Source organism: uncultured Alsobacter sp., assembly GCF_945952055.1.
Classification (GTDB): domain Bacteria; phylum Pseudomonadota; class Alphaproteobacteria; order Rhizobiales; family Beijerinckiaceae; genus Alsobacter.
Genome location: NZ_CAMFHB010000040.1, coordinates 1 through 57,671, shown reverse-complemented (window position 1 = coordinate 57,671; position 57,671 = coordinate 1). Strand labels below are relative to the sequence as shown.

Here is a 57,671-nt window from a genome sequence, read left to right as displayed (position 1 = left end):
CTGGGCGTCCACGATCCCGGGGGTGATGCATGCCTGCGGGCACGACGGGCACACCGCCATGCTGCTCGGCGCCGCCCGCGCCCTGGCCCGGACCCGCGCCTTCGACGGCAGCGCCGTCGTGATCTTCCAGCCGGCCGAGGAAGGCGGCGGGGGCGGCAAGGCGATGGTCGAGGACGGGCTGATGGAGCGCTTCGGGATCGACGAGGTCTACGCCCTCCACACCGAGCCGGGCCTGCCGGTCGGCGCCTTCGCCACGGCCAGCGGCCCGCTCGCCGCCTCGGCCGACGGCTTCCGGATCCGGATCGAGGGGAAGGGCGCGCACGGGGCCTCGCCCCACGCCAGCGTGGATCCGCTCGTCGTCGGGGCCAACGTGGTGCTGGCCCTGCAGACCATCGTGTCCCGCAACGTCCATCCCCGGCAGTGCGCCGTCGTGACGGTCGGCTGGATGAGCGGCGGCAAGGCGGGCAACGTCATCCCCCAGGTCGCCGAAATGGGCGGCACGACGCGCACCTTCGATCCGGCCACGCGCGAGCTCATCGAGAGGCGCATCGCCGACATCGCCACCCATGTCGCGCAGGCTTACGGCGCCACGGCCACGGTGACCTACAAGCGGCTGTTTCCGCCCACGGTGAACCATGCACGCGAGACGCGGTTCGCGGTCGAGGCGGCGCGCGCGCTGGTCGGCCACGACAGGGTCGACGACGCGATGGAGCCGCTGATGGGCTCGGAGGATTTTGCCTTCATGCTGGAGGCCAGGCCCGGCGCCATCCTGCTCATCGGCAACGGCGAGGGGCCGTCCGTCCACGAGGCCCGGTACGATTTCAACGACGCCGCCATCCCCTACGGCGTGGCCTTCTTCAAGGCCCTCGTGGAGCGGCGGCTGCCGTTGGCGTGAACGGCCCAGCGGCCTGCCTCAGCGCATGCGCCCCTGCCACTGCATGGGCCGCCCGCCACGCCGGTTGCGCCAGCGCAGCCACAGCGCGTTGGCGGCCACCGCGCCCGCGGCGATCACCAGCGAGCCGATCGCCCAGGTCACCACCACCACACCCTCGCCGAGGCTGCCGAAGGTGGCGGCGCCCCAGGAGAGCCATTCCACGGTCTCGGGGTGGCCGGTGAGCCAGTCGGCGTTGCGGGCGCCCGTCTGTCCGGCCCAGCCGATGAGGCTGTGGGCCCCCCAGGAGAAGAGCGACCAGAGGCCGAAGACGGCGGCGGCCAGGAGCCAGATGACGACCTTCATGGCCGCCTCCCGTGCCGGTGCGGGCCGTCCCGCCTGTCCAGGCCCTCCACAGCGTCGAGATGTTGGCGCAGGAGCGCCATGTTGCGCAGGTTGGCCTTGTAGAACACGTCGCTGAGCCAGCCCACCACGGGCACGGCGCTGATGGCGAAGTCGATGCCGACATTGGCGGCCATGCGCACCAGCATGCCGGTGGGCGCGCCGAGGCGGCGGGCCTCCCAGATCAAGTAGGCGGAGAGGCCCTGGGCCGCGAGGGTGCCGAGCCCCGGAACGAGGTTGAGCATCGCGTCGGCGCCGAAGCGGATGTTGGTGCCCGGCACGCGCAGCGCGCTGTCGAGCAGCCGCGCCAGGGCCTCGAGGCGGACGCGCGCCTCCCGCGCCTCGCGGAGAGGGTCCCGCCCGGCCCGGGCCGTCCAGGCCGCGGCGCGAGAGGGATGCGCGTGAGAGGGGTGAATGTGGGCGGTGGTCGCTTGCATCGCAGTCTCCCAAGATCGGAGCGCGCGGGCGCGCTCGTCAGGTGAGAGAGTCCGACATCGCCGTCCATGGGGGACGACCAGAGGGGCCCGGACCCCCGATGCCCATCAGATCGCGAGGGCAGGGCGGGTTTTCAAGCGAAGGCGGGGCGGCCTGCGACATCCGCCCGCGCCCCGCACGGGGGTCTCTTGACGGTTGGCCCGGGCGCCCCCACCTCAACCGTGACCCGTGGTCCGGGCCCCTCTGGCGAGCGCAGCCGGTGCTCTCGCGATGTCGGACCGCTTCTTCGACATCGTTCACCGGCATGACGGGAGAGGGCATCATGACCCCCAACGCCATCGATACGTTCACCAGCCCGGACGCCCTGCTGCTCGACCATGACAGCCGCGCCGGCGTCGTCGCCCTGCGCAACGTGCTGCTCGGCCTGTGGGCCGCCGGCCGGATGGGGCTCTCGGAGGAGCAGGCCGAGGACTACGCGTGGAGCGTCCACTTCGCCGATTTCGACGCGCCCGGCCACGACGACGTGGTGGGCAAGGTGGTGGCGGACCTGCAGGCCCACGGCCTGCGCGTCACCGACGCCGCGGTTCGGCGCGAGCTCCGGGAGTTCGAGCAGCGCGCCGCGCTGCAACTCGGCTCCGACCCGCGCTGATCGCCCGACGCGGCCTTGCAAGGACCTGACGATGCAAAGTGAGACCAAGATCCCGGAGAGCAAGACGCCGCCGCCGCCTCTCGCCGGCTGGTGCCCCGAGGACGACACGCGCGACAACGTCGTGGCCCGCCGCAACGTGCTGGCCGCGCTTTGGGCCGGCCAGCTCATGGGGCTGGAAGGGGCGGCACTCACCGCCTACGCGGTGGAGGTGCACCTGGCCGACTTCACGGCTCCCGGCGATGCCGACGTGCTCGACAAGCTCGTCGCCGACCTGCACCGCGCGGGCCTGCCGGCGCGCCCCTCCGAGATCCGCGCCCGGCTGAGCGCCTTCCACCGCGAGGCGCTCCTGCAGACGCACGCCACCGACTGACGCGCGACGGGAGACACGCCCATGCAGGACATCGTCGCCGCCCTCGTCTCGTTCTTCCTCATCCAGCCGCTGCAGGCGGAGATGGCCGAGACGCTCGCCACCATGCGCGCGCCCAGCGCCGTCGTCGCCCAGGTGGCGGCCTGCGCCCAGGAAGCCGCCCCCGCCGTCGCCCGTCGGGCCATGGCCGATCCGCTCTGGGCGGCCGGCACCGTGGTGTCCGTCTGGATCGGCCAGGCCCAGCCCGAGGCGCTCCTCGTCGAGGTCGTCCCCGGCTGCGCCCCCGCCGTCACCGCCGCCCGCCCGTTCCTGCGCGGCGACGAGGTCTGACCGGCGAAGGGGGCGCGCACGCGCGGACTAGACGCAGCCGCAAATTGAGGTGTTAATGACCCCATAGCGGGAGTTGCACTCATGAAGACGTGGCTGGCCTTCGCATCGGTTGCCTTGGTCGCCACCCTGGGCGCCGCGTCCCCGTCCGCAGCCCAGCAAGGGTGCAAGCCGACCGCGCTGTCGTGCTCGCAACTGAACGCGAGCTGCGAAAAGACCTGCAGGGCGCAGGGCAAGTCGGACGCCTGCATCGCGCAGTATTGCTCGACCAACCTCGTGGCCTGCAAGGCCAACGGCGTGTGGAAGTCCACGTCCTCGGCTTCAGCCTGCTGGACGACGACCAAGCGGTCTTGAGAGCCTCCTCAGAACCAGACGTCCTTCACCGCCCGGCCATCGCGCGGGACCAGGTCGTCGAAGGTGTGCAGCCCGTCGAACTGTAGCAGCGGCACGTCGGCGACCGCCTCGGGCTCGGCCAGGCGGAGGTTCACGGCGATGCGGGTCTGGCCCTGCGCGTTGGGGGAGAGGCCACGCCAGGTGACGAGGTTGCCGCACCGGCCGCAGAAGTTGAAGCTGAGCGGCGAAACGTCGCGGCGCTTGTAGGCGGTCAGGACGCCCTGCGGGTCCTCCACCGCGATCTCCTCGCCGTCATGGCCGTACGCCCACAGCACGCCATAGCGGCGGCAGGCCGTGCAATTGCAGATCGTGGCGTCGGGGATGGGGCCGCGGAAGCGCCAACGCACCGCCCCGCACAGGCACTGTCCGGTCGTGTCCTGGTCCGCCATGGAAACCTCCCCGGTTCCGGGACAGAATGACCGCGCCTGCGCCGGCGGCACAAGGCCCGATCGCGGCGCTGGCGGACCCCGCGGCCAAGGCCAGGCAAGGCGCCCCTCGTCCACATATTCCGGTTTTGACTCCCCTCAACGAACCTGCACAGTTCGGTCAATCCCGGAGCACACGTGTTGGCTGCGTCAGACCGAGTCGAGAGCACCGCCGCCAAGCGCCCCTGGTATCTCGACGTCGGATCGGGGCTCGCGGTCGCGACCGTCAGCGTGCCGGCCGCCATCGCGGCGGGGGTGCTGTGCTTCTCGGCGGTCGGCCCGGGCTACTGGCTGGCCGGCGCGGTGTTCGGGCTGATGTCGGCGGCCATCTCCGCGCTGCTCTCGAGCTTCGCGTTCCGGTCGAGCACCGTGGTCGGGCCGGTCTCGACCGTGTGCGTCACGCAGGCCATCCTCATCGCCTCCCTCGCGAGCCATCCGCTCCTGGAGGGCGATCCCGGGCGGGTCGTGGCGCTGATGACGGCCTCCGTCCTGCTCACGGGCCTCGTGCAGCTCGCACTGGCGGCGCTCAAGGTCGGCAGCATCATCGAGTTCACGCCCTATCCCGTGGTGGCGGGCTTCCTCAACGGGGTCGCCTTCCTCACCATCGGCTCGCAGGTGCTCTTCGTGCTGCACCGGACCTCGTGGGCCGAGCTGGTCTCGCACCCGCCGGCGGGGCCGGGCGAGTGGGCTCCGCTCGCGTTCCTGGCGGTGTTCACCCTGCTGGGGCTCACGGTGCCCCGGCGCCTGCCCGGCCTGCCGGCACCGGCCGTCAACTTCGCCATTGGCCTCGCCCTCTACTACGCGGCGCTGGCGGTGGTGCCGGAGACCTGGCTCGGGCCCCGGCTCACGGTGGCCCGCGGCACGCTGGACGCTGCGCTCACCACACCGTCCGAGGTGCTGGCCGCGGTGTCGGGCCTGCCGAGTCTGCTGCTCTGGCAGGTCGCCCTCGCCGCGCTCACCGTCGCGGCCATCGGCATCGTCGAGATGAGCATGACCGCGCGCATGGTGGAGAACGCCTCGCAGCAGCGGCTCGACAAGCACCGGCAGCTCACCTGGCTCGGCCTCACCAACCTTCTCTCCGCCCCCATGGGCGTGCCCTCCAGCGGCAGCGTCTCGCAAACCGCCGCGCGCTGGCACTCGGGCGGCGTCGGGCCGCTGGGCGATCTCGTCCGCGGCGCGGTGCTGGTGCTCATCGCCACCATCGGCATCCGGCTGCTCGACTACGTGCCGGTGATCGTCGTCTGCGGGCAACTCGTGCTCGTCGGCATCGGCATCTTCGATGCCTGGAGCGCGCGGCAGGTGCTGCGCATGACGCGCGCCTCCAACCGGGCCTCGCGACACGTGGGGCGGCGCAGCCTCGCCGTCATCGCGATCGTCATGGTCGCCACCGCCTCCGGCCACATCGTGCTGGGCGCCGCGCTCGGCATCGCCGCTGCGTGCTGGATCTTCATCGCCGACACGGTGAGCCCGCTCATCCGGGCCCGGCTGACGGGGGACGCGGCCCGGTCCCGCAAGGCCCGGCCGCTCGACGACCTCGCCGTGCTGCGCGCGCACCCGCGCGAGACGGTGGTGCTGGTGCTGCAGGGGCCCGTGTTCTTCGGCAATGCGGTCGAGCTCACCCGCGAGGTGGCCCGCCTCGACGCCGCGACCCGGATCGTGATGCTGGACCTGCGGCGCGTCACCTCCATCGACGTCTCGGCCATCGCCACCATCGGCGCCCTGGCGCGGCAGGCCCGCCGCGCTGCGCGCCTCGTCGCCATCTGCGGCGTGCCCTCCAGCCTCGCCTTCATGGTGGACGAGCTGCGCAACACCGACACCGCCCACCAGATCCTCGTGTTCGCCGACCGCGAGGCGGGCCTGGAATGGGCCGAGGACCTCGTGCTGGCCCGCAGCGCCGGCCTCGTGAAGGCCGACCTGCCGCGCCCGCTCGGCGAGGCGGACGTGACGCGCGGCTTCGCCCCCGACCAGCTCGAGCGCTTCCGCCAGCGGCTCACTCCGCTCGACCTCGCCCGCGGCGCGTTCCTGTGCCGCGAGGGCGACGAGGGCGACACCATCTGGATCCTCGTCCAGGGGTCGGTCAGCATCCGCGTGACGGCCGGGGAGGCGCGCGACGCCATCCGCGTCGGCAGCTTCGCCGCCGGCACCACGGTGGGCGAGATCGCCTTCCTGCAGGGCTCCCGCCGCACCGCCTCCATCGTCGCCGACGAGCCGCTCGCCTGCTTCAGCCTCTCGCGGGCCGCGTTCGAGCGCATGAGCCAGGAAGACCCGCTCATCGCCGCCCTGTTCTACAGGAACGTGGCCGGCGTGCTGGCCGAGCGGCTGGCCGTGACGACGGACCAGGTGCGGGCGAACGAAAGCGCGTGAGCGCCGAGTTGCCATGACCACGCGGCACGGATGCCGAGCGTTCGGACAGTCGAGGCGGGTTCGATCCGTAAGGGAATTCGCACGCTGCGCATTGCCCGATCCGTCCCGTGCTCACCGGGCAATGCGCAGCGTGCTGATCACTCCCGCCGTGAGCGCCAGGACGGCGGCCAGGGCCAGGCCCACCCGCGGGGCGATCTCGTCGGCCAGGACGGTGAACATCACGGCCATCACCAGCGCGCCGATCGTCTGGCCGGCGAGGCGGGCGGTGCTCTGCATGCCGCCGGCGGCGCCGGCGCGCTCGCGCGGGGCGGTGAGCATCATGTTGCGGTTGTTGGGGGTCTGGAACAGGCCGAAGCCGGCGCCGCTCAGCACCAGGAAGGGCACCAGCGGCAGGATACTGCCGCCGGCGAGCGGCCAGGCCGCGGCGAGCGCCAGGCCGGTGGCCAGCGTCGTCCCGCCGATCGCCGAGAGCACGCCCGTCGGCACCCGGTTGGAGAGACGCCCGGCCAGCGGGCCGCACAGCGCCACCGTCACGGGCCAGGGCGTCATGGCGAGGCCCGTGGTGAAGGCGTCCTGCCCCAGGTCGTGCATCAGGTAGAAGGGCAGGGCGACGTAGCTCATCATCTGCGCGCTGAAGCACGACACGGACGCGATGACCGAGATGCGGAACGGGCGCAGGCGCAGGAGATCGAGCGGGAAGAGCGGGGCCTCGCGCGGCATTTCCCGGCGCACGAGCGCCACGAGGCAGGCGATCCCGGCCGCGATCAGGCCCAGTGCCGGCAAGGCGCGCGACGAGAGCAGGTCGACGCCGAGCACGATCGAGCCGAACATCCCCGCGTTCAGGAGCACGCTGACGACGTCGAGCCGGCGCCTCGTGCCGCCCGCCTCGGGCAGGAAGCGCGTGCCCGCCAGCACCATGAGGCCGATGGGAATGTTGACGGCGAACAGCCACGGCCAACTCGCCACCGACAGGATGCCCGCGCCGATGGTCGGGCCGGCGGCCGAGGACAGGCCCACCACCATGGCGTTCCAGCCGATGGCCATGCCGTAGATGCGCTGCGGATAGGTGAAGCGCAGCAGTGCCGCCGTCGTCGCCATGATCGCGGCGCCGCCGAAGCCCTGCACGAAGCGCCCCAGCGCGAGCCAGCCGAGGGAGGGCGCCAGCGCGCATCCCGCCGACGCGGCCAGGAACAGCATCAGCCCCGCCGTGAACACCCGGCGGTAGCCCAGGCTCTCCCCCAGCGCCGCCAGCGGCAGCAGTGCCATGACCAGGGCGAGCTGGTAAGCCGTGACGATCCAGATCGCCGCGGCCGGCGAGACCGAGAACACGGACGACAGCGTCGGCAGCGCCACGTTGGCGATGGCCCCGTCCAGCACCGCCAGTGCGATGGCCGACAGCAGCGTGGCGATGGCGAAGCTGCGCTGTGGCTGGGGCAGGCCGTCGGACACGGAGTCGCTCGTCACACCGCTTCGCCCTTCACATGCGCCCCACGCACAAACCCCCTCATCCTGCGCGCCCGCCGGAGGCGGCTGCTCAGAGCTTGTGACCCTTCCGGTGGTCCAGCGAGCACCTCCCTCTCCGCGTCATGGCCGGGCTTGGCCCGGCCACCCACGACTGACGCGTGGCCCCGGCAAAGTCGTGGATGCCCGGGCCAGGCCCGGGCAGGACGGCGGATAGGTGGTCGCGCGCTGGAAAAGTCAGATTCAACGCCGCACCGGAGATTGTTTCACGCCCTCCCAGGATCACCACGTCAAAGTAACTGGCGCCGGGAAGGTCCCATGGTGCTGCGGCGTAACGACCCACGGGGGCTCGCGCCGCGCGCGCTCACAGCCTCCAGAGCTGCACGCCGTCCGGCTGGCTGGCGCGGTCCAGCACGCCCTTTACGTCCATCACCACGCCCTGGCCGCCCTTGAGGAGGCCGGTCACGAGGCCCCAGCCGCCCTTGGCGTAGTCCTCGTGCGAGACGGCGAGCACCACGGCGTCGGCCGGGCGGAGCGCCTCGAAGGGCTCCAGCGTCACGCCGTATTCTTGCTTGGCCTCGGCCGTGTCGGCCATCGGGTCGTGGATCTGCACCGTGAGGCCGAAGCTCTGCAGCTCGTTGATGATGTCGATGACCTTGGAGTTGCGCGTGTCGGGCACGTTCTCCTTGAAGGTCAGGCCCAGCACCGTGACGGTGGGGTTGGCCCGGCCGGAGGAGAGCAGCAGGCGGATGCATTCGCGGGCGATGCGCGGGCCGACGCCGTCGTTGACGCGGCGGCCGGCGAGGATCACCTCGGGGTGGCAGCCGGCCTTCTCGGCCCGGTAGGTGAGATAGTAGGGGTCCACGCCGATGCAGTGGCCGCCCACGAGGCCGGGCGTGAAGGGCAGGAAGTTCCACTTGGTCTTGGCGGCGGCCAGCACGTCGCCGGTGTCGATGCCGAGCTCGCGGAAGATGATCGACAGCTCGTTCATGAAGGCGATGTTGAGGTCGCGCTGGGTGTTCTCGATCACCTTGGCCGCTTCGGCCACCTTGATCGAGGGGGCCTTGTGGATGCCGGCCTTCACCACCGAGCCGTAGACGGCGGCGACCGTCTCCAGCGTCGCCGCGTCCTGGCCCGAGACGACCTTCAGGATCGTCTCGAAGCGGTGGGTGAGGTCGCCGGGGTTGATGCGCTCGGGCGAGTAGCCGACGTGGAAATCCTTGCCGCAGGAGAGACCGGACACCTTTTCGAGAACCGGGACGCAGTCTTCCTCGGTGGCGCCGGGATAGACGGTCGACTCGTAGACCACGATGTCGCCCTTCTTCAGCGCGGCACCCACCGTGTGCGACGCCTTGATCACCGCGCCCAGGTCGGGCCGGCGGGCGGCGTCGATCGGGGTGGGCACGGTGACGATGAAGAAGTCGGCGTCCTTCAGGTCGGCCGTGTCGGCCGAAAACTGCAGGCCCTGCGCCTTCAGGCGGGGCTCCTCGACCTCGCGGGTGCGGTCGTGCCCGTCGCGCAGCTCCGCGATGCGGCCCCGGTCGATGTCGAACCCGATGACCCGGGATCCGGCCTCGGCGAAAGCGACGGCGACCGGAAGGCCCACGTAACCAAGACCGATGACTGCGATGCGGCGACCGTGCGACATGGTGTGTTCCCTTCGTGCGGCCCGTCCATAGACGCTCAGGCCTGTCGCGGCAATCCCGCCGGGGATCTCAGCGCTTCGCCAACCGCAGATAGAGGTCCGCGGTCTGCCGGCCGATGGCCTTGGCGGAGAACACCTCCTCGGTGAGCCGCCGCCCGCCTTGGGCCAGGGCGCGGCGCTGCGCCGCGTCGAGCATCAGGGTGCGCAGGGCGTCGGCCAGCGCCGGCGCGTCGTCGGCCGGCACCAGCAGCCCGGACACGCCGGGCCGGGCCACGTCGCGGCAGCCCGGCACGTCGGTCGCCACCAGGGCGCGGCCGCAGGCGGCGGCCTCCAGCAACGCCTTGGGCAGCCCCTCGCGCCGGGAGGGCAGGGCGGCCACGTGGCAGCGGGCCCACAGCCCGACGATGTCGCTCACATGGCCGAGCAGGGTCACGCCGGCCTGCTTGCGCCAGGCCGCCAGGTCCTCCTCGTCCATCGAGGCCGGGTTGGAGGGGTCCGGCGTGCCGGCCACGAGAAGCGCGGCGTCGTGGCCCTCGCGCCGCAGGATGGCGTGGGCGGCCACCAGCGGCTGGATGCCCTTATCCTCCAGCAGGCGGCCGGCGAAGCCGATGGTGAAGGGACCTTCGGGCTCGGGGAGGGGGCGCAGGAGGTCGGTGTCGACGCCGGAGCCGGGGATCAGGTCGAGCCGTTCCGGCCGGACGCCGAGCCCGCGCAGCGCCGCCCGGTCGTCCTCGTTCTGCACCACGGTCACCGCGGTCCGGCGGTTGAACAGCCAGCGGATGGCGGCGCCCAGCCCCTGGCGCACCAGGGCGGCCCGCAGGCCGCGGGCGATGAAGCCCCAGCCCAGGCCCGCCACGGAGTTGACGGTCGGGATGCCGAGCCCGGTGGAGGCGATCGAGCCGATCGCCGCCGGCTTGAGCGCCACCTGGTGCACCAGCGCCGGCTTCAGGCTGCGGTAGAGCGCCCGCACCGCGGCCGTCTCCCGCAGCAGCGTGCCCGGACCCCGGCTCTCGCGCGCCCAGGGCAGCGGATGCAGGGCGAAGCCCTCGGCCTCGATGGGGGCCCGGTGCTTGTCCACCCGGCAGGCAACGTGGACCGCGAAGCCCGCGTCGCGCGCGGCGCGCGCCATGGGGAGGCGGTGGGACACGAAGTACCAATCCTCGGTGACGAGGTAGAGCAGGACGGGCGTGCTCATGACCAGGCGGCCCCCCACTGGCGGCGCCAGGCCAGCAGCATCAGCAGCGCCCACACCCGGTGGGCGTGGTCGGCGCGCCCGTCCATGTGCGCCTGAACGGCCGGCACCAGCCGCCCCCAGTCGAGCGCCTCGGGCGCGTCGGCCCGTTCGCCCTCCACGAGATCGAGGGCCCAGGCGCGCAGCGGGCCCCGCAGCCAGTCGCCCAGCGGGATCCCGAACCCGGTCTTCGGCCGTTCGAAAAGGGCCGGCGGCACGTGCCGGGCCAGGATGTCGCGCAGGATCACCTTGCCCGTCGTGCCCTGCACCAGGGCGGCGTCCGGCAGCGTCCAGAAATGCTCGACGACCCGGTGGTCGAGGAGCGGGCAGCGCGCTTCCAGCGCCTCCGCCATGCTGGCCCGGTCGACCTTGGTGAGGATGTCGTCGGGCAGGTAGGTGGCCATGTCGAGGAGCCGCAGCAGCCCGAGCAGCGTGAGCCCGGCACCCTCGGCCGCATCGTCGATGGGCGAAGGCAGGGCGGGCGAGGCCACGATGGCCTCGGCCTCGCTCCAGAGCGTGACCAGCCGCGCATAGACGCCGCGCGCGTCGCGCTGGCCGAGGATCGAGGCCGCCTTGCGCAACTGCTCCGGCCGGTTGCCGGGCCGGCCGCCGCCGGGAAGCAGGCCGGCGAGCGCCTCGATCGCTCCGGGCGGCAGGGCCTGCAGGGTTCCCGCCAGCAGCCGCCGCAGTGGCAGCGGGACCATGGCGAGCCGCGGCCACCAGTGGGCGATCATCGCGTGGCGGCGGTAGCCGCCGGCGATCTCGTCGCCCCCGTCGCCCGACAGCGCCACCGTGACCTCGCCACGCGCCAGCCGCGCCACCAGGTGGGTCGGGATCTGGGAGGAGTCGGCGAAGGGTTCGTCGAACATCGTCGGCAGAGCGGGGATCACGGCCAGCGCGTCGGCCGCGGTGACCGGCAGGGTGGTGTGCCGCGTGCCGAGATGCGCCGCGATCCGCGCCGCATAGGGCGCTTCGTCGTAGCGGGGATCGTCGAAGCCGATCGAGAAGGTGCGGGCGCCGCCGGGTGCGTGGCGCTGCATGAGCGCGACTACGAGCGAGGAATCGATGCCGCCCGACAGGAAGGCGCCGACCGGCACGTCGGAGACGAGGCGCTCGCGCACTGCCCGGTCGATCTCCGCCTCCGCCGCGTCCGCCAGGACCACCCGGTCGCCCGTGGCGGGCCGGGCCTGCCCGCGCGCGGCCACCGCGGCGAGATCCCAGTAGGTCTCGACCGTGACACGACCGTCGGCGCCGTGGCGCTCCAGGGTGCCGGGGGCGACCTTGCGCACGCCATGCAGGATGCCGGCCGTTCCCGGCACGTGGCCGAAGCGCAGGTAGGACGCCAGCGCGCCGCGGTCGATGCGCCGCGCGAGGCCCGGATGGGCCATGAGGGCCTTCAGCTCGGAGCCGAACAGCAGCGTGCCGCCGGCTTCGCCGACATGGAGCGGCTTCTTGCCGAGGCGGTCGCGCACCAGGGTCAGGCTGCGCTCCTCGCGGTCCCACAGGCCCATGGCGAACATGCCGGCGGTGTGGGCTAGCGTGGCTCGCAGACCCCAGCGCTCGACCCCGGCCAGGAAGACCTCGGTGTCGGACGTGCCGCGGAACGTGCAGCCGGCGGCCGCGAGGTCCGCCCGCAGTTCCGCCACGTTGTAGATCTCGCCGTTGTAGGTCAGCACGAAGCGGCCGGACGTGCTCGCCATGGGCTGCGCGCCCAGCGGCGACAGGTCCTGGATGGCGAGCCGCAGGTGGCCCAGGCCGATGCCGGCGGCCAGATCGCTCCAGGCGCCTTCGCCGTCCGGCCCGCGATGGCGGATCGCCGCCGTCATCGCCGCCAGACGCGCGTCCACGTCCTCGCGCCGGTCGGCCGATCGGTCCCAAAGGCCGGCTACTCCGCACATGCAGTCCTGGCTCCGGCGCCGCGCAGGATGGCGGCACACGCTCGTAACGGTCCCGCCGGACCGGATCAACCGGCGCGGAACCACCAGGGCCACCTTGACGACGGTCCCCGGGAGCGCGCTCAATCGGGAACCGTCGCTCGGCGACCCAAAATGCCAAGTCTTTCAAGGTCCGGGAGGATGCCATGACACCCACCACCGTCCTCCATCTCGGGCTCGGCTCGTTTCACCGGGCCCACCAGGCCGTCTACCTGCAGCGCCTGCACGAGGCCGGGGACCGGACTTGGTCCATCGTCGGCGGCAACATCCGGCCGGACATGGAGGCGGTGGTCGAGGCTCTCGCGGCCCAGGACTGCCGCTACACGGTGGAGACCGTGAGCACGGCCGGCGAGCGGACCTACACGCAGGTGGGCGCCATCGGGCGGGTCGTGCCGTGGAGCGAGGACCTCGCCGGGTTGGTGGCGGCGGGCGCCGATCCCGCCACCCGCATCATCTCCTTCACGGTGACCGAGGCGGGCTACTACCTGGACCCCGCCAACGCGCCGGATCCGAGCTTCCCGGACCTCGCCGCCGACATCGAGGCCGTCCGCGCCGGGCGCCCCGTGCGCACGCTCTATGGGGCGCTGACGCTGATCCTGCGGGCGCGGCGGGCGGCCCAGGCGGGCCCGGTCACGCTGCTGTGCTGCGACAACCTGCGCCACAACGGCGACCGGTCGCGCAAGGGCTTCCTGGGGTTCCTCGACCTCGTGGGGGACGGGGCGCTGAAAGCGTGGGTGGAGGCCCACACCACCTCCCCCAACGCCATGGTGGACCGCATCACGCCGCGCCCCACGCCGGCCGTGCGCGACAGCGTCCGCGCCGCCACCGGGCGCGACGATGCCGCGGCCCTGATGGCCGAGGACTTCCTGCAATGGGTGATCGAGGATCGCTTCGCCGCCGGCCGTCCTGCCTTCGAGCGCGTCGGCGTGGAGATGGTTTCCTCGGTGGATCCCTACGAGGAGGCCAAGATCCGCATCCTCAACGCCTCGCACTCGGCCATCGCGTGGGCGGGCAGCCTGAAGGGCTACCGATACATCCACGAGGGTACGCTCGACGAGGAGATCCGTGGGATCGCGCAAGCCTACGTGACCGACGACGTGATCCCCTGCCTCACGCCGAGCCCCCTCGACCTCGCCGCCTATCGCGACACGGTGTTGAGCCGCTTCGCCAACGTGGCGATCGCCGACACCAACCAGCGCGTCGCGGCCGACGGCTTCTCGAAGATCCCCGGATTCATCGCACCGACGATCCGCGAGCGCCTGGCCGCCGGCGGCACCATCGTCGCGGTCGCGGCGCTGCCGGCGCTGTTCCTGGCCTTCCTGGAGCGCTGGGCCGCAGGGGACATTCCCTGGACCTACCAGGACCAGGCCATGGATCCGGCGGTGGCCCGCGCCATCGTCGCCGCTCCCGATCCCGTGGCGGCCCTCGTGGCCGAGCGCCCGTTGTGGGCCGAACTCACCGGCGACCGGCGGCTGGAGAGCGCGATCCGTGCCGCGCGCGCCAGGCTCGCGCCGCTTTCGGCACAGGCGTCGGCCTGAAGGCGGGCACGGGGTGGCGGCGGCGCGGGCCGTTCAAGGTTAACATTCCTTAACCATAATCATTAAGTTTGGCCTTCCGGGTTGCACAACCTTGACGTTCATGGCGTGAACGCGGTACACGCCCGCCATGTCCGGTGCCCATGTCACGCCCTCCACCGAGCGGCCCGACGACCCTGACGACGCCCGCATCATGCTGGGTGTCCTGCAGGCCGTCGAGGCTGGCGAAGTGCGGTCGCAGCGCCACCTCGCGGCCGAACTCGGCATCGCGCTCGGGCTCGCCAACGCCTATGTGAAGCGCTGCATCCGCAAGGGCCTGATGAAGGTCTCCGAAGTGCCGGCGCGGCGCTACGCCTACTACCTTACGCCGCAGGGCTTCGCCGAGAAGTCGCGGCTGACCGCCGAATACCTGTCCTATTCCTTCGGCTTCTTCCGCCAGGCCCGCGCCGGTTGCGCCGCCGTCTTCGTGATCGCGAAGGCCCGCGGCTGGCGCAGGGTCGCCCTCGTCGGCGTCTCCGAAGTGGCGGAGGTCGCGGCGCTGTGCGCGCTGGACGCCGACGTGAAGGTCGCCTTCGTCGTCGATGCCGAGATCGGGGAGCCGCGCTTCGTCGGCATCCAGGTGGTTGCCGACCTCGCGCCCGGCGCGGTGGACGGCGCCATCGTCTGCGCCATCCGCGACACCGGTACCGCCATCGACCGGGCCGTCAGGACGCTGGGCGAGGACCGCGTGCTGGTGCCCCGCCTGCTGTCCCGCAAGCCGGTGGAGGCGCGCGGTGCGTAAGTGCGTGCGGACCGTGACCGTGCTGCCGGCCCCCGTGGGCCCGTGCGCGCGGCAGGCCCGCGGGGCCGGAGCAACCCGGGCCGCCTGACGGCGCCGCACGGGTCCGGCCGCGGACGGTAGCGTTCGCCGCAATGGATGGGCCGCGAGGGCGGCTCACCCAAAGTGCGGTAGCGTGGACAAGCTTAAGCGTAGCAGCCCGCGGTGGCACAACCGGCCGCGATCATTTTGGCCCACCGAGATCAGGGAAACGACCACGTGACGTCATTCGCGCTCATCGGGGCCGCAGGCTACATTGCGCCGCGGCACATGAAGGCCATGAAGGAGACCGGCGGCAACCTGGTCGTGGCCTACGATCCCAACGACTCGGTCGGCATCATCGACAGCCACTTTCCGAACGCGGACTTCTTCGTCGAGTTCGAGCGCTTCGACCGTCACGTCGACAAGCTGCGCCGCCGCGGCGAGAAGATCGACTACGTGGCGATCTGCTCGCCGAACTACCTCCATGACGCCCATTGCCGCTTCGCCCTGCGCGCCGGGGCCGACGTGATCTGCGAGAAGCCGCTGGTGCTCAACCCGTGGAACATCGACGGCCTGGCCGAGATCGAGCGTGACACCAATCGCAAGATCTCGACGATCCTGCAGCTGCGCCTGCATCCGGCCATCATGGCGCTGCGCGAGCGCTTCGCGAACTCCACCAAGCGCCACAAGGTGGAGCTCACCTACTGCACCTCGCGCGGCCGCTGGTACCACGCCTCATGGAAGGGCGAGGACGCCAAGTCCGGCGGCGTCGCCACCAACATCGGCGTGCACTTCTTCGACATGCTGAGCTTCGTGTTCGGGCCGGTCAGCCGCAACGAGGCGCATCTGCGCGAAGGCAGCCGCGCCGCCGGCTTCCTGGAATGCGCCCGCGCCGACGTGAGCTGGTTCCTCTCCGTGGACGCCAACGACCTCCCCGAAAGCGTCCAGGGCAAGAAGACGACCTTCCGCTCCATCACGGTCGATGGCGAGGAGGTGGAGTTCTCGGAAGGCTTCACCGACCTGCACACCCGCAGCTACCAGGAGATCCTGGCGGGCCGCGGCTTCGGCATCGAGGAGGTGCGCCCCTCCATCGAGATCGTGTCGGGCTTCCGCCAGCTGCCGGTGGGCAACGCGCAGGCACCGATCCATCCCTACGTGGCCAAGGTGGCGGGCCGCTGACGGCCCGCGGCCGCGCCCGTCCAGCAAGGATCAGGACCGACCATGAGCGAGATGCGCGAGGACCCGCGGTTCCCCGGGGCGCTGATCCACGTCTCGTCCTACGTGGACGACGGCGCCGTCATCGGCAGGGGCACCAAGATCTGGCACTTCTGCCACATCCTGCCTGGCACGGTGATCGGGCAGGACTGTTCGATCGGCCAGAACGTCATGATCGGCCCGCGCGTCACCGTCGGCAACGGCTGCAAGATCCAGAACAACGTCGCGCTCTATGACGGGGTCGAGCTCTCCGACGACGTGTTCTGCGGCCCAAGCTGCGTCTTCACCAACGTCAACAACCCGCGCGCCCATGTGAGCCGCAAGGACGAGTTCCGCCGCACGCCGGTCGGACGCGGCGCCTCCATCGGCGCCAACGCGACCATCGTCTGCGGCCACGAACTCGGCGCCTACTGCTTCATCGGCGCCGGCGCCGTGGTGACGAAGGACGTTCCCGCCTTCGCCCTCATGGTCGGCAACCCCGCCCGCCGCACCGGCTGGATCAGCCGCAGTGGCGACAAGCTCGGCCCGGATCTCGTCTGTCCGAGGACGGGCGAGCGTTACGGGCTCGCCGGCTCAACCCTCACACTGCAGAGCTAACCCCATGGACATTCGCGGCAAGCGCGTCGTCGTGATCGGCGGCGCGGGTCTCATCGGCTCGCATACCGTCGACCAGTTGGTCGCAACCGACGTCGGCGAGATCGTCATATACGACAACTTCGTCCGGGGCACGCACGAGAACCTGGCCGGGGCCCTGAAGGACCCGCGGGTGAAGATCTTCGAGGCGGGTGGAGACATCACCCAGACCGACATTCTCGACGCGGCGATGAAGGGCGCGGACGCGGTGTTCCACTTCGCCGCGCTCTGGCTCCTGCAGTGCCACGAGTATCCGCGCACGGCGTTCGACGTGAACGTCAAGGGCTTCTTCAACGTGCTCGACGGCTGCGTGAAGGCGGGTGTGAAGCGACTGGTCTGGTCGTCGTCCGCATCCGTCTACGGCGATGCCGTCGAGGAGCCGATGACAGAGGACCACCCCTTCAACAACAAGAACTTCTACGGCGCGACGAAGATCTGCGGCGAAGCGATGGCCCGCGCCTATCACTTCCGCTACGGGCTCGACTACGTGGGCCTGCGCTACATGAACGTCTATGGGCCGCGCCAGGACTACAAGGGCGCCTACATCGCCGTGATCATGAAGATGCTCGATGCGATCGACAGCGGCCAGGGGCCGACGATCCTCGGCGACGGGTCGGAAGCGTTCGATTTCGTGGCGGTCGAGGACTGCGCCCGCGCCAACATCTGCGGCATGAACGCCACGACGACCGACCGTTACTACAACGTGGGGACCGGCAAGCGGACGTCGCTGAAGGAGATCGCGGAGAAGCTGCTCAACCTCACGGGGTCCAACCAGCCGATCAACTACGCCCCGCGCAGCCAGGCGACGCTCGTGCGCAACCGCGTCGGATCGCCGAAGCGGGCCTCCGAGGAGATCGGGTTCACGGCGGCCATCGATCTCGACGACGGGCTCCAGCGCCTGATCGACTGGCGGAAGGCGAACAAGGCGCTGTGAGCATGCTGTCGCGGACGCTGGCCTACGTCGCGGCCCTGCGTCTGACCCCGCGCGTGCGGACGCATGAGCACGGACGGCGACTGCTCGCCGCCCGCATCATCCACGTGACGCTGCGCGGCTCGACCCTTTGCGTGTGGCTGGACCCCGGTCCCGTTCCCGAGCCGCTCACGCTGGCCAGCGACGACGAACTCCTGGTCAGGAACGCGCTCGCACGGGGGGCGGTGAAGCAGGTCGATCTCGTCGATGGCACCGGCGCCACCCCGTCTCCCTGGCTTCTCGAGATCCTCACCGGATCGCCCGCCATGGGGGCAAGGTGGCTCTTCGATCGGGTCGCCCGGAGCGAGAACGAGCCGTCCCACACGTCGCCGGCGAAGGACGGCGTGGACGCCGATCCGTGGAGCGCGTCACTGGACCTGCTCGCCAGGACAACCGAGCATATCGATCTCCTGGACCTGATCTGCCGAGGCGCGGTCAGGCGGTCGGGTGGCTCGGTCACCCTTCCCGAACCCTTCGCGGAAGACGTGAACGTACCGCCGCTGGTGGCCGCAAGGCCGAGGTCGCGGTCCGCTCTCTTCATTCACAACAGCTACTACCACTTCAACGTACTCTCGGCCGGTCTGGTCGAGAGAGGATGGGACGCCACGACGGTATCGATAGAGGCGCCCGACAGTCCGCAACAACAGCTGTATCACGGGCAGGATGTCTCCCTGTACAATCCCGATCCGGTCGAGATGAAGCGGCGAACGAGGGCGTTCTTTTCGACCATCCCGGAGCGGTTCGAGGCCGTTCATTTCTACGGCCTGTCCTCGCTCTTCCTCGACAACGTGTTCGAATACCGCAATCCGGATCGCTTGCCCTGGGACTTCCTGGAACTGCGACGGCATAGGGTCCTGATCGGTTTCATGCCGAGCGGCTGTCTCGACGGCGGTCTGCAATCATCGATCAGGGATCTGTCCGACAATGTCTGCGGGCGTTGCGTGTGGGAACTGCGCCCCGACGTCTGCAACGATTCCAAGAACGGCGTCTGGAACCGGTATCTGAGCCCCCTGTGCGACTGGGTCGGGCTCGAGGGTGACTACGCGACACCCGAGCGCGTCGGCCGCAACACCGTCTGCGGGCCCGTCGCCTCGGCCCTCGACCCGATCCGCTGGAGCCCGGACCTGGCCGTCCCGGCTGGCCGCCGCATCGAGCGCCAGCCCGGCGAGGTCCTCGTCTATCACGGCGTCGCCAACTATGGACTGCGCCGGGCCGAAGGACGCGACATCAAGGGCTCGGGGGCCGTCTTCGCCGCCGTCGAGCGGCTGCAGAACGAAGGGCTTCCCGTTCGCCTGATCTTCGCCAGCGACATCCCCAGCACCGAGGTCCGCTACGTGCAGGTCCAGGCGGACATCGTGCTCGACCAGCTGAACTACGGACGCTACGGAGCGACCGCGAGAGAGGCGATGATGCTCGGAAAGCCGACGATCTGCCGTCTGACCCCGCGGCAGGCCGATGGCGTGGAGCCCCTGCGGGCCCTCATCGACGCGCCGATCGTCACGGCGACCGAGGGCACGGTTCACGACGTCCTGAGGGGCCTGGTGATCGATCCGCAGGCTCGTGCGGAACTGGGCCGGCGGTCGCGCGACTTTGCCATCGCCTGGCACGGTCGCGACGCGTGCGCGGCCCGCTACGAGGCCGTGATCGACAGGTTGCATCGCGGCCTCCCCGCCGACGATGATTCACTCTACCCAGCAGGTTCAGCTGTTTCTGCCACCGTCAGAGAAGGTCAGCTCCAATGACGTCGCCTTTTCTTCCCATCGCCAAGCCCGTCATGGGCGAAGAAGAGCTCGATGCCGTTCGGCAGGTGCTGGAATCGGGATGGCTGACGCAAGGCCCCTGGGTCAAGCGCCTGGAGAAGGAGTTCGCCGCCCGCCACGGGGTCAAGCACGCCTTGGCCGTGACCTCGTGCACCACGGCGCTTCACCTCGCGCTCGTCGCGCTCGGGATCGGTCCGGGCGACGAGGTCATCGTGCCGTCCCTGACATGGGTCGCGACGGCCAACGTGGTCGTTCAGTGCGGCGCCAAGCCCGTCCTCGTCGACATCCGCCCCGACACGTACAACATCGATCCGGACTCCGTTGCCAGGGCGCTGACGCCCCGCACCAAGGCCGTCATGGCCGTCCATCTGTTCGGCCTCATGGCGGACATGCAGGGGCTCCGGGACGTCCTGCCCCGCCACGTCGCGATCGTGGAGGATGCCGCCTGCGCCGCCGGCTCCGACATCGCAGGCCGACCTGCGGGTGGTCACGGCAGCATCGGCTGCTTCTCCCTGCACCCGCGCAAGTCGGTGACCTGCGGAGAGGGCGGCGTGCTGACCACCGACGACGATGACCTCGCGCAGGCCATGGACACGTACAGAAACCATGGTGCGAGCCTCTCGGAAGAAGTCCGGCATCGGGGCCCGCGCCCCTACGAGCTTCCGGACTTCAAGGTTTTCGGGTTCAACTACCGGATGACCGACATCCAGGCTGCGGTCGCCACCCTGCAGGTCGCCAAGCTGGACCGGTTCATCGCAGAGCGGCGAACCCTGGCCGACACCTACGACCAGGCGTTGCAGCGCCTGTCCTGGATCGCGGCGCCCGTGCGGCCGGAGGGCTACGGCCATGCGCTGCAGGCCTATGTCGCGATGGTCGATGAAACCCGCTCGCCCGTCAGCCGCAACGAGATCCTGTCGCGCCTGCACGCGGCGGGCATCGGGGCGCGGCCGGGAACGCATTCGATCGCCGGCCTCGACGTCTACAGGCGGACATTCGGGACAGACCCCGCCGACGTTCCGGTTTCGACCGCCGTGGAGCAGCGCAGCATCGCGCTCCCGCTTCACAACCACATGACGGCCGCCGACATCGAACGCGTGGTCGGCGTCCTGAGCGCGCTGGCGTGACGCTGCCGGGTCAGCCGCAGTAGATCTGGATCACCTCGATGTGCGGCATCGCCGGCCTTTTCCACAGCGACGGGCAACCCGTGTCTCCCGACATCCTGGCGAGGATGCGCGACGCGCTCGCCCACCGGGGCCCCGATGGAGAAGGCCTCTTCGCCGACGGGCATGTCGGCCTGTGCCACCGGCGCTTGTCGATCATCGACCTTCGCAGCATCGCCAACCAGCCGATGCAGTCGAGCGACGGGCGTTGGACATTGGTGTTCAACGGCGAGATCTACAATCATCTGGAACTTCGCCGAGAGCTGGAAGGGGCTGGCTGGGCCTTCCGCACCCGTTCGGACACGGAAGTGCTTCTTGCCGCCTGCGCGCTCTGGGGCGTCCGCGAGGCCGCGCTTCGGCTCAACGGGATGGCCGCGTTCGCCTTGTGGGACGCATCGACGAAGACGCTGTTCCTGGTGCGCGATCGGTTTGGCGTGAAGCCCCTCTATGTCTGGCGCGACGGCCACCGGCTGGCCTTTGCATCCGAGATCAAGGCCTTCATTGCCCATCCCGACTTCCGGGTGCGCGTCAACAAGTCGGCGCTGCGGGAGTATTTCACGTTCCAGAACATGTTCCGCTCGCATACCATGTTCGACGGCGTGATGCAGGTGCCGGCCGGCGCGATCGTCGTCGTTACACAGTCCGGGCAGCGCCAGGACAAGTATTGGGACTTCGACTTTTCGCGACCGGAGCCGATCGACGAAAACGAGGCCGTCGAAGAACTGGAACGGCTGCTTGGGGCTGCCGTCCGGCGGCAGCTCATCTCGGACGTTCCCGTCGGAGCGTATCTCTCCGGCGGGCTGGATTCCGGGGCGATCGTGTCCCTGGCAGCGCCCTCCGTCCCCCGCATGCAGACGTTCACGGCCGGTTTCGAGATGAGCCGCGTCCACGGCATCGAGGCGACATTCGACGAGCGGCGGGCAGCCGAGATGGTCGCCTGCGCCAACGGCACCGAGCATTACGAACAGGTCATCAACGCAGGCGATATCCGATGGGCCATGCCCCGCGTCGTCTGGCACCTTGAAGACCTTCGCCTGGGGATGAGCTACCCCAACTATTACATCGCCCGATTGGCGTCCAAATTCGTGAAGGTGTGTCTCTCCGGTGCGGGAGGAGACGAACTTTTCGGCGGGTATCCCTGGCGTTACTACAGGATCTTCCGCTCGCTCGACCGTGCCGATTTCCTGAAGAACTATTTCCAGTTCTGGCAGAGGCTGACCACGTCCACGGACCGGGCGGACATGTTCAGGGATGGTTCGGACGACGAGGAGGAGATGTTCGGCGTCTTCACCTCGGTCTTCGCCGATGCGGACGCGATGCCCTTCTCCTCGCCGGAGGATCACATCGGAGCCTCGTTGTATTTCGAATGCAAGACGTTCCTCTCCGGCCTGCTGCTGGTCGGCGACAAGCTGTCCATGGCCAGCGGCCTCGAGGAGCGGTTCCCGTTCCTCGACAACGAACTCGTCGATTTCGCCATGCGCCTTCCCGTCGGCCACAAGCTGTCCGACCTCGGGCGGATGCTGGCGATCGATGAAGACGCCGTGAAGAAGAAGGTGATTGCGGAAGAGGCGTTCGACTCGGGCAAGAGCTGCCTTCGTCGTGCGTTGATCGACGTGGTCCCCGAGGAAGTACGCTATCGCAAGAAGCAGGGCTTTTCTTCGCCCGAGGCATCGTGGCTGAGGGGAGAGAACGCCGATTACGTCAGGGACATGTTGCTCGGACCCGATCTCGCGTCGGCAGACTACATCTCCGGGGATTTTTCGAGAAAGGTGGTCGCCGACCACATGTCGGGCGAAAAGAACAATCGCCTGCTGATCTGGTCGCTGCTCTCGTTCGAGCAGTGGTGCCGGACGTTCATCAACGGTGAACGGCCGGGAGGCGGGTTGTCGTCGTGATCACGCATTCCAGGCCCTGGGTGACGGACGCGGACGCCGGCCACGTGGCCGCGTGGGCGCTGTCGGGCCATCACCTCGGGGGCTTCGACGACGCCGCCCTGGCGGGCCTGCTGGCCCCTGGCGACACGCAATGTTTCCTGTTTCCAAGCGGCCGGATGGCGCTCAGGGCGGCGCTGGCTGCGCTGGCGTTGCCGGTCGGGGGAGAAGTCATCGTCCAGACCTACGTCTGCGACGCCGTTCTCTGGGCCATCGAGGCCTGCGGCCTTGTTCCCGCCCTCTGCGACCTCGACGACGGTTGGACATGTTCACCGGCGACGGTCGCCGCGGCCCTCTCGCCCCGCAGCGTGGCCATCGTCCTCGCTCCCCCTTTCGGCTTCGCGCAACCGGCCCTGGCGTTCAGGCAGTTCGGCCTCCCGGTCGTGTCCGATCGCTGCCAGTCGGCACCCCACCCGGACGCCTACGACACGGATGCGGACGCGACCGTGCTGTCGTTCCACCCGACGAAATATGTGAGCGGCGCGGGCGGCGGGGCGGTCCTGACCCACCGGGAGGACTGCCTCGGCGCTCTTCGGCACGACGAAGTGGCGCAGAGCCAGAGCGCGCCCTGGTCCAACCTGCAGAAAGCCCTGCTCTCCTGTCAGCTGGCGCGCTTGCACGCGTTCGAGGCGAGGCGCGACGTGATCTTCAGGGCGTTGCGCGACTCCCTGCGGCCGGCCCTCAGCGCGCGGATGGAGATGCACAGGTCCGTGGCGCCGGGCAGAATGTTCCGGTTCGTGGTCGAAGCCGACGAACCGTTCGGGGATCTCAGGGAGCGCTTCGCCGCCATGGGGGTCGCGGTGCGGCGGGGGGTGGACAGCCTGGCCCATGGGAGTCGCGGGCTTCCCGATGCGCTCTTTCCCGCCGCGATGGCGCGGTTCGACGCGACGCTGTCGCTTCCGTTCTACCCAGCCCTGTCCGACACGGACCTGGCGCGCGTCCTCAGCGCTTCGGAACAGCTGCTGTGAAGGCGACACTGACCTCCCTCGCCGACCTCGGCGTCGATCGGTACCGCGGATTTCTCGCGCGTTGTCCTGACGCCTTGATCTACGCGACGCCCGAGTGGCTGTCGTTTCTCGAACGGGTGACCGGAGCGCCGCCCGCTCGGATCATCGCGGTCGTCCAGGACGACGAACTGCTCGCGGCTTTGCCTTTGATGACGACGGAGTCGGACGGTCTGGTCGTGGCCAATGCCCTTCCTTACTTCGGCAGCCATGGTGACGCGCTGATACCGGACTGCCCCGATGCCGAAGAGCGGCTGTCCTGCCTCGCCGACGGCCTCGACGCGGCCTTCGCGGAACTGCATGTGGCGGCGTTCAACATCGTCGTCCACCCGACTGAACCAAAGCTGGCCAAGGTCGCCGAACGGATGCAGTGGAGGGCGTGGGACCAGAGGATCGGTCAGATTTCCGCGCTCGTTCCCGCGGCGACGGCAGCGGCCGCCATGGACGACGTCCTGCGATCCTGCCATCAGAAGACGAGGAATCTGGTCCGCAAGGGCATGAAGGCCGGGTTCACGCTTCGGCGGTCCCGCGGCGACGACGACTGGGACCTTCTGGCGACCCACCATCGCCTCGGGATGGAGAGGATCAACGGGCGGTTCAAGTCTCGTGACCAGTTCGAGGCGCTGCGGCAAACCTTCGAGCCGCACGGCATGTGTCGCCTCTATGTGGCGGAGCGGGGCGACGTGTTCGCCGGCGCGCTGCTGCTGTTGAAGCATCGCGAGTGGATCGAATACTTCACGCCGGTTGCGGTCGAGGCGTTTCGATCCGAGCAGGTGCTGTCCGCCCTCATCGCGCACGCCATGGCGGAGAGTGCCGCTGAGGGATCGTCACGCTGGAACTGGGGCGGGACCTGGTTGACCCAGGCCGGCGTCTACCATTTCAAGCAAGGATGGGGCGCAAAGGATCATCGCTATTCCTATCTTGGCAAGATCCGCGACACCGCCGTCGAGGACCTGACCCCGGACCAGGTGCGCGAGTTGTTCCCGTTCTTCTACGTCAAGCCCCTTCCAGCCCCGACGGTGAGCCCTTGAACCTCGTCTATTTCACGGGTGGGCCGAGAGAACGGGTCCTGGCCGGCGTACTGGCGGCAGGACATCGAGTCGAACGGATCTACGTCAACGATCCTGAACGGTGGCCCAAGCTCCTGAAAACCATCGACATGGCGCGGGATCTTGGAATCGACGTTCATGTGGTGAGCAGAAAGGCGGATCTGGCGGCTCTGCGAGGGGAGATTGCCGGCAAGGTCTGCCTGTCCGCCGGATTCAACTATATCTTCAGCCCGGACTTCATTGCGTCGGCGCGAGTCATCATCAACGTTCACGGTTCGCTTTTGCCGAAATATGCCGGCGCGCGAACGCTGTCGTGGGCGATCGTCGATGGGGAAACGGAAAGCGGCGTGACGGTTCACCGGGTCGATGCCGGCGTCGATACGGGGCCCGTGCTGCTGCAGAAGCGTTTCCCGCTGTCGCCGTTCGAGACGACCCGCAGCCTCGCTCGCAAGACGGGCGATCTGGAACCGTCGGTGGTGGTCGATGCGCTTCGCCGCTACGAGGAGGAGGGCGATGGGGCCTTCGAGCCGCAGGGTGGCGAGGCCCCGCCGCTTCGGCCCAATCGCATCCCGGCCCATTCGGAAATCGACCCCCGTCGGCCGCTGATCGATCTCTTCAACGATATCCGCGCATCCGATCCGGACAGTTATCCGGCCTATTTCTATCTTCACGGGCAGAAGGTCTGCGTTCGCGTTTGGCGCCCCGAAAAGCCCGAGGACGAAGCAGACCTCGTCTGATGGCAGCAATGAACCAGGCCATCGCCATCACGTGCCAGGGCGTCGCGAAGCGTTTCCCGCTCGTCGAGACGTCTCAGGGTTGGCGCGTCGCGCTGTCGCGAGGCCGCGGCCTTCCCACGTTCACCGCCCTGGACGGCGTCAGCTTCGACGTGCCCAAGGGCCGGTTCGTCGGTGTGATGGGGCGGAACGGGGCCGGAAAGTCCACGCTCTTGCGCGTCCTGGGCGGCGTGTATGCCCCCGATGCCGGCCACATCGACGTCTCCGGTGCCATGTCCGGCATCTACGAACTCGGGCTGGTCGGCAATCCGCTGCTGACCGGGCGGGAGTACGCCGAACGCCTCTTGACCATTCACGGGTTCTCGGGCGCGGACTTGCGCGACATGGTCACAGACATCCAGGAATTTTCCGAGCTCGGCAGCCGTATCGACGATGCCGTCCTGGGATATTCGGCCGGGATGAAGGCTCGCTTGTTCTTCGCGACGGCGACCGCCGGCCGTTACGACGTCTACTTGCTCGACGAGATCCTCTCCGTCGGTGATCAGCACTTTCAGGCCAAGTGCTGGCGGAGACTGCGCGACCGCCTGTCCCGGGGCGCTTCCGGCGTCCTCGTGACGCATGACTGGGCCGCCGTTCTGAGGATGTGCGAAACGGCCCACATCCTGGACAAGGGCCGGGTCGTCTATTCGGGCCCGGCGGAACAGGCCACGCGCCGCTATCTCTACGGCACGGACGCCCGGGAAAACTTCCAGGAGGGGGTCGCGCGCTGGGTCGAGCGGCCACCGACGCCGATCCTTGCCCGCGTCGGCCAGGACATCGCCGTGCGCATCGAGGCCGAAATCCTGCAACCCGCGCAGGTCGGTTGCGTCGTCGCGGTCGAACGTCTGCAGACGGGCTTCGGCTGGGAAACCTGCCTCTTGTCACGGTCCGTGAAGCCCGTTGGCACCGTTCCGGGGCGGTACGATGTCCAGGTCACCATTCCGGCATGCCCGCTCGAGCCTGGGCGATACCAGGTGAACCTTCATCTCGTGATGCCCCATCCGGAGCGGCCCACGTCCCGGATCGCGCTGGACGGCTGGTCGTGGTTCAACGGGGACGGGCTGGAGCTGCTGGTGGAGGGCGATCCGGCCCAGGCCTTCGCCATTCCGGTTCGATGGGACGTGTGCACGACAGAGGACGGGCTGCCGTGAGCACCGACGGTCAGGGCGCCGCGGTGGTCGTCCGCAATCTGACGAAGGAGTTCGAACTCGCGTCGGGCGGAACAGGCGTGCCGTCCCTCATGCGAATGCTGTCGCACAAGGCAGTTGCGACCCGCGGACGCAAGGTGGTTGCCCTCGACGATGTCGGGCTTTCGATCGGCGAGGGCGAACGGGTCGGGGTGATCGGTCGCAACGGAGCCGGCAAGACGACGCTCCTGTCGATCATCGCCGGGGTGTCCTCGCCGTCGTCCGGCAGCATCGCGATCACCGGCGACATCCATGCCGTCTTGACGATCGGATCGGTCCTTCGCGACGAGCTGTCCGGACGCGAGAACATCCGGCTCGATCGCGCCGTTCATGGCCTCACGGGCGAGGAGATCGATGCCAAGATCGACGAGATCGTGGCATTCTCGGAACTGGGAGACTTCATCGACCGCCCGGTCCGGACTTATTCGTCCGGAATGAAGGCGCGGCTCGCTTTCTCGATGGGAGCGTTCGTGTCGCCCGACATCCTGATCATCGACGAGACCCTGTCGGTGGGGGACGCGTTCTTCGCGGCGAAGGCATCGGCCCGCATGCGCGAGATCGCAGCGGAAGGGCGGATCGTCATCATGGTCTCCCACGGCCTCGCGAGCATCGTGAGCATGTGCACGCGGTGCATCTGGCTCGACGAGGGGCGGATCGTCATGGACGGCGACCCGGTGCTCGTCACCGCGGCGTACGAGAAGGCGGTGTCGGGGGCGGACGATGCCGATCTGGCCGCCAAGTTCGCCGTGGACGACAAGGCCGGGTTCGGCAGCCACCCGGACGCGCTGGAAAGTCTTCGGCTGGAACAGGATGGCGAGATGCTGTCGGCAAAGGCGAGAGCCTTCGTGCCGATGACCATCGTCCTGAAGGGCTCGATCCCGGCCGACGTCGCGGCCGACGAGATCGACCTCGTGCTGACGCTCAGGCGTGTCGATGGCCGGCTGATCACGTCCCGTCGCCTGTCCGACGAGGGAGCATCGCTGCGGGGCACCCGCGCCCTTCATGTCCGCATCGGCCTGGTGCCGATGATTCTTGGGGCGGACCTCTATCGTGTCGAAGTGGCGGTGCAACGCGGAAATGACGTCGTATCCAGGAAATCCCGGGTCTTCGAAGTGATCGACGAAGAGGGACAGTACGGAGGTCGTCCGCTGCTCTATCAATCCCCGGAGGTCTCCGTTTGGCCCGTCGAGACGACGCCATGATCTCCGGGGTTTCCTCTTTGGGGCAGGGAAACGGGGGCGCGCGCCGCGCCGCGATGTTGCCTGCGTGGACGGGAGCCGGATCCGCCTCGCCGAGGGCAGGGGCGACGCGGCGCAGCGCGATCGAAAGCCGCGTCATCCGACGTCGCACGGACTCGCGTCCAGATTGATGGGCAAGCAACGATGACAATGCCGGGCGGTTTCAACACCCGCGATCTGCGGATGTTGGTCAATCTGTTCAAGATGACCCTCAAGGATCGCTTCCTGGGGTCTGGATTGGGAATTCTCTGGGCTGTCTTCAGCCCGTTGATGCTCATGGGCATCTTCGTCTTCGTGTTTTCGTTCGTCTTTCCCGGACGGCTGCCGGGACGGGACGGGACTCAACCGTTCGTTCTGTGGCTCATCAGCGGATACGGGCCCTGGCTGGCACTGAGCGAGGGACTGTCGAATGCGACCGGGTCGGTCGTCTCGAATGGCGGGATCGTCAAGAACATCGCGTTCAAGTCGGAATTGCTGCCCATGGTGGGCGCAGCCCTCGGCGTCGTTCCGCTGCTGGTCTCCTTCGCGCTGATCCTCGTCCTCCAGGCGCTCGGCGGCACGCCCCCGAACCTCGCGTGGCTCAGCATCCCCTACATCGTCCTGATCCAATTCGTGTTCGTCTCGGGCTGCGGCCTGTTCCTGGCGTCCCTGAACGTGTTCGTGCGTGACGTCGCACTCGTGCTGCCGAACCTCCTGACCTTGATCCTGTTCGCTTCGCCGATCTTCTACCCCATTTCGGCGTACCCGGACGCGGTCGAGCCCTTTCTTGCGTTCAATCCGTTCTACGTGATCGCGGAAGGCTACCGGAAGCCGATGCTGGATGGGGTTCCCCTGGCTCCGGCGATGATGCTCTACATCTCCGTCCTGTCCGTCGGGATCTTCATGGCAGGGCTGTGGTGGTTTCGTCGCCTCCGGGTCTTCTTCGATGCAAGGTTGTAAGCTCTCGTGAAGACGATCGTCGCGATCCACCAGCCCAACTTCTTTCCTTGGCTGGGCTACTTCGACAAGATCAGGCAGGCCGACGTGTTCGTGTTCCTCGACGACGTCAGCTATCCGCGCTCTGGATCGGGCGGGATGGGCTCGTGGAGCAATCGCGTGAAGATCGCCGTCAACGGCGAGCCGCGCTGGATCACGTGCCCCGTCCGCCGGATGCCCCTGGGGACGGCCATACGCCTGGCGGAGATCGACGACAGCCAGGCATGGCGCGTCAAGTTCATCCGGACGCTGGAGGCGAACTACCGCCGTGAGCGCGGCTTTGCGAGCGCCATGGACCTCCTGGAACCCCTGGTCCGATCCGGTTCTCCGCAACTGTCGGAGTTCAACATCGCCGTGGTGCAGGCCATTGCCGCCCATCTCGGCGTGAAGGCGACATTCGTCCGACAGTCGGAGCTCGAGGTGTCCGGCCACGCGACCGAGCTGCTGATCTCGATCGTCAAGGCCGTCGGCGGAACCACCTACCTCTACGGTGGAGGGGCAGCCGGCTACCAGGACGACGCGCTGATCGAACGCAGTGGACTGGAACTGCGCGCCCAGTCCTTCGCGCCCGTCGCCTATGGCCCGCCTGAAACCTTCATTCCCGGGTTGTCCGTCATCGACTACCTGATGCGCGACGGCCGGAAGCTCGGGGCGTGAAATGCCACGGCGTGGATCCGAAGATGGAGAGGCGTCCGTGTATTCGCCCGTTCGAGTGATCAAGGCGCAGGGAGATCGACAGTGCAGAAGCTGATTTTTCTAGGCCAGAGACAAATTGCCTGGAACGCGCTGGTCGAAATCGCCAAGCCGGAGAACCGCGAGCACCTGCGGATCGTCGCTATGGTCAGCGACCATGCGACATGCGAGAGGTTCCGAGCGGAGTCGGACGGCGGCGAGATCGTGTTCGTTGAGAATGACAGGCGCAGGACTCAGGACATTCTGTCTGCAATCCGTAAGACCGGAGCAACTGGCCTTCTCTCAATACAGCACAATTGGATCTTGTCGGAAGACGTCTTAGCGGCAGTCGGTGGTTGGGCGTTCAACCTCCACAACGCACGGCTACCCCATTACCAGGGTTACAACAGTATTTCACACGCGATCATCAACGGTGACAGCGAGTTCGTATCCACCATCCATTGGATGACGGACAAGGTGGACGAAGGCGATCTCGCCTACGAGGAAGTGACGCCCATCGATGGCACCGATACGGCGCTCACGCTGCACCGGAAGACCATCGACGCAGCGGGGCGAGCCTTCGGCCGGTTCCTCAGCGACGTTCGGAACGCACGCCCCATTCCCCGCTACGCTCCTCCGGATGCGCCCCGACGGTTCTACGGCAAGAGCGATCTCCACGGGCTGCTGGACGTTTCCAGCGAAGCAGATCCGGCCAAACTCGACCGGCTGTCACGAGGCCTTTTCTATCCTCCTCATAATGCAGCCTACCGAATGGTTGGGGAGCGGAAGATCTACCAGATCCCCGAATCCGGTCTGGTCGATCTCGTGGATATCGGGCTGCGGTAATCCATCGGTTCAATCTGCGGGTTGCTCGAGAAAGTTGCCGGACCCTTGAGACAAAACTGAACGTGCGGCGCACGGGAGAAAAGAGTTGATCTACAACATAGTGTTCTTCGGCGATTCCATCTGCGTCGGCCAGGGCGTCTCCATCTACCGTGGCTGGGTTGTTCGGCTTGCAGAACAACTTGAAACGCACTTTACCGCGCATGGAAATCAGCTGCTCGTGACCAACGCCTCGGTGAATGGGCGGACGACGCGTCAGGCCTTGGAGGACATGCCCTACCACGTGCAAAGCCGTGGAGTAGATCTGATTCTGGTCCAATTTGGGCTCAACGACTGCAACTACTGGCTGACAGACCGAGGCAATCCCCGGGTCAGTCTTCCGGCTTTCAAAGCGAATCTCCATGAGATCGTGACTCGCGCAAAGACGTTCGGCGCCAAACGGATCTTGCTGAACACCAATCACCCGACGACTCGGGATAAAGAAATCATTCCGCATACGACAATAACGTACGAACAGAGCAACAGAGCCTACAACGAAGCTATCCGTGAACTGGCTGCCGAAATCGGCGAGGACGTCGTCTTGTTGGATGTCGAGCGCATGTTCTTGACGGCCGTCAGTGAAGGGGTGACGCTCCAGTCGCTGCTGCTCGATGATGGCCTGCATTTAAGTAATCTCGGGCACGACTATTATCTGAATTTTATTGCGCCCGAGGCGCACAAGGCGTGCCTCGAGATCATGAAGGCGTAGCGAGCTCATGGAACGCTTGGCTCCTCGACCGCCGGGCGAGACAGCGGCCGGCCTCTTTGCTCCCCGCGCCGCGGATGGCCGTTGCGAGAGGAACGGCAGCTGGAGAAAGCGCCATCGGGTCTCCCCTTCAGACCTGTCCCGAGTCTGCTGCACCCTTCGAAGGCCTGAACCATCATGCGCATCCTGATCCTTCACGGCATAGAGAATGTCGAGAGCGCACGGCGCACGTCGATCAACCATGCGTTTTTCCTTCCGAAGTACGCGCCCCAACACGACTACGTGTTTCAGGGCGTGAACCATCCCCTCGACCCATCGGTCGAGTTCGGCCGCTTCGATGTCATCCTCATCGACACGACGTATCTTTGTTGGCGTTGGGCCAAACCACGCGCGGACTCGTTTGATCGTATTCTCGATCGATTTGCGTTCGTCGCTCGAAGCAGCGCGGTGAAGATTGCCTTCCCGCAGGACGACTACGATCATTGTGCTTATCTGGACGATTGGCTGGCGGACTGGAAGATCGATATCATTGCCACGCCCTATTCGAGATTCAGCTATCTGTTGCTGCCGCGAGCATCGGCGCAAGCGGATGTCCACCTCTCGTTGACGGGGTATCTCGACGGCGCGGACGCAATGTTGGCGGACCGCGTGGCGAAGCCGTTCGGAGAACGCTCCATCGACGTCGGATATCGGGCCCGCAAGCTTCCGGCGTATTTTGGAAGTTTCGGGCAGCTGAAGGCGGACATCGCGTCCCGCTTTACCCAAGCAGCAGCCGGACGAGGGCTTGCACTCGACATATCGACAAGGGAAGCCGACAGCCTGAACGGCGATGCCTGGCTCGCATTCCTGGGCAACAGTCGCTTCACTCTGGGCACGCCGAGCGGGAGTTCTCTCGCCGATCCGGTCGGAGACATCCGGCGCAAGGTCAACGCCTTCATTGCCGAGCATCCCGGCGCAGCGTTCGAGGACGTCGCGGAGGCCTGTTTTCCGGGCCTCGACGGTGTCCACCAGTACGACACCGTGTCGCCGCGGATCTTCGAGTCGGCGTTGGCGGGAACGTGCCAGATCCTGTCTGAGGGAACCTACGTGCCCGGCATGAAACCGGGCGAACACTACATCCAACTCGACCGCGACTTCGGCAACTTCGAGGACGTTTGGGCCGAAATGGCGAACGAGGCGGAGAACGAGAGGCGGATACGGGCGACCCGCGCGCTGCTGCTGAGCGACGAGGGGCTGACGTATCGGGGCCTGGCGCGCAACGTCCTCGGCTGGATTTCCGACACGCTGGAACGACGGGGTGTCCCGTTCGACCGAGCGGCCGTGACCGCCGTGGCGAGCGACGATCCGGCAGAACGCCATGCCGGTGTGATCGAAGGCCTGCGCATCCCACGGACGACCGGCCCGGGAGACCGGACCGTGGCTCCTCCGCGCGCATGCCTCCTGTCGCTGTCCAAGATCCCGGATGACCCGCGCGTGAGGCGGCAGGGGGACGCACTCTTCCATGCGGGCTGGTCCGTGGCCGCTGTCGGTCAGCCCGGGGCGCGCTCCAAAAGGCCTGTCTGGCCGAGCTACGACGCGAGCCACCCGGCTCCGGTGGCCACGCCCGGTCTTCAGGCCGAGGTGGAAGCCGACAGCGCGTCGGTGGTCGAGCCGTCCGTGCCTGCAGCCACGCGCGGGATGAAGGTCAGGAAACTCGTCAAGACCGTTGCGCGACAGACGTTGCCGGCCCAGACCCACGAGTCTCTCCGGCAGGGTTATCGGGCCGGCAGACGTGTGGTCAGCTCCGCGCTTGCTCCGTATCACCGCCTGAAGAGCCGTGCCGGGCTGGCCTTGCGCATTCAGCGCACGAGGGTCTCGACCCAGACTGCGCTCGACATGTATTGGTCCTGGACGTCCATCCAGGAGCTTTATCAGTCGAGCAAGGGCATCGAGGCCGATCTTTGGGTTGCAAATGACTGGCTGATGCTGCCGCTGGCCGCGCGGTTGGCGGAGGAGCGCGGCGGGGTGTTCGTGTACGACACCCACGAGTTTGCCGTGAACGAGTACATGGAGCGCCTCAAGTGGCGGCTTTTCAATCGCCCCGTCGTCAAGGCGATCGAGTCGGCCTATATCGGCCGGGCCAAGGTGGTTTCGACGGTCTCCGATGGCATCGCCGACGGGTTGCAGCGGGTCTACCGCCTGCCTTCGCGCCCCATGCTCATTCGAAACACGCCACTCTATCAGTCGGTGCAGCCGTCACCCGAGACGGAGAAGATCCGGGTCCTTTACCACGGGATCGTCGCTCCCGTTCGCGGGCTCGAACCGATGATCCGATCGGTCAAGCATTGGCGGCCGGAGTTCGCCGTGACCATTCGCGGCCCCGGGAACGACGATTATCTGGAGGGGCTGCGCCGCCTGATCGAACGTGAGGGCGTTGCCGACCGGGTCACTCTGGCCCCGCCGGTGCCGATGACCGCCCTCGTGCAGGAAGCGGCGGCGTTCGATGTCGGGTTCTTCTGCATGCCGAGGCTGTCCAAGCAGCATGAATACGTGCTGCCCAACAAGCTCTTCGAATACATCATGGCAGGGCTGGCGGTGTGCGTGAGCGACCTGCCGGAGATGAGCCGCATCGTCAACGCGACCGGCGCGGGTGTCCTGCTGCCGAACGCCGACGAGGTCGGTATCGCCAGGGTCGTCAACGGTCTCACCCGGGACTCGATCCGGGCCTACAAGGCGCGCTCGCTCGACGTCGCGCGCGAACTGTGCTGGGAGCAGGAGGCCAAGGCCCTGCTCTCCGCCTATGCCGGTGCCATCGGGAGAGCCTGAACCATGTGCGGAATCTTTGCCTCCCTGGGCCTCGCTCCCAACAAGGCCTCGCTGGACATCGTCGCCCATCGCGGGCCCGATGGCGAGGGATGGGTCGTCCGTGACACGCCCGCGGGGCCGCTGGCGTTGGGTCACCGCAGGCTGGCCATCATCGACCTGAGCGATGCGGCGCTGCAGCCCATGCACTTCGGTGACGGGCGCTACTGGCTGGTCTTCAACGGCGAGATCTACAACTACATCGAGCTGCGTGAGGAGTTGAAGGCGAAGGGCCACGTCTTCAGGACCGACAGCGACAGCGAGGTGCTGCTCGCAGCCTATGCGCAGTGGGGAGACGATTGCCTGCCGCGCCTCATGGGCATGTTCGCCTTCGTCCTCTGGGACGAGCGCGAGAAGACCCTGCTGGTGGCCCGCGACCGCTTCGGCATCAAGCCGCTTTACTTCGTCGCCCTGCCGCAGGGACTCGGGTTCGGCTCGGAGATCAAGCAGCTGCTCGCCCTGCCGTCCGTCGAGCGGCGGATGAACGTGGCACGGGTGCGCGACTTCGTCTCCGGCGGGATCAGCGACCATACGGGCGAGACGATGTTCGCCGGCATTCGCCAGTTGCGCGGCGGCGAATGCGCCACCGTGCGCCTGTCGGACTGGCGGCCAGGCGACGAGCTGCCGGTGCGGCGCTGGTACGACGTGCTCGAGCCGGGCAGCGGCGAGATCACGGAAGCCGATGCAGCCGACCAGTTCCGCACCCTGCTGGCCGACAGCGTGCGCATGCACCTGCGGGCCGACGTGCCGATCGGCTCCTGCCTGTCGGGCGGACTGGACAGCTCGGCGATCGTCTGCCTGATGGACCGCGCTCTCCGGCAACAAGGCCATGAGGCGCGCATCAACACGGTGAGCGCCTGCTATGCCGAGAAGTCGGTGGATGAGCGGCCCTTCATGGACGCCGTCATCGCAGAGACGGCCTGCGACCCGCACTTCGTCTATCCGACCGTGTCGGACGCGTTCTCGCGCGCCCAGGAGATCACCTGGCAGCAGGACGAGCCTTATGGCTCGACGAGCATCTTCGCCCAGTGGAGCGTGTTCAAGACGGCCCGCGAGGTCGGCGTGAAGGTGATGCTCGACGGGCAGGGAGCCGACGAGCAGCTCGCCGGCTACCATGGCGGCTTCGGCTATTACATCGCAGACCTGGTGCGCCGCCGGCAGGCGATAGACCTGCTGCGCACGGTCGTGCGGCGGCGCGAGTACCATGGGCTCGCGGTCGGCGAGCAGCTCAAGACCGCGCTGCTGCCGCTCCTGCCCGGACGGCTCGCCCAGATCGTGCGCCGGCAGCGCACCTCGCTGGCGCAGCACGACTGGCTGAACTCGCCGGCCTTCGCGAGCCTCGCCAACGAGCCCAATGCCTTCGACAGAGCGCTGCGGGAGATCGGACGACCCACGGTGAAGAGCATCGGAGAACTGTGCGTGGCGCTCACGCAGGGCTCCAATCTGCCGATGCTGCTGCACTGGGAAGACCGCAACAGCATGGCGCACGGCATCGAGGCCCGCGTCCCGTTCCTCGACCATCGCCTGGTCGAGTTCTGCATCGGCCTGGGATCGCGCCACAAGATCGTCCATGGCGACACCAAGCGGGTGCTCCGTCGGGCCATGACGGGCATCCTTCCCGATGTCATCGCCAACCGGCGCGACAAGCTCGGCTTCGCGACACCGGAATCCGAATGGTTCCGGGGCCCCGCCCGGGGGATGGCCATCGACGGAATCGAGCAGACGCTGTCCATGTACAAGGACCTGCTGAACCCGGCCGGCACGCGCGCCTTCCTCAACGAGATGCTGGATGGCGCCCGGACCCTCGACTTCACCTTGTGGCGGGTGATCAACATCGGCATCTGGGGGCGCCTGCACGGGGTGAGCCTTTGATGCGGGGACCCGACAAGGTCGCTGTTTCCCTGACGCCGGTGGCCGCGGCCTCCGACAGCCGCACGATCCGCGTCGCGGAAAGTCTGGCGCGGGCCGGCTATCGCTCCCTGATCTGGGAATCGGTGGCCAGCGCCGAGGATCCCTGCGTCGGACTGCAGTGCGCGGTGGTCGGATCGACGGGGGATCGCCGCGGGGCGACCGTCCTGCCGCGATCCATCCGCACGGCCGGCCGCGCAGCCCCCCTGCTGACGAGAGCTCGGGAAGGCCGTTTCGGCCTCCCGGGGGAATTGGCGCTGTATGCCGCGCTCCGCATCGAACACAGGCGTCGCTACGCGGTGGGCCGCCGGATCCCGCCTGCCTCCCTCTACTACGTGCACTCCTACGAGCTCTATCGCGCCGTGTCCGGGCTCGCCGCGTCCCTGGGCGTGCCGGTCATCTACGATGCCCACGATTTCTACCAGGGCATCAGGCGGCCGGACGAGATGCCCCCGTTCGACCGGCGCTGGATGATGCCCTTCTTTCGCCGGCGCGAGGCCGAATGCGTGGCCGGCTGCGACGGGCTGGTCACGGTCAGCGCGGGAACGGCGGACCTGATCGAAGGGGCGTTCGGCCGCCGGCCCGTGGTCCTTCGCAACGCCCATGATCCGCGCCTCGATCAGGTGCCTGCGCGGACGTTGCGCCAGGTCGTTGGGCTCTCGGGGGAGGACCGGCTCCTCGTCGTCGCCGGCAACTACAAGCCGGGCATGGCGGTGGGGGAGCTGCTCGATGCGCTGGCGGCCCTGCCGGATCGCGTGCACGTCGCATTCGTCGGCCACGGCTACGAGGATGGGCTGGACGGCTTCGCGAGCCATCCGGCCCGCACGAGGGTGCACGCCGGTCTCGGTCGACCGTCTCGCGAAGTGGTCCCCTTCATCCGCGACGCCGATGCCGGGCTCGTGATCTACAAGTCGCGCTCCGAGAACTATCGCGAGGCCCTGCCCAACGGCTTCTTCCAGGTTCTCGCCGCCGGGCTGCCGATCGTCTACCCGGCGCTCCCGCAGCTCGTGGCGACCGTAGGCGACGCGAGGGTCGGCCTGTGCGTCGAGACATTCACCGCCGCCACGATGAGGGACGCGGTGCAAGCTCTCCTCGACGCGCCGCGCGCTTCGTTTCCCGACATTGCGACCGTCTCGTCGCGGCTCTCGTGGATGGATGACGAGCAACGGCTGATGGCGCTCGTCGCCGAGGTCACGCAGGCCCGGTCGTCCGGCGGGCGCACTCCAGGGATGAAGGCCCTGGCCGGTCAGGAGGCCGAAAGCTGATGTGTGGTATCGCCGGTTTCGTCACGCCGCGTGGGCTCGATGAGCGCAGGGCGGACAAGGTCCTCGAGGTCATGTCGAGCCTGATCGCCCATCGCGGGCCCGACGGGCTGGGGCACTGGTCCGGGCCGGGAGGAACGGTGGGCCTGGCGCACAGGCGGCTCGCGATTATCGACCTGACCGCATCCGGCGCACAGCCCATGCACGGGCCCAACGGGACCGTCATCAGCTTCAACGGAGAAATCTACAACTTCCTGGAACTGCGGGAGGAACTTGCGGGCGCGTGGACTTTCCGGTCCCACTCCGACACCGAGGTCATCCTCGCAGCCTATGAGAAATGGGGCGACGACTGCGTCAACCACCTGCGCGGCATGTTCGCCTTCGCGCTCTGGGACGGTCGCCGCAATCGCCTGCTGGCCGCACGCGACCGCTTCGGCATCAAGCCCTTCTACTACGCCGCGGTCGACGGGATCGTCTACTTCGCCTCGGAGGCGAAGTCGCTGTTGCCGTTCCTGCCCGGCATCGAGACCGACGAGGACGCTCTCGCCGAATACCTGACGTTCCAGTACACGATTGGCGAGAAGACGCTGTTCAAGGGCGTCCAGGGACTGCTGCCGGGGCATGTGCTCGTCGTCGAGGACGGCGTGGTGGGCGTCCGCCGCTACTGGGACGTCCAGTACGAGGTCGATTGGGACCACAGCCCGCGGTACTTCGAGGAGCGCTTCCGCGAACTCGTCGCCGACAGCATGAAGGTCCACCTTCGCGCCGACGTTCCGGTCGGGGGATACGTTTCCGGCGGCCTCGATTCCAGCCTTGTCGCGATCCTCGCGTCGCAGGCCGACCATGCCAACAAGGACGCCTTCCACGGCCGCTTCCTCGAATATTCCGGCTACGACGAAAGCGACTACGCACGCACGGCCACCGATCTCGCCGGCATGAATCTCCACATCGCCGACATCACCGCGGACGACTTTCGCCGCCACATCGGGGACGTCATCTACCACCTCGACTTCCCCGTCGCGGGCCCGGGCTCGTTCCCGCAATTCATGGTGTCGGCGCTTGCGGCCAGGCACCTGAAGGTCGTCCTGGGCGGGCAGGGCGGCGACGAACTGCTGGGCGGCTACGCGCGCTATCTGGTGGCCTATCTCGAGCAGAGCATCAAGGCGGCCATCGACGGGACGTACAAGTCCGGCAACTTCCTCGTTACCATCGAGTCCGTCGTTCCCAACCTGGGCCTGCTTCGCGAATACAAGCCCATGATCAAGGAGTTCTGGCGCGAGGGCCTCTTCGACGATCTCGACAAGCGCTATTATCGCCTGGTGGATCGGTCCACCGACATGGTTGGCGAGGTGGACTGGGCGGCTCTCGACAGGACGCGGGTCTTCGAGGCCTTCCGCTCCATCTTCAACAACCGCGACAACGTCCGCAAGGAAGCCTACTTCGACAAGATGACCCATTTCGACTTCAAGTGCCTGCTTCCGGCGCTGCTCCACGTCGAGGATCGCATGAGCATGGCGCACGGGCTGGAGAGCCGCGTGCCGTTCCTCGACCATCCACTGGTCGAGTTCCTGGCCACAGTTCCCGCGGACGTGAAGTTCAAGGGGGGGCAAATGAAGCAGCTGATGAAGTCCGTCTACAAGGACGTCCTGCCCCGCTCGATCGTCGATCGCCGCGACAAGATGGGCTTCCCGGTGCCGCTCAAGGAGTGGCTCGAGGGCCCGCTGAAGGACTTCGTCACCGATCTCTTCGCCGAGCAGCGCCTCAAGCACAGGCCTTACCTCAACAGCGACGTGATCCTGTCGAGCTTCGGCACGGCGTCCCGGTTCTCGCGCAAGACGTGGGGGCTGCTCAGCCTGGAGCTCTGGCACCAGCGCTTTCACGACCGTGCGCCCGAGTTTCGCGCCATGGCGAAGGCGTGATAAGGGCCCCGCAAACGCAATCGAGAGGTTTGACATGAAGGTGTTCGTGACGGGCGGTGCGGGCCAGGTGGGCTCGACCGTCATCGACATGCTGCTGGCCCGGGGCGACACGGTCGTGGCCATCGACAACTTCGCGACCGGCCGACGCGACAACCTGAAGGGCCACGATCGGCTGACGCTCGTCGAGGACACGATCGCCGATGCCAAGGTCGTGGATGGCCTGTTCTCCGACTTCAAGCCCGAGGTCGTGGTGCACACGGCCGCGTCCTACAAGGATCCCGAGGACTGGGGCACCGATGCCCTGGTCAACGCCGTCGGAACGGCCAACATCGCCAAGGCGTCCAAGACGCACGGCGTGTCGCGCCTCGTCTATTTCCAGACCGCGCTGTGCTACGGCACGAAGCCCATCCAGCAGCCGATCCAGCTCGACCATCCCATCAACCCGGTCAACTCGAGCTACGCGATCTCCAAGACCGCGGGCGAGCATTACGTGCAGTTCTCGGGCGTGGACTGGGTCACGTTCCGTCTGGCCAACGTCATCGGCGAGCGCAACGTGTCGGGCCCGCTGCCGATCTTCTACGAGCGCCTGTCGCAGGGAAAGAAGTGCTTCGTGACGCCGGCCCGTCGCGACTTCTGTTATGCGAGGGACCTCGCCAAGGTTGTCGTGCGCGCGGCCGACGGCGAGGGCAGGGGCACCTATCACTTCTCGTCCGGCAAGGACGTGGCGATCAAGGAGCTCTACGACGCGGTCGTGACGGCCATGAAGCTGAACGCCTATCCCGAGCCCGAGATCCGGCCGCTCGGACCGGACGATGCAGCCTCGATCCTGCTCGACCCCGCGCGTACCTTCTCGGACTTCGGCTCCGTCGAGTTCACGCCCCTGTCGCAGATCGCCGAGGCGGCGGTGGAGCGCTGGAGCCAGGAAGGCGTGCAGGGCGGCTACACCCACCTCAAGGACGCCCGGGGCTGAGGCCCCGGCCAGGGAATAGGGCGATGCGCATTCTGATCACCGGCGGAGCCGGCTGCCTCGGGTCCAACCTCATCGAGCGCTGGCTGCCACGGGGTCACGAGATCCTCGTGATCGACAACTTCGCGACGGGCAAGCGGGAGGTCGTGCCTCCCGTCGCCGGTTTGAGCCTCGTCGAGGGGTCGGTGGCGGACAAGGAACTCGTCGATCGTGCCTTCGCCGCGTTCGCTCCGACGCATGTCGTCCACAGCGCTGCGGCCTACAAGGATCCCGACGATTGGCGCGAGGACGTCGCCACCAACGTCGCGGGGATGGTCAACGTTGTCGAAGCGGCCCGGGCCGCCGGCGTCGAGCGGGTGGTCAATTTCCAGACCGTGCTGTGCTACGGGCGCCCCGACGCGGTTCCCATCCCCGTCGAGCATCCCCTGCGTCCCTTTACGAGCTACGGCATTTCGAAGGTGGCGGGGGAACAGTACCTCGCGATGAGCGGGCTGCCCTTCGCATCGCTGCGACTCGCGTCCGTCATCGGTCCTCGCCTGGCGATCGGGCCGATCCCGACCTTCTACAAGCGCCTCAAGGCCGGGCAGGGCTGCTTCTGCACGGATGCCACGCGGGACTTCCTGGACATGGAGGATTTCTTCGCGGCCGTGGATCGCGTCATGGAAGCCGGCGCGCCCAGCGGGATCTTCAACGTGTCGAGCGGCGAGGGCCGGACCATCCGCGACGTCTACGACGCCGTACGCGAGCACCTCGGCCTGCCGCCCGATCCGGGCGTCAAGGTCGTTCCGGTCGGCGACGACGACGTTCCTGCCGTGGTGCCCGACCCGTCGCGGACGAGGCAGGTGCTGGGCTGGACCGCGAAGGTCTCCTTCGGCGACGCGATGGGGCGGATGCTGTCCTGGTACGACGCTCATGGCGTGAGCGACGTCTACAGCCATCTCTCGGCTCCCAAGGCAGGGTAGAGGCGGGTCCGAACACTGTCTTTCCCTCGAGGAGCAGCCGCCGGCCTGCTCGGATCGAGCGCGATCTTCGCGCTCGGGAATGGCCTCAGCCGTGCGGTCGCCTACGCCCTGCCGCCGCTGCTCGCCGGCTGGATCGCACCGGAGGAGATGGGGCTCGTGGCCCTCCTCACCACCGCCGCCGTGATCCTGCGCACCGTGCTCGGGCTGGGGCTGACCACGTCGGCCGGGGCGGTCTACTACGAGGTGCCCGTCGAGCGCCGGGGCGAGGTCATCGCCACGACCGCCTTGTTGCTCGGCACGGCGACGGTCGCAGGGGTGCTGCTGTGCCTGGTGGCCCCCGCGGTTCCCGGATTGCCGCTGGCCCAGGCGGGCGCGCTCATGCCCGCCCTTGCGTTCGCGGGCGCGGGTTTGCAGCTGCTGGCCCAACCTTACGCGCTGGCGCTCCAGTTTCAGGGACGACCGCTCGCTCACCTCGCGGTGACGGCCGCAGCGGCGGCCGCGGGTGTCGCCCTCGCCCTCGTCCTCGTGGTAGGCCTCGGGCGAGGCGCCTGGGGCTGGCTCGAGGCCGGAGCCCTCGGCGCCCTCGTCGGCGTGGTCCTCGCGGCGCGCGCAGCGGGCACGCCGCTCCTTGCGGCCAGCGCTCCGGTCGCCCGAAAGCTGATGCGCCTCGGCTGGCCGTTCATCCCGGGAGCGGCCTTCATGGCCGCCCTGCAGGGAGCCGGTCCGTTCATCCTCGCCAGGGTCGATGGGCTCGCCGCAGCGGGCGTCTACAATGCCGGTTATGGGCTGGGCATGACGATGTCGCTCGCCACCACTGGCTTCTCGTCGGCGTGGTTTCCCTATTTCCAGTCCTTCGCCGCTCGCCAGCACGAAGCGCCGCACGCGTTCGGCCGCGTGCTGATGATCGCCATCGGCGCATTCGGATGCGCCGCGATCCTGTTCTACGCTCTTGCTCCTCTGGCCCGTCTGCTGCTGGTCGATCCCCGCTACGGCGGGGCCGTCCACGTCGTGGGAGACGTCGCGCTGTCGCAGGCCCTGCTGGCCATCTGGAGCATCTTGGTTCCCGCGCTCTACTTCTCGCGAAAGATCTGGATCGCCAGCGCCGTGCAGGGGCTCGGCGCCGGCGTCGCGGTGATCGTCACCTATGTCCTGGTTTTGCATGCGGGCGCTGCCAATGCCGGACTGGGCGCCGTGGCCGGTGCCTGCGTCATGATCGCCGTCCAATGGGTCGTCAATGGACAGGCCGACTCTCCCGCGGGATCATTCGTGCGATTCGAACATGCATGGGCCGGCTGTGCCGTGGGGATCTGTCTGGTGCTTGCACGAACCATGGCCGACAGCGTCGGCTCGCTGGCCTCGGCAGGAACGGGCGGTGCTTTGGCCGGGTGTGCGGCCGTGGCCGTGTGGGCAGCAGGACGGAGGGCCTCGCTGTGGGCATGACCCTGAGCATGGCGCGCAGGCAGCCCGCCGTGGTGCGCGAGCAGGGCTGGGACGCCCTGGCCGCCGCCTATCCGGGCTGGTCGGAAACCGACCTGCGGCAGTTGCTGGCGGAGTCGAGCTGGATCTACGACTTCGAAGCCTTCACGCAGCTCAGGATTCGCGCCAAGACCGGCCGCTTCGTCAACATCGACGCAGCGGGGTTCCGCCACGTGGCGAGCCAGGCGCCCTGGCCACCGCGGCGCGATGCCCTGAACGTCTTCCTCTACGGCGGATCCAACCTCCTCGGTTCGGGATTGCCCGATGCCCAGACGATCCCGTCCGTCCTGCAGGACATGCTGCGGCGCACGCGCCCGGATGTCGCCGTCTACAATTTCGGGCGCAGCTACTACTACTCGAGCCAGGAACGGGCGCTCTTCGAGCGTCATATCCTCAAGGGCGTCGGGCCGCACGTGGCCGTCTTCCTCGATGGCCTGAACGAGTTCGTCTACCCCGACGACGAGCCGCAGTGGACGGGTGCCCTGCGCAACATGATCAGCACGCGCCACCTCACCATGGTGGATCCGCTGCGCGGGATGGGCGAGATGGTCGGGTGGTTCGTCAGGACCGCGCGGCGGCGCCTGCTGGCGCCCCCGCCTCGCCCGTCGGATCCGGCGCCGGCGGCGCGCGGCGACGCCGAGACCGTCGTCGACAGGTGGCTCCTGAACCGCCGGCTGACCGAAGCGCTGGGAGAGGAAGTCGGCATCACGACCCTGTTTGCCTGGCAACCGGTCCCGACCTTCGGTTACGACCTCTCGCTGCACGGCTTCGTCAAGGCGGCGGATGGATTCGGACCTTTCAATTCGTCAGCGGCCGGCTACGCCCTCATGGCGAGGCTGCGCGACGAGGGCCGGGTCGATCCCCGGGTGCTCTGGCTCGCCGACATGCAGGACCGCGCCACCGGGAATCTCTATGTTGACAATGTCCACTACAATGCGGCCTTCTCCGCCGCGGTTGCGGGCCGGATTGCAGACACGCTCCGCGAGTGCGGACTTGTCATCCGGCCTTGATGGGCGGAGATCTTTTCATGTCGTTTTCGGGAGCAAAGGTCGCGATCGTCGGCGGTGCCGGGTTCGTGGGCTCCAACCTTGTCCGGCTGATCCGCGAGCAGGGGCCGCGCCGGATCGTGATCGTCGACAACCTCCTGTCGGCGGACGTCTCGAATGTTCCGGAAGGCGAGGATATCGATTTCCGTTTCGGGTCCGTCGCCGATGACCGCATTCTGGCGGCTCTGCCGGACGACCTCGACTACGTGTTCCATCTCGCCTGCTATCACGGCAACCAGTCGTCAATCGCCGACCCCATCGCAGACCACGACAACAACACGCTCACCACGCTGAAGCTTTTCGAGCGCCTGAAGGGCATGGCCAGCCTGAGAAAGGTGGTCTATGCGGCCGCAGGATGCGCCGTCGCCGAGAAGACCTTCGACGGAGCATTCGCCACGACGGAAGACGCACCCGTCTCCCTCTTCCATGACAGCCCGTACTCGATCTCGAAGCTCGTCGGCGAGATGTACGGCAACTATTACTTCACGCGGCACAAGCTGCCGTTCGTCAAGGCGCGGTTCCAGAACGTCTACGGTCCGGGCGAAATCCTGGGCGCCGGCCGCTGGCGCGGGACGGTTCACACCGTGTGGCGCAACGTGACGCCGACGTTCATCTGGAAAGCCTTGCACGGCGAGGCGCTTCCGGTCGAGAACGGCGGGATCGCGTCGCGCGACTTCATCTTCGTCGAGGACATGGCCCGCGGCCTGATGGCGTGCGCGCTGCGCGGAGAACCGGGCGAGATCTACAATCTGGCCTCGGGGGTGGAGACCACCATCCGGGACCTGGCCGAGCGGATCAACGCGCTCACCGCCAATCCCACGCCGATCGCGCTCGCCCCGGCCCGCGATTGGGACCGGTCGGGCCAGCGCTACGGCGATCCGTCCAAGGCTCGCGAGAAGCTCGGTTTCGTTGCGGAGGTCGCGCATGCCGAGGGCCTCGCCCGGACCGTCGAATGGACCCGCACCAACCGTCAACGCATTTTGGGCTGCATGAGCCAGCACGCCCGCTACGTGCCGCAGGTGCGGACCTACGCGGCATGACGGTCCGCGTCCTGACCGTCGTCGGTGCCCGGCCCCAGTTCATCAAGGCCGCCGCGGTGAGCCGCGCCATCCGCGACACGGCCGGACTGACGGAGATCATGGTCCACACCGGCCAGCACTTCGACGCGGACATGTCCGACGTCTTCTTCGACGAACTCGGCATACCCGCCCCAGCGCACCGGCTGGACATTCACGGGGGCGGTCACGGTGAGATGACTGGGCGCATGATGGCTGCTCTGGAGCCCGTGACCGCCGCAGAGAAGCCCGATTGGGTCCTGGTCTACGGCGATACCAACTCGACGCTCGCCGGCGCCCTCGTGGCCGCCAAGCTGCATGTCCCGGTTGCCCACGTCGAGGCGGGCCTGCGCAGCTTCAACCGGCGCATGCCCGAGGAGATCAACCGCGTCGTCACCGACCACGTCGCCACCCTCCAGTTCTGCCCCACGGTGGTCGCCGTCGAGAACCTCGCCGACGAGGGGATCCGCAAGGGCGTGCATCATGTCGGCGACGTGATGTTCGACGCCACGCTGTTTGCCGTGAAGCAGGCGGAAGGACGTGCGACGGTCCGCGCCGAACTCGGGCTGGACAAGGGCAAGTACGCGCTCGCCACCGTGCACCGGGCCGAGAACACCGACGATCCGGTGCGGCTCGCTGCCGTGCTGGCGTTCCTGCGCGAGCAGGCCGCCGGCGTTCCCGTGGTCCTCCCGCTTCACCCCCGGACCCGGCAGGCGGTGCAGCGCAGTGGCGTTTCGCTGGAAGGCCTGCGGGTCGTCGGGCCCGTGGGATACCTCGACATGGCTCAGTTGCTAGCGGGCGCGACGGCGGTCTTCACCGACTCCGGCGGCCTGCAGAAGGAAGCCTATTTCCACCGGGTCCCGTGCACCACGCTGCGCGACGAGACGGAGTGGACCGAAACGGTGACCCATGGCTGGAACCGGCTCTGGCAGGGGCCGCCCCATGGTCCGCGAAGCGACATCACGGACTACGGCGACGGGCGGGCTTCGGATGCCATTGCCCGTGTCCTGAAGGATGTCGCGTGAGGGGATCGTCGGCTGCGGTCGATGCTCCCGGCAAAATGCGTGGTTTCGGCAACCTGCGCGGAACCTCGGCAGACGCCAATGCCGTCATGGGTCCTGGTCATCATGCCCCTTCCGCACCGTGAGGACGTGACCGCAAGATGACGACGTCTTCGCGTGAAAGCCGAATCCGCGTGCTCGTGGGATATGCGAACTACACGGATCGTCTCTCCTACTACGACGACTGGCTCGATGCCTTCGCGACGTCACCGCATTTCGACGCCGTTCCGTTCGACATCGTTCCGGCAGAGGCGAGGGAGCGGCTGCCGGCGCTCCTGGGCGAGGTCGATGCCGTCGTCCTCCTCCATTCCACCAATGGCGACACGACCGACTACCTGGAGCCTCATGCGGCCACCCTGGCCGGGCGCAAGGTGCCGCTGCTGACGTTCGTCGGCAACGAGGTGAGCCTGCCGGGTTCTCCGATTGCCGAGAAACGCCATCTCTTTTCGCTGTTTCGGCCTGACATCGTCGCTACCCAGCTGCTTCCGGAGGCGGGGCAGTATCTGTTCGGCGACGTGGCCGGTCGGGTCGTTGCGATCCCCCATGCCCTCAATCCGGCTGCCTACCGGCCTCTTCGTGCGGCGCAGGACCGTCCCATCGACGTGGGAGCTAGAGCGGTCCGGTACCTCGCTCACCTGGGTGACGATGACCGCAACCGCATCCTCGACTGGTTCAGGACGCAGGGTCCGGGCAGGGGGCTCGCCATCGACATCTCCGACGGCCGCTTCGACCGGACCGGATGGGCCGATTTCCTGAACCGCAGCAAGGCGACGGTCGCGACGGAAGCGGGGACGTGGTTCCTCGAGCGTGACGACGCGACCGTCAACGCCATTCGCGACTACATTCTGTCCCGCTCGGGAAGCGCCTTCGTCATCCGCAACGACTCCGCCCTGCGAACCCTGGGTCACAAGCTGCCGGGATGGGCGCGCGACCTCGCCCGCAAGGTGCTGCGCCACGGCCCGCTCCGCCACGAGGCGCTGGTCAACGAGGCGGTCGATCCTGCCGAGATCCATGCGCGCTTTTTCGCGGGGCGGGAACGGCCCGCCATCAACGGCAAGTGCATCAGCTCGAGGCATTTCGATGCGGCCGGCACGCGTACCTGCCAGATCATGTTCCCGGGACGGTTCAACGACATCCTCGTCGCGGACGAGCACTACCTGGCGCTCGAGCCCGACTTCTCCAACATCGACGATGTTCTCCGCCGCTTTGCCGATCCGGACCAGCGCGGCGCGATCGTCGATCGCCTGCATGCTCTCGTCCTGGACAGGCACACATATGCCAACCGGATGGAGACCGTCGCACGGTGTCTCGTCGATGGCTGATCCGGCCCTGGTCGCCTCAGGCGCCGCAGCAAAGACCACCTCGGCCAAAGAGCGGCGAGAGGGGCCTGCGGGTGGATTTGAGGTCTCGAAGAGTGCTAAGCAGCCGGAAACGTGAGCGCGTGCTGATGGCGAGCTTCGGATCGAGCGCGATGCCGCCAGACCAGACCGGAAGGACAGCCCTTTGACTTCGTGGATCGAGGCCGTTCTTGGCCGCTCTTTGCCGCCCGACAGCGCGTCGGCTGAATTCCAGGGGCGTTCGGCCACCATGCGCGACGGCGTGCTGACCTTCGCGGACGAGCACGAGGCTGGCCAGGGGCAGACCAGCGAGGCTTTCGGCTTCAAGTGGAGCAAGCGTGAGACCTACGCGTCCGGCGCTGTCCGGGAGACGCAAATCCGCTGGCTCGACACCCGGTACGGCGGGCGCAATCCGCTGGACTATGTCGCCGCACAGCAGGGCCCGATCGTGCTCGACGCGGGATGCGGATCGGGGTTTTCCGCCGACATCATCTTCGAAGGGCAATGGGATCGGATCCGCTACATCGGATCGGACATATCGAGCGCCGTCGCCATTGCGCGAGAGAACCTGGCGCCGCGCTGCCGTGACTCCCTGTTCATCCAATGCGACCTGACCAAGCTGCCGGTCCGGCCGGGCTCGGTCGATCTCATCCTTTCCGAGGGCGTTCTGCATCACACGCCATCGACCAAGGGCGCGTTCGACTCGCTGGTGCCGCTTCTGCGACCCGGCGGCGTCTTTGCTTTCTATGTCTACAACAAGAAGGGACCCGTCCGCGAGTTCACCGACGATTACCTGCGGTCCATCTTTTCCGCCATGCCGCCCCAACAGGCGTGGGAGGACATGAAGGCCATCACCGGCCTGGGCATCGCCCTCGGCGAGATGAAGGCCAAGGTCGATATCAAGGATGACATCCCATCGCTCGGGATCAGGAAGGGCGAGATCGACATCCAGCGTCTCTTCTACTGGTCGGTTCTGAAGGCCTATTACCGACCCGAATTCACTTTCGACGAGATGAACCATATCAATTTCGACTGGTTCATGCCGAAATACGCGTTCCGCCAGACGCCCGAAGAGGTGCGCGGATGGGTGGAGATGGCTGGCCTCTCGATCGAACACCTGCATGCCGAGGAAGCCGGCATCACCGTCGTCGCGCGCAAGCCCGGCCAGGCTGTGGCCGTTCCGGCGGACGCTCCTACCCCGTGACGTTACGCCGGCCGCCTCGCGCGAGCAGGATGTCGTAGCTGCGTCTCACGGCCCGCGCACGGCCCAGGATGGCGCGATCGATCCGCTCGGAGGGCGACATCGGCTCGGGCGTCCACCATGCCGGATGGGTCAGCAGGTACAGACGCTCGTGCCCCTCGGCGATGACCGCGGTCATGCTCTTGAAGCGCCAGAAGCCGTTCGAGTCCGAGCAGTAGACGTACTCGCGGCGCATCCTCGCCGAATAGGCGTTGCTCCGGCCGGCGATGACCTCGTCGTCGAAGTCCAGGACGTTGCTCAGGTCCGGATTATGCCAGCTGACGGTCCCGACCGCCGTACCGAGGATGGATTCCAGCAGGTCGCACTCCTTCGCGACCGCTGTCTCCAGCATGGGCCTCGTCCACTGCGTGACGCCCAGCGCGCCGGCATCGAAATGGAGGCCGACGACGTGGCCGTGGTCCTGGATCGACCGGACCAGCGCAAGGACTCCCGGCTCGAGAAGGTTGTAGAACTCGCAGCGCGGGTTGACGAAGTAGGTCGCGCGGGCTCCTTCCCGGGCCTCCAGTTCGGCCAGCCGCGCCGCCCGATGCATCGAGAAGTCCACGTCGTGGCGCCAGACCACGTGGCGGTCCGAGCCCCCGTCCCCCAACTCCGCGAACCGGTAGCCACGCGTCACCAGGGCGCGCATCAGCGCGACGAAACCATCCTCGGTGAAGTCGGCGAACGCCCGTCCGTTCGCGGCGGGCTGTTCCTCTCGCTTTTCGATCCGGAAGGTGCGGCCGTGAAGCCTCAGGGTCAGGTTGTCGTGCGCGCCGCCATCGAAGGCCCTGTACCGGCGCTCGAACTCCGCTTCGTCCATGAGGCAGCTGACGGTCGATAGCCGCTTGAGGTCGCTCCGCCGTGTCTTGACGGGGCCCCAGTGCACATCGGGCAGAGCCGGAAGGGGGGGCGGCTCGAGAAGCCTCGGCCCGAATCTTTCGATAAGCTGCAGTCCTGCTTCGCTGGCCGCCGCCAGCAGGTCGGAAGGGCGCGCGTTCACCGTGACGTCGAACAGCGCGACGCCCACGATGGGGCCCGCATCGACCCGCGCCTCCATCAGGTGAAGCGTCGCACCGTACCGCGGCGCCTGCCTGTAAACGGCATGATGATGCGGATCGCGGCCGGGAAAGTCTGGAGAGGCGGCGTGTACGTTATAAGCCGGCCGGGAAAGCCGGGCGAGCGTGTCGGACGGAACGATCACACCAGTTCCGAAGCTGATGAGGGACGTCTCCGGCCCAATGGGCTCCGCAAGCAACGCGTCCAGCGTCTGCACGACGGCAAAGCTCTGGTCGAGACCCAGTGCCGACCGGATCCGATCGAGCGCCGGTCCGGTGTAAGCAGTCAGCAGGATGACGTGGCCCATCGGCAGGTGTTCCGAACAAAGCTAGGTGTGAAATCGGCCGGCGGTGCTCAAACGACTCTGGGCGAGCCGCCGGGCCAAGGGGTCAACCTGAACCTGTTGGCCGACGGAAGGCGCCCTCCGCCACGCATGTCCGCCTCGTCAATCTCGATGACGCCGCTCCCGCAGGCTACCAGAACGCCCTGGTGGGGACCGCGGCCCATGATCTGCCCGGGAACGGCCAGAACGTCGTGGTCGAGCGCTGCGGGGCGTGCGCGCCAGATCGTGACCTCCGTTTCGCCGTCCAGAAAGGCGAAGGCCCCGCGGAAGGGGCGGGACGACGCTCGAACCAGCCGGAGGACGTGGCTGGCAGGCGCCGACCAGTCGATCCGGCCATCCTCCGATCGGCGGGGATGGCAGCGCAGGGGCCGGACGCCGAGTGCCGCCTGGTCCTCCGGCACAAAGCCCGGGCGCTGCAGATTCGAAACGGCTGCTAGGAACAACGCGGGCACTTCCGTCGCCATCCACGCGTAAACGTCGGCAATGTAGGTGTCGTCGGCGAGCGGCAGGAAGCTGCGCGCGAAGACCGGACCGGCATCGAGTTCGACCGGGTCCATGCGGTGAACGCACAGCCCCACCCGTTCCTCCCCATTGATGATCGCCCAGTTCGGACACGCGTTGCCGCGATAGCGCGGCAGGTCGCCGGAGTGTGAGTTCAGGATCCCGTGGGGCAAGGCCTCGCAGGTCGTCTGTCGGATCAGAGTGGGCCAGTTGATCGAGACCCCGACCTCGGCGCCGGACGCCCGTAGGACATCGACCGTTTCGGGATTGTTGATCGCGGGATCGTCGAGGAAAACGGCGGCATGGCGGCTTGCGAGAGCTGCGAAGTCCCGCGCATCGACCCCGTATTCCGGGGCAGCCTTCGCCGTGGCGACGAAAACGATCCTGTGACCTGCGTCAGCCAGCGCGGCGGCGGCCTCCAGCAACCACCGGGTCCGACCCAGAATCGCGATTCGCATGACTAGCCGATCTCCGACGGCTTCAGATCCCGCAGGAGCGTACCCGGGTCGCCATGGCCGCGAGCCGCCCGAAGGAGGGTGAGCAGCCGGTCGCGACTGCCGCCGGTTCCCGATGGCCTTCGTCGGGACAGGAGCGCTTCCGGGGCTCGGGCGTCACCTCGGGCAGCCTCGTATTCCGCGATCGTCGTTGTGTTCAGGAAGACATGAATGGGATGAAAATCCACGACAAAGGGGCACACGATGCCAAGGTGATCGGCCGGCTCGCCCAGAGAGGCGTCGAGCAGACGGACGTCGTCTTCCCAGCGAATGGCGGCATGGATCAGGCCGCTGAAGTCGCGCCAGGGTTCGAGCGCCGGGGCCACGGTGGGTGGGATCATGTGATTCGATTCGTGAGTGATCCCATGCTCCACCAGCACCTGCGCAATCCGGCTCGATCGGGCGAGCGAATGGCCACGAACGCAACGCGCGTCGGGCACGAGGTCGTGCAAGGCTCCGACGACGGCGCGAGCGTTTCCGCTGCCGGTGCCATCCAGCAGAGGGTTGAAATTGGGATGCAGGCCGAGGTCTTGCCGCGGGATTGCCGTGATCTCGCGCAGCACCGGCGTGTCATGCGTCACGAACCACGTGGCGGCGACACCGTGTTCGGCAACGATCCCGGCGAGGTCGGCGATCACGGTGTCGTGCGCCCAGTCGATGTCGATAGTCAGCACGAGGTTGCTGCCTGGCATGGTGACGCCTCGCCTCCGGGTCCGACCGACACATACATCATGCGCCAGCGGAGCGCCTAGGCTTTCGGCTCCCTGACTGCAACCAATGAATTGCTTCGGATCCTCGGAACGATGCCCTGGCCTGACCTCGCGTACCTTCGAAAGCGGCTGAGTTGGGGTGACGTGTCGTCGAGGGCCCGCGAATGGCATGGCCATGCCACTCGCCGTCTTCGAAAACGTCGGGACGCCGTCCCTCCAGTTGGCCTCGACTTGCACAAGGCCCGAGCGCGCTTCAGGCGAGAGACGTCGCTCTCGAGACGTGCGCTCGATTTCTCGGGATGGACCAGCACGTTCGCGCAACGCCGATCGTCACGGCCTGCTCGCCCGCATCGGACGCCTCGCGTCGATCTGCGACCGCCGCCAGCTCGTCGTGCGTTGTAAGCCTACCAGCGCTGACCTCTCGCCGGGCGTAGCGGCCGGCAACCGCCGCGATTGCATGTGCTCTCCCAGACGCGGCCGCTTCCGTCGATGCAGCGGCTCCGGTTGCAATCCATCCCGCCGCCGCCGTATCCGCCGCCATATCCGCGCTGCTGCGGGTAGCCCTGGTAACCTTCGTCGTAGCCCCCGCCGTAAGCAGGACGCCGGCCGCCGCCGACACGGCCCACCGGCCCACTGATGGGCCGGCAACCGTACTGGTCGCACGTGGACTCGGTGTACACCCCCGTGCGCGGATCAATGCAGCGCTGCGGCGAGCACTGCAGCTGGACCAAGGTGGGCCCGTCCGCCGCTGGCATTTGCGAAACGGGCATGGCCGAAGCGACCGGCACAGCACAGACCAGGGCGGTGGCCAACACGAAACCTGTAAAACGCATGATGACCTCCATGTACGGGTACCATCGCCTCCGGAACCTGAACGAGGGCTGAACCGCAGTCGTTCCCTGCACTACTGATATTGACGATGGCCGAGCTCGACGGTGTTGGAAAATCCAAGCCCGACACGTCCTCGCACTAATGACTCATGCCCTGCGACCCCGTCACGCCTGGCTCCCAGTCACCAGCGAGCAAACGTTGTCATGTCTTTTGGGGGGGGGCGCTCCTTGAGAAGCATCCGTCAAATCCAAGTTCCGGTTGAGGCTTTCGCTCCCCTGCAGTCCACGATCGTAGACTTGCGACATAGGACGCACAGTCAGCGATAAACTTCCATCCGCAAGGCTCTCTTCCGAAATTCCGCCTTGACGCGGGATCGCAGGACAACCTCAACTGCCGAGTGATGAAATCGCGGGCTGGTGATTGGCGTGACTGTCTTCCGATTGACGCGAAGGGCGGTGTGGGCCTTGCTGTCCGCCAGCGTCGGGGTGGCGTGCTTGCTGCTTGGCAAAGCGTCGGCCCAGGACAGCGAGGCCCGGCGCCTCTTCGAGCAGCGCTTCAAGGAGTCGCTGGCCAGCCCGGCCGACCTGGACGCCGCCTTCAAGTTCGCCGAGGCGGCGAATGCGGTGGGCGAGTACGAGGCCGCGATCGGCGCGCTCGAGCGCATGCTCTTCTTCAACCCCAACCTGGCGCGGGTGCGGCTCGAACTGGGCGTGCTCTATTTCCGCCTGGGGTCCTACGGACAGGCCCGGTCCTACTTCAAGACCGCCCTGGAACAGCCCGGCGCGCCCGAGGACGTGAAGCTCGCCGTCCAGAAGTTCATGGGCGAGATCGACCGGCGGCAGCGCATCAGCCAGTTCTCGGGCTTCGTCCAGGTGGGCGCGCGCTACCAGACCAACGCCAATGCCGGCCCCTCCAACCTCAATGTCCGGGTTCTCGGCTTCGACGCGACGCTCGACCGGGCATTCGCGAAGCGGCCCGACTGGAACGCCTTCGTCATCGGCGGCGTGCGCCACGTTCTCGATTTCGACAACCAGCGTGGCGACACCTGGGAAACCGTGGCGCAGACCTACCTGGCGCAGCAGGCCAAGGTCTCCACCTATGACATCCAGGCCCTCGAGGTGACCACGGGGCCGCGGCTCGCCATTCCGCTCGATGCCTTGCCCGGCATCTCGGTGCGGCCCTACGCCATCGGCGCCCTGCTCGGCCTCTCCGACACCTACTACAGCTCGACCGCGGGCCTCGGCGCGGCGCTCAGCGTGCCCTTGCCCTTCGCCTCGCTCGAGGTGGGCGGCGAGTACCGCTGGCGCACGTTCCACAACAGCAGCACCTATCCGCTGGCCAGCCAGCAGAGCGGCGAACTGGCGGGCGTCTTCGCCAGCACGGCCGTACCGCTGGCCTATGGCGTGCGCGCGGTCGTGAAGGGCGGTCTCTACGACAACGATGCCGACGTCCGTTCGAACGGCTTCCGGTCATCCACCGTCGACGTGGCGTTCCCCTTCGAGGTCACCCTGCCGCTGGTGTCGAAGCCCCTGTCCGTGACGCCGTCCTTCGGCGGATCGTGGTACAACTACAAGGCGCCCAACGTCCTGGTGGATCCCAACGTCAAGCGGCGCGACCGGGAGCGCCATGTCGGGCTCGCGCTCGAGACGCCGCTCACCGACCTGTTCTCGGTGGGCGTCCAGATGCAACTGTCGCGCAATCACTCCAATCTTCCCAATTATCGGTACCGGAACTTCAGTGTCGCGTTCGGACCATCCCTCAGGTTCTGACAGGACATGACCATCATGCGCATGCGCCAGGTTCTTCCGCTCGCGACAGGGCTCCTCGCCGGCACGGTGTCGGGCGTCGCCCTGGCCCAGGACATCGGCCTGGTCGGAGCCGTCAACCAGACGTCGCAGGGCACGCCTCCCGGCCGGCCGTCGCGGATGCTGAACCTCGGCAACAACGTCATCTTCAAGGAGCGGATCGAGACCTCGAAGGTCGGCTCGCTGCAGGTCGCCTTCGTCGACAAGTCCACCGTCTCGCTGGGACCCGACAGCAACGTGGTGCTGGACGAGTATCTCTACGATCCCAACGGCAAGACCGGAAAGATGCTCCTGACCCTGGGCAAGGGGGCGCTCCGTTTCGTCGGCGGCGAGATCAGCCACCAGGGCAATGTCGAGGTGCGCACGCCCGTCGGCACGGTCGGCGTGCGCGGCGGAGCCTTCACGCTCACCTACGACCCGGGGTCGCGGTCGCTGCGCATCCTCTCCAGCTATGGCCGCCTGACGATCAGCAACGCGCAGGGCACGCAGGTCATCACGCGGCCGGGCTACGTCTCGACCATGACGGGGGGAGGGCCGCCGTCTCCCCCGCAGCGCGCCGGCGAGGGCGATTTCGACCGGCCCACGATGATGGTGGGCAGCCAGCCCGGCCAGAACGGCGGCGCCCCGCGCCCGCCGACCGACCCTCTCGTCCAGTCCGTCTACAACGATCCGACCAGCCGGACGCAGCCCGGCAGCGTGCCCGCCCAGACGGGAAACACCAGCCAGACCACGACGCGAACCACGGGCAACGCGCCGCCGCCGCCGCCGGACACCCAGCAGACGACCAGGACGGTCCAGACGGCCGTGAACAACCAGGCGGCCCAGACCACGGCCGTCACGCGCCAGGGTTCGACGTCGAGCGTGAAGACCGACGGCAGCGCCGCCGTCACGGCGGCCCGCCAGGCCGTCTCCGTGGCTCAGCTGGCGCGCACCTCGGCGGCGCAGCTGGCCGCGGCTGCGGCCTCCGCGGCAGCCAATGCCAGCACCGACGCCGGTGGCGCCGTCTCCCGGTCGGCCGCCCTGCAGGCCGCGGCCGCGGCCCAGGCGGCCCTCAACCAGGCCGACGTCGATCTGGCCCGTGCGATCGCCGCGCTCTCGCAGCTCGAGGCGATCCTCGTCCGCCTGCAGTCCGCCACCACGCTCGCGGAGATCCAGGCCGCCGCGGCCGACCTGGTGGCGGTGGCCAACACCGTGCTGTCGGCCGTGCAGTCCGTCGTGAGCCAGAACGCGATCGCGCAGGCGCGGGCGCTGGACGTCACCTCGCTCGTGGCGGCCTCGTTCCAGGCGGCGAGGCTGGTGCCCGCCCGCGTCTTCGCGCTGGACGGCACGGCCTCCGCCGGTTCGGCCATCCCGTTCCTCACCAACGTCTTCGTCAGCAACGCCAACAGCAACGCCGCGGTGACCACGCCCATGCTCGGCTATCGCGGCCAGGGCACGGTGTCGGCCGACGGCTTCACGGTCACGCCGGGCGTCACCCGCACGCTGCTCATCGGCTTCTCCCTGGCCGGAACCGGCGCCACGCAATCATCGAACGCGATCGTGGCGACCGGCAGCTTCGAGCCGGCGCGGACGGGCACGGGCAACGCTCAGGAGTTCATCGGCGGCTTCTTCGCGTCGGGCCGCACGGTCGGATCCAACGGACCGTCCTTCGCCGCCGGTGCCATCACCGGAACGAACGGCTCGATCACCGTCGATGCGGACGGCATCCCGAACGCGGCGACCGTGGACCAGGCGAGCCTCGCCGGCGGCCTCATCGCCCCGGCCAACACGGGCGCGCAGCAATACGGCTACCTGCCGGGCAACAACACGCCCAACTACGCCATCTCGCAGTCCGGCACGGCGGTGACGCCGCCGGCGGGGCTGGGCAACGATCGCCCGGCGATGACGCTGAACGGCTACGTCTCGGGCTCGTTCACGTCCACCCAGGCCAGCAACGTGGCCGGCGCCAACGGCCTCTTCCCGCTGCTCACCGCCACCCGCCAGGACTACCAGTTCGCGGGCCTCACCGGCACGCCGGACGACGTGGTGATGACCTTCGATCCCGCCTCGTCGACGGTTCGCGCCACGATTAAGATCCAGAGCACCGACCCCACGTCGCGCCTGGCCTCGGCGATCTACCAGCTTGGTTCGGACACCTCCAACGAGGCGGGGCGCCGCTCGACATACATCGACAGCAAGACCTTCGCCCTGCGCAGCTACAGCGGATCGGCCGCCACCTCGACCGCGACCCTGCGCACCAACGTCGTGGAGACCATCGGGACGGGCAACAGGCAGCTCCTGTTCCCGTGGTCGGCGGTCGTCTCGAGCAATCCCAACGCGAACACGCAGTTCTTCCCGGGCGTCACCATCTGCGACTGCGCCTACACGCAGTGGGGCTTCTGGTCGGTCGCGGGATCGCATGCCTCCGACACGGACTGGGGCAACCTGAACCCCTGGGTCGCGGGCGTCCTCGCCAGCCCCGGGCAGATCCCCAACACCGGCTCGGCCACGTACAACGGCCACGCGATCGCCAGCGTCAACAATGCGGGCGCGGTCTACATCGCCGCGGGCAACCTGAGCCATACGGTGAACTTCGCGACGGGCAGCGGCACCGGCGCCATCAGCAATCTCGACGGCCGCAACTACTCCTTCTCGAGCACGCTGGCGGCGGGCACCGTCAACTTCTCGGGCGTGATCTCCGGCGCCAGCGCCGCGGGAGCGCTGCGCGGCTCCTTCTACGGGCCGGGCACGCCGCCCGCCGAGATGGGGGGCCAGTTCGGACTGTCCAGCACGGGGGGGCCGGCCTACGCCGCGAACGGGGTGTTCCTCGGCAAGCGGTGACATGGAACCAAAGGCCCGGTGCCGGAGCGCACGGCAGGGCAGGGGGACGTGAGTGAGTGTGGTGTAGCCCGGCGCGCCCCGCGAGGCCGGCGGGCTGGAGTTCGACATGGCGTTGCGTCGCTTCATCGGCCCCTTGGCCCCCTTGGCCCTGCTCATGGCGGGAGTCGCGCCCGGCGCGCTGATGGCCCAGGACGTCGGGCGCGTGGGGGCGGTCAACCAGACCACCGAGGGCACGCCCCCGGGACGCGTCCGGCGGACGCTGGACCTGGGCACGAACGTCATCTTCAAGGAGCGGGTCCAGACCACCCAGCAGGGATCGGTCAACATCGCCTTCGTGGACAAGTCGGTGGTCGGGCTCGGGCCCGAGACCGACGTGGTCCTCGACGAATATTTCTACGATCCCAATGCCAAGGCCGGCACGATGCTGATGAGCCTCGGCAAGGGGATGCTGCGCTTCGTCGGCGGCGAGATCAGCCACCGCGGCACGGTCGAGGTGCGCACACCGGTGGGAACGGTGGGCGTCAGGGGAGGCGCCTTCACGGTCATCTATGACCCCGCCACGCGGACGCTGCGCGTCATCTCGACCTATGGCCGCCTGACCGTCTCCAACGCGCTCGGCTCGCAGCGAATCGAACGCCCCGGCTTCGTCGTCGTGGTGGTGGGCGGGCAGGCCCCGGCGTCGCCCGCCCGGTCCGGCCCCGGCGACTACGACCTGCCGACCACGCTCATCGGAAGCCGTCCGGGACAGTTCGGCGGCGCGCCGCGGCCGCCCACCGACCCGTTGGTCCGCGCCGCCTACGTCAATCCCGCCACCGGCGCGCCGCCCGCGACCGTCTCGGCCCAGTCCGGCAATGCCAGCCAGTCCGCCGGCAGCCGGACAGCGAGCGTCTCCAGGCCCGCCACCTCGGTGATCGCCGCCAATGCCGCGCAGGTCGGCGTGGGGCAGCGGGCCGCACTCGTCACGGCCGTCACCGACCAGGCGGCCACCACCCGTGTCCAGGCGACGGGGGCGACCGCGGTCGCCGCGGCGACCCAGGCCCTGGC

The 57,671-nt window shown here is 68.0% G+C and carries 48 protein-coding genes (1 of these 48 running past the window's edge); 38 read left to right on the top strand and 10 right to left on the bottom strand.

The features are described from left to right. Window positions 1-895, top strand: partial view of a M20 aminoacylase family protein gene (locus Q0Q47_RS23670; RefSeq protein ID WP_293865762.1) — the 3' portion only. 266 nt of this gene lie to the left of the window's left edge; the window shows 895 of its 1,161 coding nt (coding positions 267-1,161); its start codon lies beyond the left edge, outside the window; it ends in the stop codon at window positions 893-895. An 18-nt stretch (window positions 896-913) separates the two neighbouring features. Here the strand turns inward: Q0Q47_RS23670 and Q0Q47_RS23665 are convergent, their stop codons facing one another. Next, window positions 914-1,237, bottom strand: coding sequence for a hypothetical protein (locus Q0Q47_RS23665; protein ID WP_293865759.1), 324 nt, complete (start codon window positions 1,235-1,237; stop codon window positions 914-916). Continuing rightward, window positions 1,234-1,710 carry a DUF4112 domain-containing protein gene (locus tag Q0Q47_RS23660; RefSeq protein ID WP_293865756.1) on the bottom strand — a complete coding sequence of 159 codons (477 nt, stop codon included), beginning with the start codon at window positions 1,708-1,710 and terminating at the stop codon, window positions 1,234-1,236. The genes Q0Q47_RS23665 and Q0Q47_RS23660 overlap by 4 nt, the downstream gene beginning before the upstream one ends. A 320-nt stretch (window positions 1,711-2,030) precedes the next feature. On the opposite strand from Q0Q47_RS23660, the gene Q0Q47_RS23655 reads away from it, so the two are divergent. The 4 genes from Q0Q47_RS23655 (at window position 2,031) to Q0Q47_RS23640 (ending at window position 3,405) form a co-directional block, all read left to right on the top strand. Further along, window positions 2,031-2,357, top strand: coding sequence for an ATPase inhibitor subunit zeta (locus Q0Q47_RS23655; protein WP_293865753.1), 327 nt, complete (start codon window positions 2,031-2,033; stop codon window positions 2,355-2,357). 31 nt (window positions 2,358-2,388) lie between these two features. Continuing rightward, complete coding sequence (locus tag Q0Q47_RS23650; RefSeq protein ID WP_293865750.1) at window positions 2,389-2,727, top strand: ATPase inhibitor subunit zeta; 339 nt, start codon at window positions 2,389-2,391, stop codon at window positions 2,725-2,727. Window positions 2,728-2,748: 21 nt separating this feature from the next. Then, window positions 2,749-3,054 carry a hypothetical protein gene (locus Q0Q47_RS23645; protein WP_293865747.1) on the top strand — a complete coding sequence of 102 codons (306 nt, stop codon included), beginning with the start codon at window positions 2,749-2,751 and terminating at the stop codon, window positions 3,052-3,054. Window positions 3,055-3,135: 81 nt separating this feature from the next. Continuing rightward, on the top strand, window positions 3,136-3,405 hold the full coding sequence (locus tag Q0Q47_RS23640) for a hypothetical protein (protein WP_293865744.1): 270 nt from the start codon (window positions 3,136-3,138) through the stop codon (window positions 3,403-3,405). Window positions 3,406-3,413: 8 nt separating this feature from the next. Here the strand turns inward: Q0Q47_RS23640 and Q0Q47_RS23635 are convergent, their stop codons facing one another. After that, window positions 3,414-3,833: a GFA family protein gene (locus Q0Q47_RS23635; RefSeq protein WP_293865741.1), complete on the bottom strand. Its 420-nt coding sequence runs from the start codon at window positions 3,831-3,833 to the stop codon at window positions 3,414-3,416. Window positions 3,834-4,010: 177 nt separating this feature from the next. Between Q0Q47_RS23635 and Q0Q47_RS23630 the strand changes: the two genes are divergently transcribed. Then, window positions 4,011-6,233, top strand: a complete 2,223-nt coding sequence (locus Q0Q47_RS23630) for a SulP family inorganic anion transporter (RefSeq protein WP_293865738.1) — start codon at window positions 4,011-4,013, stop codon at window positions 6,231-6,233. Window positions 6,234-6,344: 111 nt separating this feature from the next. Here Q0Q47_RS23630 and Q0Q47_RS23625 read toward each other — a convergent pair whose 3' ends face one another. From Q0Q47_RS23625 to asnB (Q0Q47_RS23610), 4 genes are all read right to left on the bottom strand, one after another. Further along, window positions 6,345-7,682 carry an MFS transporter gene (locus Q0Q47_RS23625; RefSeq protein WP_293865736.1) on the bottom strand — a complete coding sequence of 446 codons (1,338 nt, stop codon included), beginning with the start codon at window positions 7,680-7,682 and terminating at the stop codon, window positions 6,345-6,347. 376 nt (window positions 7,683-8,058) lie between these two features. Continuing rightward, window positions 8,059-9,342: a nucleotide sugar dehydrogenase gene (locus Q0Q47_RS23620; RefSeq protein ID WP_293865734.1), complete on the bottom strand. Its 1,284-nt coding sequence runs from the start codon at window positions 9,340-9,342 to the stop codon at window positions 8,059-8,061. A 67-nt stretch (window positions 9,343-9,409) separates the two neighbouring features. Further along, window positions 9,410-10,534 carry a glycosyltransferase family 4 protein gene (locus Q0Q47_RS23615; protein ID WP_293865732.1) on the bottom strand — a complete coding sequence of 375 codons (1,125 nt, stop codon included), beginning with the start codon at window positions 10,532-10,534 and terminating at the stop codon, window positions 9,410-9,412. Further along, on the bottom strand, window positions 10,531-12,468 hold the full coding sequence (gene asnB, locus Q0Q47_RS23610; RefSeq protein ID WP_293865730.1) for an asparagine synthase (glutamine-hydrolyzing): 1,938 nt from the start codon (window positions 12,466-12,468) through the stop codon (window positions 10,531-10,533). The genes Q0Q47_RS23615 and asnB (Q0Q47_RS23610) overlap by 4 nt, the downstream gene beginning before the upstream one ends. 182 nt (window positions 12,469-12,650) lie before the next feature. On the opposite strand from asnB (Q0Q47_RS23610), the gene dalD reads away from it, so the two are divergent. From dalD to Q0Q47_RS23465, 29 genes are all read left to right on the top strand, one after another. Further along, window positions 12,651-14,042, top strand: a complete 1,392-nt coding sequence (gene dalD / locus Q0Q47_RS23605; RefSeq protein WP_293865728.1) for a D-arabinitol 4-dehydrogenase — start codon at window positions 12,651-12,653, stop codon at window positions 14,040-14,042. 127 nt (window positions 14,043-14,169) lie between these two features. Continuing rightward, complete coding sequence (locus Q0Q47_RS23600; protein ID WP_293865726.1) at window positions 14,170-14,820, top strand: MarR family transcriptional regulator; 651 nt, start codon at window positions 14,170-14,172, stop codon at window positions 14,818-14,820. Between the two features lie 255 nt (window positions 14,821-15,075). Then, entirely contained in the window at window positions 15,076-16,017 is a 942-nt protein-coding gene (locus Q0Q47_RS23595; RefSeq protein ID WP_293865724.1) for a Gfo/Idh/MocA family oxidoreductase, read from the top strand. 42 nt (window positions 16,018-16,059) lie between these two features. After that, window positions 16,060-16,650 (top strand): acyltransferase, encoded by a 591-nt coding sequence (locus Q0Q47_RS23590; RefSeq protein WP_293865723.1) that lies wholly within the window; start codon window positions 16,060-16,062, stop codon window positions 16,648-16,650. A gap of 4 nt (window positions 16,651-16,654) precedes the next feature. Further along, window positions 16,655-17,620 (top strand): NAD-dependent epimerase/dehydratase family protein, encoded by a 966-nt coding sequence (locus Q0Q47_RS23585; RefSeq protein ID WP_293865722.1) that lies wholly within the window; start codon window positions 16,655-16,657, stop codon window positions 17,618-17,620. 2 nt (window positions 17,621-17,622) lie between these two features. Next, a complete protein-coding gene (locus tag Q0Q47_RS23580) occupies window positions 17,623-19,398 on the top strand; it encodes a hypothetical protein (RefSeq protein ID WP_293865720.1) in 1,776 nt (591 codons plus the stop codon). Then, complete coding sequence (locus Q0Q47_RS23575) at window positions 19,395-20,540, top strand: DegT/DnrJ/EryC1/StrS aminotransferase family protein (protein WP_293865718.1); 1,146 nt, start codon at window positions 19,395-19,397, stop codon at window positions 20,538-20,540. Before Q0Q47_RS23580 ends, Q0Q47_RS23575 begins: the two co-directional genes overlap by 4 nt. A 38-nt stretch (window positions 20,541-20,578) precedes the next feature. Beyond that, on the top strand, window positions 20,579-22,471 hold the full coding sequence (gene asnB, locus Q0Q47_RS23570; RefSeq protein WP_293865716.1) for an asparagine synthase (glutamine-hydrolyzing): 1,893 nt from the start codon (window positions 20,579-20,581) through the stop codon (window positions 22,469-22,471). Next, window positions 22,468-23,475, top strand: a complete 1,008-nt coding sequence (locus Q0Q47_RS23565) for a DegT/DnrJ/EryC1/StrS family aminotransferase (RefSeq protein ID WP_293865714.1) — start codon at window positions 22,468-22,470, stop codon at window positions 23,473-23,475. Before asnB (Q0Q47_RS23570) ends, Q0Q47_RS23565 begins: the two co-directional genes overlap by 4 nt. Continuing rightward, window positions 23,472-24,542: a GNAT family N-acetyltransferase gene (locus Q0Q47_RS23560; protein ID WP_293865712.1), complete on the top strand. Its 1,071-nt coding sequence runs from the start codon at window positions 23,472-23,474 to the stop codon at window positions 24,540-24,542. The genes Q0Q47_RS23565 and Q0Q47_RS23560 overlap by 4 nt, the downstream gene beginning before the upstream one ends. After that, window positions 24,539-25,297, top strand: coding sequence for a formyltransferase family protein (locus Q0Q47_RS23555; protein WP_293865709.1), 759 nt, complete (start codon window positions 24,539-24,541; stop codon window positions 25,295-25,297). The genes Q0Q47_RS23560 and Q0Q47_RS23555 overlap by 4 nt, the downstream gene beginning before the upstream one ends. After that, window positions 25,297-26,484, top strand: a complete 1,188-nt coding sequence (locus Q0Q47_RS23550) for a polysaccharide ABC transporter ATP-binding protein (RefSeq protein ID WP_367278299.1) — start codon at window positions 25,297-25,299, stop codon at window positions 26,482-26,484. The genes Q0Q47_RS23555 and Q0Q47_RS23550 overlap by 1 nt, the downstream gene beginning before the upstream one ends. Then, window positions 26,481-27,722, top strand: coding sequence for an ABC transporter ATP-binding protein (locus Q0Q47_RS23545; protein WP_293865706.1), 1,242 nt, complete (start codon window positions 26,481-26,483; stop codon window positions 27,720-27,722). Before Q0Q47_RS23550 ends, Q0Q47_RS23545 begins: the two co-directional genes overlap by 4 nt. A 219-nt stretch (window positions 27,723-27,941) precedes the next feature. Next, window positions 27,942-28,697 carry an ABC transporter permease gene (locus tag Q0Q47_RS23540; RefSeq protein WP_293865703.1) on the top strand — a complete coding sequence of 252 codons (756 nt, stop codon included), beginning with the start codon at window positions 27,942-27,944 and terminating at the stop codon, window positions 28,695-28,697. 6 nt (window positions 28,698-28,703) lie between these two features. Continuing rightward, the gene (locus Q0Q47_RS23535) at window positions 28,704-29,390 is read left to right on the top strand and encodes a WbqC family protein (RefSeq protein ID WP_293865700.1); all 687 of its coding nucleotides are present in this window, start codon (window positions 28,704-28,706) and stop codon (window positions 29,388-29,390) included. 81 nt (window positions 29,391-29,471) lie between these two features. Next, window positions 29,472-30,251, top strand: coding sequence for a formyltransferase family protein (locus tag Q0Q47_RS23530; RefSeq protein WP_293865697.1), 780 nt, complete (start codon window positions 29,472-29,474; stop codon window positions 30,249-30,251). An 85-nt stretch (window positions 30,252-30,336) separates the two neighbouring features. Next, a complete protein-coding gene (locus Q0Q47_RS23525) occupies window positions 30,337-30,996 on the top strand; it encodes an SGNH/GDSL hydrolase family protein (protein WP_293865693.1) in 660 nt (219 codons plus the stop codon). Window positions 30,997-31,170: 174 nt separating this feature from the next. Further along, the gene (locus Q0Q47_RS23520) at window positions 31,171-33,798 is read left to right on the top strand and encodes a glycosyltransferase (RefSeq protein ID WP_293865690.1); all 2,628 of its coding nucleotides are present in this window, start codon (window positions 31,171-31,173) and stop codon (window positions 33,796-33,798) included. Between the two features lie 3 nt (window positions 33,799-33,801). Next, window positions 33,802-35,706 carry an asparagine synthase (glutamine-hydrolyzing) gene (asnB, locus tag Q0Q47_RS23515; protein WP_293865687.1) on the top strand — a complete coding sequence of 635 codons (1,905 nt, stop codon included), beginning with the start codon at window positions 33,802-33,804 and terminating at the stop codon, window positions 35,704-35,706. Next, window positions 35,706-37,007: a hypothetical protein gene (locus Q0Q47_RS23510; protein WP_293865684.1), complete on the top strand. Its 1,302-nt coding sequence runs from the start codon at window positions 35,706-35,708 to the stop codon at window positions 37,005-37,007. Before asnB (Q0Q47_RS23515) ends, Q0Q47_RS23510 begins: the two co-directional genes overlap by 1 nt. Next, on the top strand, window positions 37,007-38,923 hold the full coding sequence (gene asnB / locus Q0Q47_RS23505) for an asparagine synthase (glutamine-hydrolyzing) (RefSeq protein ID WP_293865681.1): 1,917 nt from the start codon (window positions 37,007-37,009) through the stop codon (window positions 38,921-38,923). The genes Q0Q47_RS23510 and asnB (Q0Q47_RS23505) overlap by 1 nt, the downstream gene beginning before the upstream one ends. Before the next feature lie 34 nt (window positions 38,924-38,957). Next, window positions 38,958-39,893, top strand: a complete 936-nt coding sequence (locus tag Q0Q47_RS23500) for an NAD-dependent epimerase/dehydratase family protein (protein WP_293865678.1) — start codon at window positions 38,958-38,960, stop codon at window positions 39,891-39,893. 23 nt (window positions 39,894-39,916) lie between these two features. Further along, window positions 39,917-40,852 carry an NAD-dependent epimerase/dehydratase family protein gene (locus Q0Q47_RS23495; RefSeq protein ID WP_293865675.1) on the top strand — a complete coding sequence of 312 codons (936 nt, stop codon included), beginning with the start codon at window positions 39,917-39,919 and terminating at the stop codon, window positions 40,850-40,852. A 15-nt stretch (window positions 40,853-40,867) separates the two neighbouring features. Beyond that, entirely contained in the window at window positions 40,868-42,292 is a 1,425-nt protein-coding gene (locus Q0Q47_RS23490; protein ID WP_367278300.1) for a lipopolysaccharide biosynthesis protein, read from the top strand. Beyond that, window positions 42,289-43,338: a hypothetical protein gene (locus Q0Q47_RS23485; protein ID WP_293865672.1), complete on the top strand. Its 1,050-nt coding sequence runs from the start codon at window positions 42,289-42,291 to the stop codon at window positions 43,336-43,338. The genes Q0Q47_RS23490 and Q0Q47_RS23485 overlap by 4 nt, the downstream gene beginning before the upstream one ends. 17 nt (window positions 43,339-43,355) lie before the next feature. Then, the gene (locus Q0Q47_RS23480) at window positions 43,356-44,414 is read left to right on the top strand and encodes an NAD-dependent epimerase/dehydratase family protein (protein WP_293865669.1); all 1,059 of its coding nucleotides are present in this window, start codon (window positions 43,356-43,358) and stop codon (window positions 44,412-44,414) included. Beyond that, on the top strand, window positions 44,411-45,454 hold the full coding sequence (gene wecB / locus Q0Q47_RS23475; RefSeq protein ID WP_293865666.1) for a non-hydrolyzing UDP-N-acetylglucosamine 2-epimerase: 1,044 nt from the start codon (window positions 44,411-44,413) through the stop codon (window positions 45,452-45,454). Before Q0Q47_RS23480 ends, wecB begins: the two co-directional genes overlap by 4 nt. A gap of 137 nt (window positions 45,455-45,591) precedes the next feature. Beyond that, on the top strand, window positions 45,592-46,812 hold the full coding sequence (locus tag Q0Q47_RS23470) for a glycosyltransferase (RefSeq protein WP_293865663.1): 1,221 nt from the start codon (window positions 45,592-45,594) through the stop codon (window positions 46,810-46,812). A 181-nt stretch (window positions 46,813-46,993) separates the two neighbouring features. Next, complete coding sequence (locus tag Q0Q47_RS23465) at window positions 46,994-48,031, top strand: class I SAM-dependent methyltransferase (RefSeq protein WP_293865660.1); 1,038 nt, start codon at window positions 46,994-46,996, stop codon at window positions 48,029-48,031. Here the strand turns inward: Q0Q47_RS23465 and Q0Q47_RS23460 are convergent. Genes Q0Q47_RS23460 through Q0Q47_RS23450 form a run of 3 tightly spaced genes read right to left on the bottom strand, consistent with a single transcriptional unit; the run spans window position 48,021 to window position 51,153 of the window. Further along, complete coding sequence (locus Q0Q47_RS23460) at window positions 48,021-49,430, bottom strand: formyltransferase family protein (protein ID WP_293865657.1); 1,410 nt, start codon at window positions 49,428-49,430, stop codon at window positions 48,021-48,023. The genes Q0Q47_RS23465 and Q0Q47_RS23460 overlap by 11 nt on opposite strands. A gap of 47 nt (window positions 49,431-49,477) precedes the next feature. Next, window positions 49,478-50,425, bottom strand: a complete 948-nt coding sequence (locus Q0Q47_RS23455) for a formyltransferase family protein (RefSeq protein WP_293865654.1) — start codon at window positions 50,423-50,425, stop codon at window positions 49,478-49,480. A gap of 2 nt (window positions 50,426-50,427) precedes the next feature. Next, window positions 50,428-51,153 (bottom strand): hypothetical protein, encoded by a 726-nt coding sequence (locus Q0Q47_RS23450; RefSeq protein ID WP_293865651.1) that lies wholly within the window; start codon window positions 51,151-51,153, stop codon window positions 50,428-50,430. Between the two features lie 1,343 nt (window positions 51,154-52,496). Between Q0Q47_RS23450 and Q0Q47_RS23445 the strand changes: the two genes are divergently transcribed. The 3 genes from Q0Q47_RS23445 to Q0Q47_RS23435 form a co-directional block, all read left to right on the top strand. Beyond that, window positions 52,497-53,771: a lipopolysaccharide assembly protein LapB gene (locus Q0Q47_RS23445; RefSeq protein ID WP_293865648.1), complete on the top strand. Its 1,275-nt coding sequence runs from the start codon at window positions 52,497-52,499 to the stop codon at window positions 53,769-53,771. 6 nt (window positions 53,772-53,777) lie between these two features. Next, the gene (locus tag Q0Q47_RS23440; protein ID WP_293865645.1) at window positions 53,778-56,627 is read left to right on the top strand and encodes a FecR domain-containing protein; all 2,850 of its coding nucleotides are present in this window, start codon (window positions 53,778-53,780) and stop codon (window positions 56,625-56,627) included. Between the two features lie 106 nt (window positions 56,628-56,733). Then, a partial coding sequence (locus tag Q0Q47_RS23435; protein ID WP_293865642.1) for a FecR domain-containing protein occupies window positions 56,734-57,671 on the top strand: 938 nt, incomplete at its 3' end.

Coding starts and splice junctions, on each gene's coding strand:
- Q0Q47_RS23665 (WP_293865759.1), bottom strand. CDS start 1,237: ATGAAGGTCGTCATCTGGCTCCTGGCCGCCGCCGTCTTCGGCCTCTGG.
- Q0Q47_RS23660 (WP_293865756.1), bottom strand. CDS start 1,710: ATGCAAGCGACCACCGCCCACATTCACCCCTCTCACGCGCATCCCTCT.
- Q0Q47_RS23655 (WP_293865753.1), top strand. CDS start 2,031: ATGACCCCCAACGCCATCGATACGTTCACCAGCCCGGACGCCCTGCTG.
- Q0Q47_RS23650 (WP_293865750.1), top strand. CDS start 2,389: ATGCAAAGTGAGACCAAGATCCCGGAGAGCAAGACGCCGCCGCCGCCT.
- Q0Q47_RS23645 (WP_293865747.1), top strand. CDS start 2,749: ATGCAGGACATCGTCGCCGCCCTCGTCTCGTTCTTCCTCATCCAGCCG.
- Q0Q47_RS23640 (WP_293865744.1), top strand. CDS start 3,136: ATGAAGACGTGGCTGGCCTTCGCATCGGTTGCCTTGGTCGCCACCCTG.
- Q0Q47_RS23635 (WP_293865741.1), bottom strand. CDS start 3,833: ATGGCGGACCAGGACACGACCGGACAGTGCCTGTGCGGGGCGGTGCGT.
- Q0Q47_RS23620 (WP_293865734.1), bottom strand. CDS start 9,342: ATGTCGCACGGTCGCCGCATCGCAGTCATCGGTCTTGGTTACGTGGGC.
- Q0Q47_RS23615 (WP_293865732.1), bottom strand. CDS start 10,534: ATGAGCACGCCCGTCCTGCTCTACCTCGTCACCGAGGATTGGTACTTC.
- asnB (WP_293865730.1), bottom strand. CDS start 12,468: ATGTGCGGAGTAGCCGGCCTTTGGGACCGATCGGCCGACCGGCGCGAG.
- dalD (WP_293865728.1), top strand. CDS start 12,651: ATGACACCCACCACCGTCCTCCATCTCGGGCTCGGCTCGTTTCACCGG.
- Q0Q47_RS23600 (WP_293865726.1), top strand. CDS start 14,170: ATGTCCGGTGCCCATGTCACGCCCTCCACCGAGCGGCCCGACGACCCT.
- Q0Q47_RS23590 (WP_293865723.1), top strand. CDS start 16,060: ATGAGCGAGATGCGCGAGGACCCGCGGTTCCCCGGGGCGCTGATCCAC.
- Q0Q47_RS23585 (WP_293865722.1), top strand. CDS start 16,655: ATGGACATTCGCGGCAAGCGCGTCGTCGTGATCGGCGGCGCGGGTCTC.
- Q0Q47_RS23580 (WP_293865720.1), top strand. CDS start 17,623: ATGCTGTCGCGGACGCTGGCCTACGTCGCGGCCCTGCGTCTGACCCCG.
- Q0Q47_RS23575 (WP_293865718.1), top strand. CDS start 19,395: ATGACGTCGCCTTTTCTTCCCATCGCCAAGCCCGTCATGGGCGAAGAA.
- asnB (WP_293865716.1), top strand. CDS start 20,579: ATGTGCGGCATCGCCGGCCTTTTCCACAGCGACGGGCAACCCGTGTCT.
- Q0Q47_RS23550 (WP_367278299.1), top strand. CDS start 25,297: ATGGCAGCAATGAACCAGGCCATCGCCATCACGTGCCAGGGCGTCGCG.
- Q0Q47_RS23540 (WP_293865703.1), top strand. CDS start 27,942: ATGTTGGTCAATCTGTTCAAGATGACCCTCAAGGATCGCTTCCTGGGG.
- Q0Q47_RS23520 (WP_293865690.1), top strand. CDS start 31,171: ATGCGCATCCTGATCCTTCACGGCATAGAGAATGTCGAGAGCGCACGG.
- asnB (WP_293865687.1), top strand. CDS start 33,802: ATGTGCGGAATCTTTGCCTCCCTGGGCCTCGCTCCCAACAAGGCCTCG.
- Q0Q47_RS23510 (WP_293865684.1), top strand. CDS start 35,706: ATGCGGGGACCCGACAAGGTCGCTGTTTCCCTGACGCCGGTGGCCGCG.
- asnB (WP_293865681.1), top strand. CDS start 37,007: ATGTGTGGTATCGCCGGTTTCGTCACGCCGCGTGGGCTCGATGAGCGC.
- Q0Q47_RS23500 (WP_293865678.1), top strand. CDS start 38,958: ATGAAGGTGTTCGTGACGGGCGGTGCGGGCCAGGTGGGCTCGACCGTC.
- Q0Q47_RS23495 (WP_293865675.1), top strand. CDS start 39,917: ATGCGCATTCTGATCACCGGCGGAGCCGGCTGCCTCGGGTCCAACCTC.
- Q0Q47_RS23485 (WP_293865672.1), top strand. CDS start 42,289: ATGACCCTGAGCATGGCGCGCAGGCAGCCCGCCGTGGTGCGCGAGCAG.
- Q0Q47_RS23480 (WP_293865669.1), top strand. CDS start 43,356: ATGTCGTTTTCGGGAGCAAAGGTCGCGATCGTCGGCGGTGCCGGGTTC.
- wecB (WP_293865666.1), top strand. CDS start 44,411: ATGACGGTCCGCGTCCTGACCGTCGTCGGTGCCCGGCCCCAGTTCATC.
- Q0Q47_RS23470 (WP_293865663.1), top strand. CDS start 45,592: ATGACGACGTCTTCGCGTGAAAGCCGAATCCGCGTGCTCGTGGGATAT.
- Q0Q47_RS23460 (WP_293865657.1), bottom strand. CDS start 49,430: ATGGGCCACGTCATCCTGCTGACTGCTTACACCGGACCGGCGCTCGAT.
- Q0Q47_RS23455 (WP_293865654.1), bottom strand. CDS start 50,425: ATGCGAATCGCGATTCTGGGTCGGACCCGGTGGTTGCTGGAGGCCGCC.
- Q0Q47_RS23450 (WP_293865651.1), bottom strand. CDS start 51,153: ATGCCAGGCAGCAACCTCGTGCTGACTATCGACATCGACTGGGCGCAC.
- Q0Q47_RS23440 (WP_293865645.1), top strand. CDS start 53,778: ATGACCATCATGCGCATGCGCCAGGTTCTTCCGCTCGCGACAGGGCTC.